At 40.3% G+C, this 57,671-nt stretch carries 47 protein-coding genes and 4 pseudogenes (1 of these 51 running past the window's edge); 16 read left to right on the forward strand and 35 right to left on the reverse strand.

Annotated features, from left to right (window positions below; all coding sequences use genetic code 11):
- The 5 genes and pseudogenes from CER18_RS04395 to tkt form a co-directional block, all read right to left on the reverse strand.
- Nucleotides 1–256 (reverse strand): annotated as a pseudogene (locus tag CER18_RS04395) (class I fructose-bisphosphate aldolase); the annotation flags it as partial.
- A 159-nt stretch (nucleotides 257–415) separates the two neighbouring features.
- On the reverse strand, nucleotides 416–1,447 hold the full coding sequence (locus CER18_RS04400) for a class I fructose-bisphosphate aldolase (RefSeq protein ID WP_100128871.1): 1,032 nt from the start codon (nucleotides 1,445–1,447) through the stop codon (nucleotides 416–418).
- A gap of 115 nt (nucleotides 1,448–1,562) precedes the next feature.
- Nucleotides 1,563–2,756, reverse strand: coding sequence for a phosphoglycerate kinase (locus CER18_RS04405; RefSeq protein WP_100128931.1), 1,194 nt, complete (start codon nucleotides 2,754–2,756; stop codon nucleotides 1,563–1,565).
- A gap of 585 nt (nucleotides 2,757–3,341) precedes the next feature.
- Nucleotides 3,342–4,349 (reverse strand): type I glyceraldehyde-3-phosphate dehydrogenase, encoded by a 1,008-nt coding sequence (gene gap / locus CER18_RS04410; protein ID WP_100128872.1) that lies wholly within the window; start codon nucleotides 4,347–4,349, stop codon nucleotides 3,342–3,344.
- Between the two features lie 200 nt (nucleotides 4,350–4,549).
- The gene (gene tkt, locus CER18_RS04415) at nucleotides 4,550–6,556 is read right to left on the reverse strand and encodes a transketolase (RefSeq protein WP_100128873.1); all 2,007 of its coding nucleotides are present in this window, start codon (nucleotides 6,554–6,556) and stop codon (nucleotides 4,550–4,552) included.
- Nucleotides 6,557–6,892: 336 nt separating this feature from the next.
- On the opposite strand from tkt, the gene CER18_RS04420 reads away from it, so the two are divergent.
- Complete coding sequence (locus CER18_RS04420) at nucleotides 6,893–7,168, forward strand: DUF4164 domain-containing protein (RefSeq protein WP_100128874.1); 276 nt, start codon at nucleotides 6,893–6,895, stop codon at nucleotides 7,166–7,168.
- A gap of 12 nt (nucleotides 7,169–7,180) precedes the next feature.
- Nucleotides 7,181–7,564, forward strand: a complete 384-nt coding sequence (locus CER18_RS04425; RefSeq protein WP_100128875.1) for a cell division protein ZapA — start codon at nucleotides 7,181–7,183, stop codon at nucleotides 7,562–7,564.
- A 228-nt stretch (nucleotides 7,565–7,792) separates the two neighbouring features.
- Here the strand turns inward: CER18_RS04425 and CER18_RS10700 are convergent, their stop codons facing one another.
- From CER18_RS10700 to CER18_RS04435, 3 genes are all read right to left on the reverse strand, one after another.
- On the reverse strand, nucleotides 7,793–7,924 hold the full coding sequence (locus tag CER18_RS10700; protein ID WP_280951568.1) for a hypothetical protein: 132 nt from the start codon (nucleotides 7,922–7,924) through the stop codon (nucleotides 7,793–7,795).
- A 516-nt stretch (nucleotides 7,925–8,440) separates the two neighbouring features.
- Nucleotides 8,441–9,877 (reverse strand): pyruvate kinase, encoded by a 1,437-nt coding sequence (pyk, locus tag CER18_RS04430; protein WP_100128876.1) that lies wholly within the window; start codon nucleotides 9,875–9,877, stop codon nucleotides 8,441–8,443.
- Nucleotides 9,874–10,362: a DUF1036 domain-containing protein gene (locus CER18_RS04435; RefSeq protein WP_100128877.1), complete on the reverse strand. Its 489-nt coding sequence runs from the start codon at nucleotides 10,360–10,362 to the stop codon at nucleotides 9,874–9,876. The genes pyk and CER18_RS04435 overlap by 4 nt, the downstream gene beginning before the upstream one ends.
- Nucleotides 10,363–10,618: 256 nt before the next feature.
- Here CER18_RS04435 and CER18_RS04440 point away from each other — a divergent pair, with 256 nt between their 5' ends.
- On the forward strand, nucleotides 10,619–10,879 hold the full coding sequence (locus CER18_RS04440) for a DUF2312 domain-containing protein (RefSeq protein WP_039760779.1): 261 nt from the start codon (nucleotides 10,619–10,621) through the stop codon (nucleotides 10,877–10,879).
- Nucleotides 10,880–11,462: 583 nt separating this feature from the next.
- On the opposite strand, the gene CER18_RS04445 is transcribed toward CER18_RS04440, so the two are convergent.
- From CER18_RS04445 to CER18_RS04470, 6 genes and pseudogenes are all read right to left on the reverse strand, one after another.
- A complete protein-coding gene (locus CER18_RS04445) occupies nucleotides 11,463–12,026 on the reverse strand; it encodes a GNAT family N-acetyltransferase (protein ID WP_100128878.1) in 564 nt (187 codons plus the stop codon).
- 212 nt (nucleotides 12,027–12,238) lie between these two features.
- A pseudogene (locus tag CER18_RS10445) lies at nucleotides 12,239–12,452 on the reverse strand (Arm DNA-binding domain-containing protein); the annotation flags it as partial.
- A 243-nt stretch (nucleotides 12,453–12,695) separates the two neighbouring features.
- A complete protein-coding gene (locus CER18_RS04455) occupies nucleotides 12,696–12,896 on the reverse strand; it encodes a hypothetical protein (protein ID WP_100128879.1) in 201 nt (66 codons plus the stop codon).
- A gap of 124 nt (nucleotides 12,897–13,020) precedes the next feature.
- Nucleotides 13,021–14,883, reverse strand: coding sequence for an ABC-F family ATP-binding cassette domain-containing protein (locus CER18_RS04460; RefSeq protein ID WP_100128880.1), 1,863 nt, complete (start codon nucleotides 14,881–14,883; stop codon nucleotides 13,021–13,023).
- The gene (locus CER18_RS04465) at nucleotides 14,883–15,266 is read right to left on the reverse strand and encodes a hypothetical protein (RefSeq protein ID WP_100128881.1); all 384 of its coding nucleotides are present in this window, start codon (nucleotides 15,264–15,266) and stop codon (nucleotides 14,883–14,885) included. Before CER18_RS04465 ends, CER18_RS04460 begins: the two co-directional genes overlap by 1 nt.
- Before the next feature lie 103 nt (nucleotides 15,267–15,369).
- Entirely contained in the window at nucleotides 15,370–16,005 is a 636-nt protein-coding gene (locus CER18_RS04470) for a thiamine diphosphokinase (protein WP_100128882.1), read from the reverse strand.
- Between the two features lie 144 nt (nucleotides 16,006–16,149).
- Between CER18_RS04470 and CER18_RS04475 the strand changes: the two genes are divergently transcribed.
- Nucleotides 16,150–17,709 carry a M48 family metalloprotease gene (locus tag CER18_RS04475; protein ID WP_180299386.1) on the forward strand — a complete coding sequence of 520 codons (1,560 nt, stop codon included), beginning with the start codon at nucleotides 16,150–16,152 and terminating at the stop codon, nucleotides 17,707–17,709.
- 168 nt (nucleotides 17,710–17,877) lie between these two features.
- Here the strand turns inward: CER18_RS04475 and CER18_RS04480 are convergent, their stop codons facing one another.
- On the reverse strand, nucleotides 17,878–18,789 hold the full coding sequence (locus CER18_RS04480; protein WP_005774560.1) for an RNA polymerase factor sigma-32: 912 nt from the start codon (nucleotides 18,787–18,789) through the stop codon (nucleotides 17,878–17,880).
- Nucleotides 18,790–19,366: 577 nt separating this feature from the next.
- Between CER18_RS04480 and CER18_RS04485 the strand changes: the two genes are divergently transcribed.
- From CER18_RS04485 to CER18_RS04495, 3 genes are all read left to right on the forward strand, one after another.
- Nucleotides 19,367–20,953: a hypothetical protein gene (locus CER18_RS04485; RefSeq protein ID WP_180299388.1), complete on the forward strand. Its 1,587-nt coding sequence runs from the start codon at nucleotides 19,367–19,369 to the stop codon at nucleotides 20,951–20,953.
- A gap of 19 nt (nucleotides 20,954–20,972) precedes the next feature.
- The gene (fdxA, locus tag CER18_RS04490) at nucleotides 20,973–21,314 is read left to right on the forward strand and encodes a ferredoxin FdxA (protein ID WP_100128884.1); all 342 of its coding nucleotides are present in this window, start codon (nucleotides 20,973–20,975) and stop codon (nucleotides 21,312–21,314) included.
- Nucleotides 21,315–21,618: 304 nt separating this feature from the next.
- On the forward strand, nucleotides 21,619–22,203 hold the full coding sequence (locus CER18_RS04495) for a CarD family transcriptional regulator (protein ID WP_012232472.1): 585 nt from the start codon (nucleotides 21,619–21,621) through the stop codon (nucleotides 22,201–22,203).
- Nucleotides 22,204–23,952: 1,749 nt separating this feature from the next.
- Here CER18_RS04495 and rpmF (CER18_RS10450) read toward each other — a convergent pair.
- The 4 genes and pseudogenes from rpmF (CER18_RS10450) to rpmF (CER18_RS04510) form a co-directional block, all read right to left on the reverse strand.
- Nucleotides 23,953–24,084 (reverse strand): annotated as a pseudogene (gene rpmF / locus CER18_RS10450) (50S ribosomal protein L32); the annotation flags it as partial.
- Nucleotides 24,060–24,296 (reverse strand): 50S ribosomal protein L32, encoded by a 237-nt coding sequence (rpmF, locus tag CER18_RS10455; RefSeq protein ID WP_432417133.1) that lies wholly within the window; start codon nucleotides 24,294–24,296, stop codon nucleotides 24,060–24,062. The pseudogene rpmF (CER18_RS10450) and the gene rpmF (CER18_RS10455), both read right to left, overlap by 25 nt.
- Nucleotides 24,288–24,434, reverse strand: a pseudogene (gene rpmF, locus CER18_RS10460) (50S ribosomal protein L32); the annotation flags it as partial. The pseudogene rpmF (CER18_RS10460) and the gene rpmF (CER18_RS10455), both read right to left, overlap by 9 nt.
- A gap of 18 nt (nucleotides 24,435–24,452) precedes the next feature.
- Nucleotides 24,453–24,632, reverse strand: coding sequence for a 50S ribosomal protein L32 (rpmF, locus tag CER18_RS04510; protein ID WP_005774555.1), 180 nt, complete (start codon nucleotides 24,630–24,632; stop codon nucleotides 24,453–24,455).
- Between the two features lie 431 nt (nucleotides 24,633–25,063).
- Here rpmF (CER18_RS04510) and CER18_RS04515 point away from each other — a divergent pair, with 431 nt between their 5' ends.
- Complete coding sequence (locus CER18_RS04515) at nucleotides 25,064–25,969, forward strand: polyprenyl synthetase family protein (RefSeq protein ID WP_100128886.1); 906 nt, start codon at nucleotides 25,064–25,066, stop codon at nucleotides 25,967–25,969.
- Nucleotides 25,970–26,607: 638 nt separating this feature from the next.
- Here the strand turns inward: CER18_RS04515 and CER18_RS04520 are convergent.
- Nucleotides 26,608–27,774: an MFS transporter gene (locus CER18_RS04520; RefSeq protein WP_100128887.1), complete on the reverse strand. Its 1,167-nt coding sequence runs from the start codon at nucleotides 27,772–27,774 to the stop codon at nucleotides 26,608–26,610.
- Nucleotides 27,775–28,625: 851 nt separating this feature from the next.
- Nucleotides 28,626–29,867 (reverse strand): flavodoxin-dependent (E)-4-hydroxy-3-methylbut-2-enyl-diphosphate synthase, encoded by a 1,242-nt coding sequence (ispG, locus tag CER18_RS04530; RefSeq protein WP_100128889.1) that lies wholly within the window; start codon nucleotides 29,865–29,867, stop codon nucleotides 28,626–28,628.
- A gap of 936 nt (nucleotides 29,868–30,803) precedes the next feature.
- Between ispG and CER18_RS04540 the strand changes: the two genes are divergently transcribed.
- Entirely contained in the window at nucleotides 30,804–31,091 is a 288-nt protein-coding gene (locus tag CER18_RS04540; RefSeq protein ID WP_100128891.1) for a hypothetical protein, read from the forward strand.
- A 165-nt stretch (nucleotides 31,092–31,256) separates the two neighbouring features.
- On the opposite strand, the gene CER18_RS10030 is transcribed toward CER18_RS04540, so the two are convergent.
- The 9 genes from CER18_RS10030 to CER18_RS04580 all read right to left on the reverse strand — a co-directional run bounded on the left by CER18_RS10030 (nucleotide 31,257) and on the right by CER18_RS04580 (nucleotide 42,815).
- The gene (locus CER18_RS10030) at nucleotides 31,257–31,424 is read right to left on the reverse strand and encodes a hypothetical protein (RefSeq protein WP_180299387.1); all 168 of its coding nucleotides are present in this window, start codon (nucleotides 31,422–31,424) and stop codon (nucleotides 31,257–31,259) included.
- Nucleotides 31,425–31,689: 265 nt separating this feature from the next.
- Nucleotides 31,690–32,697 (reverse strand): HlyD family secretion protein, encoded by a 1,008-nt coding sequence (locus CER18_RS04545; protein ID WP_100128892.1) that lies wholly within the window; start codon nucleotides 32,695–32,697, stop codon nucleotides 31,690–31,692.
- Between the two features lie 24 nt (nucleotides 32,698–32,721).
- Entirely contained in the window at nucleotides 32,722–34,353 is a 1,632-nt protein-coding gene (locus tag CER18_RS04550) for an MFS transporter (RefSeq protein ID WP_100128893.1), read from the reverse strand.
- Between the two features lie 23 nt (nucleotides 34,354–34,376).
- Complete coding sequence (gene atpC / locus CER18_RS04555) at nucleotides 34,377–34,793, reverse strand: ATP synthase F1 subunit epsilon (RefSeq protein ID WP_100128894.1); 417 nt, start codon at nucleotides 34,791–34,793, stop codon at nucleotides 34,377–34,379.
- 127 nt (nucleotides 34,794–34,920) lie between these two features.
- A complete protein-coding gene (gene atpD / locus CER18_RS04560; RefSeq protein WP_100128895.1) occupies nucleotides 34,921–36,528 on the reverse strand; it encodes a F0F1 ATP synthase subunit beta in 1,608 nt (535 codons plus the stop codon).
- 19 nt (nucleotides 36,529–36,547) lie between these two features.
- Nucleotides 36,548–37,474, reverse strand: coding sequence for a F0F1 ATP synthase subunit gamma (locus CER18_RS04565; protein ID WP_100128896.1), 927 nt, complete (start codon nucleotides 37,472–37,474; stop codon nucleotides 36,548–36,550).
- A 20-nt stretch (nucleotides 37,475–37,494) separates the two neighbouring features.
- Nucleotides 37,495–39,030 carry a F0F1 ATP synthase subunit alpha gene (gene atpA, locus CER18_RS04570; protein WP_100128897.1) on the reverse strand — a complete coding sequence of 512 codons (1,536 nt, stop codon included), beginning with the start codon at nucleotides 39,028–39,030 and terminating at the stop codon, nucleotides 37,495–37,497.
- Nucleotides 39,030–39,614 (reverse strand): ATP synthase F1 subunit delta, encoded by a 585-nt coding sequence (gene atpH, locus CER18_RS04575; RefSeq protein WP_100128898.1) that lies wholly within the window; start codon nucleotides 39,612–39,614, stop codon nucleotides 39,030–39,032. Before atpH ends, atpA begins: the two co-directional genes overlap by 1 nt.
- 993 nt (nucleotides 39,615–40,607) lie before the next feature.
- Complete coding sequence (locus CER18_RS04580; protein ID WP_280951570.1) at nucleotides 40,608–42,815, reverse strand: primosomal protein N'; 2,208 nt, start codon at nucleotides 42,813–42,815, stop codon at nucleotides 40,608–40,610.
- A 903-nt stretch (nucleotides 42,816–43,718) separates the two neighbouring features.
- Here CER18_RS04580 and fsa point away from each other — a divergent pair.
- A complete protein-coding gene (fsa, locus tag CER18_RS04590; RefSeq protein WP_100128901.1) occupies nucleotides 43,719–44,372 on the forward strand; it encodes a fructose-6-phosphate aldolase in 654 nt (217 codons plus the stop codon).
- Here fsa and CER18_RS04595 read toward each other — a convergent pair.
- Nucleotides 44,369–44,983 (reverse strand): LPS assembly lipoprotein LptE, encoded by a 615-nt coding sequence (locus CER18_RS04595; RefSeq protein ID WP_100128902.1) that lies wholly within the window; start codon nucleotides 44,981–44,983, stop codon nucleotides 44,369–44,371. The genes fsa and CER18_RS04595 overlap by 4 nt on opposite strands.
- Nucleotides 44,970–47,624 carry a leucine--tRNA ligase gene (gene leuS / locus CER18_RS04600; protein ID WP_100128903.1) on the reverse strand — a complete coding sequence of 885 codons (2,655 nt, stop codon included), beginning with the start codon at nucleotides 47,622–47,624 and terminating at the stop codon, nucleotides 44,970–44,972. The genes CER18_RS04595 and leuS overlap by 14 nt, the downstream gene beginning before the upstream one ends.
- A 164-nt stretch (nucleotides 47,625–47,788) precedes the next feature.
- Between leuS and CER18_RS04605 the strand changes: the two genes are divergently transcribed.
- The gene (locus tag CER18_RS04605) at nucleotides 47,789–48,478 is read left to right on the forward strand and encodes a YggS family pyridoxal phosphate-dependent enzyme (RefSeq protein ID WP_100128904.1); all 690 of its coding nucleotides are present in this window, start codon (nucleotides 47,789–47,791) and stop codon (nucleotides 48,476–48,478) included.
- 196 nt (nucleotides 48,479–48,674) lie between these two features.
- Here CER18_RS04605 and CER18_RS04610 read toward each other — a convergent pair whose 3' ends face one another.
- Nucleotides 48,675–48,947, reverse strand: a complete 273-nt coding sequence (locus tag CER18_RS04610; RefSeq protein ID WP_100128905.1) for a hypothetical protein — start codon at nucleotides 48,945–48,947, stop codon at nucleotides 48,675–48,677.
- A gap of 605 nt (nucleotides 48,948–49,552) precedes the next feature.
- Here CER18_RS04610 and CER18_RS04615 point away from each other — a divergent pair.
- Complete coding sequence (locus CER18_RS04615; RefSeq protein WP_100128906.1) at nucleotides 49,553–49,825, forward strand: hypothetical protein; 273 nt, start codon at nucleotides 49,553–49,555, stop codon at nucleotides 49,823–49,825.
- Between the two features lie 1,392 nt (nucleotides 49,826–51,217).
- Nucleotides 51,218–53,161, forward strand: coding sequence for an acetate--CoA ligase (acs, locus tag CER18_RS04640; protein ID WP_100128911.1), 1,944 nt, complete (start codon nucleotides 51,218–51,220; stop codon nucleotides 53,159–53,161).
- Between the two features lie 37 nt (nucleotides 53,162–53,198).
- Here the strand turns inward: acs and CER18_RS10705 are convergent, their stop codons facing one another.
- Complete coding sequence (locus CER18_RS10705) at nucleotides 53,199–53,324, reverse strand: hypothetical protein (RefSeq protein ID WP_280951569.1); 126 nt, start codon at nucleotides 53,322–53,324, stop codon at nucleotides 53,199–53,201.
- A gap of 489 nt (nucleotides 53,325–53,813) precedes the next feature.
- Here CER18_RS10705 and ftsE point away from each other — a divergent pair, with 489 nt between their 5' ends.
- Genes ftsE through CER18_RS04655 form a run of 3 tightly spaced genes read left to right on the forward strand, consistent with a single transcriptional unit; the run spans nucleotide 53,814 to nucleotide 56,089 of the window.
- On the forward strand, nucleotides 53,814–54,473 hold the full coding sequence (ftsE, locus tag CER18_RS04645; RefSeq protein WP_100128912.1) for a cell division ATP-binding protein FtsE: 660 nt from the start codon (nucleotides 53,814–53,816) through the stop codon (nucleotides 54,471–54,473).
- Entirely contained in the window at nucleotides 54,466–55,419 is a 954-nt protein-coding gene (locus CER18_RS04650) for a cell division protein FtsX (RefSeq protein WP_100128913.1), read from the forward strand. The genes ftsE and CER18_RS04650 overlap by 8 nt, the downstream gene beginning before the upstream one ends.
- Nucleotides 55,406–56,089, forward strand: a complete 684-nt coding sequence (locus CER18_RS04655) for a YdcF family protein (RefSeq protein WP_100128934.1) — start codon at nucleotides 55,406–55,408, stop codon at nucleotides 56,087–56,089. Before CER18_RS04650 ends, CER18_RS04655 begins: the two co-directional genes overlap by 14 nt.
- Before the next feature lie 1,282 nt (nucleotides 56,090–57,371).
- Here CER18_RS04655 and CER18_RS04660 read toward each other — a convergent pair.
- Nucleotides 57,372–57,671: the end of a MacB family efflux pump subunit gene (locus CER18_RS04660; protein WP_100128914.1), read on the reverse strand. 1,683 nt of this gene lie beyond the right edge of the window; the window shows 300 of its 1,983 coding nt (coding positions 1,684–1,983); its start codon lies beyond the right edge, outside the window; it ends in the stop codon at nucleotides 57,372–57,374.

Consider the following 57,671-nt stretch of genomic DNA (forward strand, 5'->3'; position numbering starts at 1 on the left):
GAACAGCAGAAGGTACAGTTTGTTTAAGCACACGGACAGTCTTTTCAGCGACTTCTTCAATACCAGCCTTGCGCGCATCTTTTCCATCAATCACCATATTGGGCTTTAAAATCATCCCCTCTAAAACAACACGAGCTTCAAACAATTCTTTAAAGACAGTCTGTAAAACAGCGTGTGTCACCTCAAAGCAACGCGCAATGGAATGCTGACACGACGGCCCATCCATCAGCACTTCCGGCTCCACAATAAGTACAATCCAATCTTGAAATTGTTAAATCCAAAAATCTGTATTCTTTATAAAGGAGCATGGCTCACGCGAAAACTTATACATTTAATTGCCCTCCCTGCTAAAGTAAAACGTTCGTATCAAGGACAATCACCGTACTCCCTTATGGAAACCCAAGTCTATGGCAATTCAAGCACTCACCTGTTCCTGCTCTTTTGTCCATTGTCCTAAAGCCGCAAGATGGTTCATCCGAGCACGGTGATGAAATGCCTTTTGTGCAACAGCAATATTCTCATCTTTGCCAGCCCATGCTTTTAAAGCAGCCGCTTGCAAGGCACGTCCGTAGGAAAAGGTCAATGTCCAAGGCAATGTGCCCAAAGAATTCATGGCCGATAAATGCGCCGTTGCTTCCTGATCTGATTGACCTCCAGAAAGAAAAGCAATTCCTGAAACAGCAGAAGGTACGGTTTGTTTAAGCACACGGACAGTCTTTTCAGCGACTTCTTCAACACCAGCCTTGCGCGCATCTTTGCCATCAATCACCATATTGGGCTTTAAAATCATCCCCTCTAAAACAACACGAGCTTCAAACAATTCTTTAAAGACAGTCTGTAAAACAGCATGTGTCACCTCAAAGCAACGTGCTATGGAATGCTGACACGACGGTCCATCCATCAGCACTTCCGGCTCCACAATCGGCACAATATTGAGTTCCTGACATAAAGCAGCGTAACGCGCGAGAGCTTGTGCATTTTGATTAATGGCGCCTCTTGTTGGCAAAGTCTCTGCATTAATGGCAATCACCGCCCGCCATTTAGCAAAACGTGCTCCCAAAGCATAATAGTCTTTTAACCGTTCACGAAGACCATCTAATCCTTCAGTAATTGTCTCTTGGGGAAAAGCAGCCAATGGTTTAGCGCCCGTATCGACTTTAATTCCTGGTAATGCCCCTGCCTCACGAATAAGATCCGTCAACATTTGCCCTGTTGATGCTTTTTGTCGAATGGTTTCATCAAATAAAATGACTCCCGAGATAGCGTTTTGCATAGCTTCTTTTGCGCTAAAAAGCATCTCACGGTAAGCACGGCGTCTATCTTCATTGGATTCAACACCAATGCTTGTAAAACGCTTTCCAATGGTCGCCGTACTTTCATCTGCTGCCAAAATACCTTTACCCGCATACACAAGAGAAAGTGCAATATCTTCAAGCCGTTCAGTCATAAAAAAAATCCTCTTTATTTTCTCTATTTCGTTTTAAAATTTTTCAAAAGTGTGCACTATGCCTACACTTTATATAACGACACACAGCTTTAAAGCTGCTTTTCACATAAGCCCTTTAAGGCTGCATAAGGGCAAGAATTCCAGGCAAAACCTTCCCTTCCATCCATTCTAAAAAAGCCCCTCCAGCAGTTGAGAGATAAGTAAAATCATTGGCAACACCAGCATGATTAAGGGCAAAAACCGTATCGCCTCCTCCCGCAATTGAAACCAACTTACCCGTCAGGCTGCGTTCTGCGGCATGACGTGCAACGGCAATGGTTCCTTTATCAAAGGGCGGCATCTCAAAGACACCTAAGGGTCCATTCCACACAAGGGTAGCAGCCTTATTGATCACAGCATTGATATGAGCAATAGAGCGCGCCCCAATATCCAATATCATACCATCTTCAGGAATATCGCCAATATCATAAAGACGATGTGGTGCATCTTTTTCAAAGCGAAACCCAACAACAGCATCCACAGGAAGCAGAACTGTACAGTGACACTCTTGCGCTTTTTTAATGATTTTTTTTACCGTTTCCATCAATGCATGTTCACACAATGATTTTCCTACATGGATACCTTGCGCAGCTAAAAAACTGTTAGCCATTCCCCCCCCAATCACCAAGGTATCAACTTTTTCCACCAAATGATTGAGAACAAAAAGTTTACTGGAAACTTTTGCTCCTCCCACAATGGCAACAACAGGATGCGTTGGATTTCCAAGTCCTTTTTCTAAGGCCTGCAACTCACCTTGCAAAGAGCGCCCCGCATAAGAGGGCAACAAATGCGTTATTCCTTCCACCGAAGCATGCGCACGATGAGAAACCGAAAAAGCGTCATTGACATAAAGATCCCCATTATGGGCCAAAGCTTCCACAAAAGAACAATCATTCTTTTCCTCACCGGCATAAAAACGAACATTTTCGAGCAATAAAATACCCCCGTTTTGCAATGCTTCTACTGCCACCTGCACCGTAGAACCAATACAGTCAGGAGCAAAAGCAACCGGCTGATTAATGATCTTTTCCAGAACTTGTACAACAGGACGGAGTGAAAATTCTGGCTCGATCTTTCCTTTGGGGCGACCGCAATGAGAAAGCAAAATAAGCTTAGCACCACGCTTTTGTAGCTCAACGAGTGTCTCTTTATGGCGGACAAGCCGCGTCTCATCACACACTTTGCCCAATGCCATAGGAACATTAAAATCCACACGCACAAGAACACGTTTACCCAAAACATCAACATCATCAAGCGTACGAAATCCCATCACTGTTTCCTCTTCACTTTCCGTTGTTTCAAATAAAAACGCATCGAACAAACCTGCTTAATTATCTTTCCCCTAAAACCTCTTCTTTGCTTTTGCACGCCCCCACTTTTCTTTTATAGGCCACATCTTTACTTTTTCATAAAAAGAATCCACGATAAATTACCCTTCTCTCACTCTCTGCCTGAAAATTCAAAGCTTCCATCATCAAGTGTACAAAAGCCCCTCATTGCTCTTCATCTTCATAATCCATTGTTGCAAACAAATGCATTGGCTCAATGTTATTTCTACTAAAACGCTTCTTTACTTTTATGCACAAGAGTTCACCTCCCTCGTTTTCTGAGGTTTTTTTTCAAACGTTATCTCGTTTAAATATTCCTTTTTCAAAGTTTACTCTTTCAAGCAGCTTTTAAAAGCATCTATTGCCTTGCACTTTAAAAAACACCATCACTCTTTCAATAGCATCTTCTCTCTAGCGCATAAAAACAATAACTTCTTTCTATTTTTCTCAAAAGAATGCGTCTTAATTTGTACAAAAACGAGGTTTTTTCCTATAAAAAGAGGACCATGAGGTCCTCCATAGAGTATTTATATTGTCTTAGCAAAAGCTACCGCCGTATCACTCATACGGTTAGAAAAGCCCCATTCATTATCATACCAAACCAGAACACGACAAAGCTTACCATCAATCACTTTGGTTTGATCATTATGGAAAATGGCTGAATGAGGATTATGATTAAAATCACAACTCACAAGCTTTTCCTCTGTATAGTCCAAAATTCCTTTCAGAGAACTTCGTGCAGCAACCGCAATAGCTGTATTAATTTCTTCAATTGTTGTGGAACGCTTAGCAGTAAATGTCAAATCCACCACAGAAACATTAGGGGTTGGAACACGAATGGATACCCCATCAAGCAATCCTTTTAATTCTGGCAAGACCAATCCCACAGCTTTTGCTGCCCCTGTTGAGGTAGGAATCATCGAAAGAGCGGCCGCACGCGCCCGATAAAGATCACGATGCATGGTATCCAACACAGGTTGATCACCGGTATAAGAATGGATTGTTGTCATAAATCCATTTTCAATGCCTACCGCATTGTGTAAAACTTGTGCAACAGGCGCCAAACAATTGGTTGTACAAGAAGCATTTGAAACAATACGATGCTCTTTGTTTAAAGACTGATGATTAACGCCATAGACAACCGTCAGATCTGCGTCTTCACAAGGCGCAGAAACCAGAACACGCTTTGCCCCTGCATCCAAATGCGCCTTTGCTTTATCACGCGCCGTAAAAATGCCCGTACATTCTAAAGCAATATCAATATCCAAACTTTTCCAAGGCAATTGTGCAGGATCACGCTCTGCGCACACCTTTATTAAACCACCGCCCACATCAATGGCATCCCCCACCACCTTAACGTCCCTAGGAAAACGCCCATGAACTGAATCATAGCGCAACAAATGGGCATTTGTTTCCACCGATCCCAAATCATTAATTGCGACCACTTCAATATCTTTTCGTCCACTTTCTATCAGCGCCCGTAAAATATTGCGTCCAATACGACCAAACCCATTAATTGCAATACGAACTGTCATTTCACATGTTTCCTCATTTAATCTTTTAAAGCACAACATTTAAAACACAACAAATGGGCATTTTCCAATCCCAAACAACGAATTCCCAAGACGTTAATATCTTGATTAATTAATCATTTATCCACAATAATACACAAACCCATCCACAACCCTGCACAGAATATAATGCCCTACCCCCCCACTCATGACAACACAAGCGATCATTTTGTTTTTTCTTCTTTGATCTTTTCCAGCTTTCCTTCAGCGGTAGCAACGACATTTTCCCAAGTGATGCCAAAATGCGTATAAAGGGCATCAATTGTTCCACTTGCACCAAACCCCTCCATCCCAATAAACACGCCATCACAGCCAATAAAACGCTCCCATCCTTGGGCAACGGCCGCTTCAATGGCAATTTTAATCGGCGCATCTCCAATGAGAGCCCGTTGATAAGAGCAAGACTGTTGAGAAAAGAGCTCAAAACAAGGCACAGAAACCACACGTGTTGGGATGCCTTTTTCTTCTAAGACTTCACGTGCTTTGACCGCAATTTGCAATTCTGAACCAGAAGCAAACAATGTCACTTGCGCCTCATCACTAGCCGTTAACAATTCATAAGCCCCAAGCATACAGAGATTTTCTTCTTCATATTCTTGACGCAGCAGTGGCAAATTTTGTCGGCTCAAAGCCAAGGTGGAAGGCGTCCCGCGTGCTTTTAAAGCCAATTGCCAACACTCAACTGTCTCCATAGCATCAGCAGGGCGGAATACAAGATGATTAGGCATAGCACGCAAGCAAGCTAAATGCTCCACAGGTTGATGGGTCGGACCATCTTCCCCAAGCCCAATAGAATCATGGGTCATCACATAAATCACCCGCAACCCCATAAGAGAAGACAAACGCATGGCAGGACGCATATAGTCAGAAAAGCATAAGAATGTTCCCCCATAAGGAATAAAGCCTCCATGAAGAGCAAGCCCATTCATTATAGCGCCCATAGCATGTTCACGAATGCCATAATGGAGATAACGCCCTGAAAAATCATTCGCAGAGATACTTTTCATCTGACTGCTTTTTGTATTATTAGAGCCCGTTAAATCGGCAGAACCACCAATGGTCTCATCAACAACTTCATTGATCACTTCAAGAGCCATTTCCGAAGCTTTACGCGTAGCAACCACAGGAGACTCTTCAACGAGTTTCTGTTTATAAGCATCCACAGCGCCATCAAATCCACCCACGAGATCCCCACGCATCAATCTTTCAAACTCGACCCGTTCTGACACAGGAAGATTGCTCAATTTTTCTTCCCACTTTTGCCGCCTTTTAGCCGCATTAAGCCCTGCTAAACGCCAACGATCGAGAATATCAGCTGGAATAACGAAAGGCTCCGCTTCCCACCCCAAGGCGACACGAGTCTCAGAAATTTCTCGCACGCCTAAAGGGGCACCATGAACTTTATTGGTCCCCGCTTTATTCGGTGCTCCAAAACCTATCGTTGTTTTACAAGCGATTAAAGTTGGTTTATCAGAATTTTTCGCCTCTTCAATGGCATGTGCAATGGCTGTTTGGCTATGTCCATCGACTTTATGTACATTCCAACCAGATGCCTTAAAACGCGCACTCTGATCTGTGCTATCGGCAAGGGAAATCTCTCCATCGATAGAAATATTATTATCATCCCACAACACGATAAGCTTGTGAAGTTTTAAATGCCCAGCCAAAGAAATTGCTTCTTGCGAAATCCCTTCCATCAGGCATCCATCCCCCACCAGCGCGTAAGTATAATGGTTGATAAGATCACCAAAACGGGCATTTTGCAAACGTTCTGCAAGAGCCATTCCCACAGCATTAGCCAACCCTTGTCCAAGAGGTCCTGTCGTTGTTTCAATTCCTGCCGCATGCCCATATTCTGGATGCCCCGCAAGCTTTGCCCCTAATTGGCGAAAATTTTTAAGATCCTCAATACCGATATCTTCATAACCAGAAAGGTACAGCAGAGCATACAGCAACATAGATCCATGTCCTGCTGATAAAACAAAACGATCACGGTTCGGCCAACAAGGATTTTTAGGATCATGAGCAAGGAATTGTGTATAAAGAACTGTGGCAATATCGGCAGCCCCCATTGGCAAGCCGGGATGACCAGAATTTGCTTTTTCAATCGCATCAATAGCAAGAAAACGGATAGCATTGGCCATCTGATTCTGTTGGTGGGTATTTGTCATGAATGATCGACCATTTCGTTAAATACGTTATTTTGTTGCTTTTTCCGTATTCTCTTAAAATTCCTTAAGAAATACTCTTTTTAACCATCAGCGTGAGACTTCTTGTCACCACTTCAATAACATTAATAACACATTCCCCTCACGCATCCTGTATATCCACGTCATTTATGCCAATACGCGCAAAAAATCCAGCTTTTAATTTATATCTATCCCCTGCTTTGCTTGCTAAAATATCCTACATACTTAAAAATAAAACACACACAATACCAGAATGTAAGTGATTCGTTTTTGCATAACGCATTGATAAAGGATACAATTACCCAAAGGACAAAAGCAATGAACCAAGAGACTACGGTTCTACAAGATGCTCTAGAACACCTAGAAAAAGCACTTAGAACCTTAGAGATCACCGTAATAAATCGCAACGCCGTTATTGATAAAAATAACGAATGGGAAGAAGAAATTCAACGAATGAATGCTGACCGCAGCCATCTTGCCCAAGCGCTTGATAAAGCTGAAGCCCAAATTGAACGCTTAGAATCTGTTAACAAAGAAGTTTCCAAACGTCTTATTAAAGCAATGGAAACGATTCGTGTCGTCATTGATAGATAAAGGTTTGAACGTATGGAAACAGTTTCCGTTACCATTGATGGTAAAAATTATCGCATGGCTTGTAATAAAGGACAAGAGCGTCATCTTATTGCGCTTGCTGCTCAATTGGATCAATATATCACCCATTTAAAGAAAAACTTTGGTGAAATTGGCGATCATCGTTTATCGGTCATGGCCGGCATCATGATTATCGATGAAATGGAAGAAATAAAACGAGAAAATAAAAAGTTACAAGAAGACTACGATGCTCTTTTAAGACTTCACAATGAAAAGGAGCGCACCATGGGAAAAATTATGCGTGACACCACACAACGCATTGAAAAGCTCACCAATCAATTGCTCAAAGAAGAGCAAGATAGCACCAACATTCAAGAACAAGAACAGGAAGACTTCTAAACATACATAAGCGCCATAATAAGCAAGCCGATTCGATTTGCCTTCCACGCCTCATCGGAAAAAAATCTTAAACCCACCTCTATAAACAGTCTGATTTTTTATTGAACGGATTCCAGTGGCTGATCACGCATAACACGCATGGAATTGACTTAAAGTCCGATCAAAACGCCCTCTCTTGAAATATTTCACGGACACACACATTTCATACATCAAAGAGGCAACCTTATATTACCATCTTTCCAATAAGGGATCTCGCACAATAAATGACCAAAACCAACATCCACCATTCTCAAAAAAATCATAGCGATGAACAATCCAACAACGCATAAAGCCAACGGCTTTTACATAAAAACGATGCATGAAAAGCATATTTTTAAAAACACATTCACCGGTCACTTTATTCTCATGCCATACCAGTATAATTTTTGGGGAAACATAATTTTATTCAATTCTATTTGCAAAAGTTTCACCCACTCATAAAAGCTTAAAAGTAAAAGTGAGAAAAATTTTAAAACTCTCATTCAAACAGCAACAGAATAAATTCTCGTGATCAATGAATATCTCGCTCGCAAGCGGGGTCAATAAAGCGATCCCCAATATGCCTCAATGAAATAAAAGGCTTTCTCCCATCAAATACCCCCCCATAAGCACAACATCTTCAAAATGACAAACAAAACACAAACTCAGCGGACCAAATTACAATATCAGTGCATTCCGTCCCCAAACCTGATGCTTAAACACCAAACGCTGCTCTCTTTCCACAATGAGCGTAAAGCAACGATTGAATCTATGGAAACATTAACGAGACATCCGCATACCGGTTATTCCTGAAGCTTGTTTAAAGGCGCATAAAAAAAATACCACGCGTAAACGGGGTCAAATCCCCTTTGTTCCATCTTGAGAAACAGAAGCAATACGCAAAAGATTTGTTGCACCAGGGGTTCCAAGGGGGACACCGGCTGTCACAAGGAAGCGATCGCCTGCTTGGCAAAAGCCTTCCTGAAACGCTATGGCTGCTGCACGATCAACCATATCTTCTAAATTCTTTGCATCCTCACTGACCACACAATGAAGTCCCCAAACCAATGCCAAACGCCTTGCCGTTTCCACAATGGGCGATAAAGCAATAATCGGTCTATTAGGACGTTCACGAGAGGCGCGCACCCCCGTTGTTCCTGAAGCCGTATAAGCAATGATAGCTGCTAACGCAAGTGTTTCAGCAATCTGACGCGCAGCAAGAGAAATCGCATCCGTTCCTGTTGATTCTGGTGCTGGATGTTGTGCTCCAACTTGAGCAGAATAAGTGTGATCTTGTTCAATTTGCCGCGCGATTTTGTCCATCATAAGCACCGCTTCTTCCGGATAACGACCAGAAGCCGATTCAGCCGACAACATCACCGCATCTGTTCCAGCATAAACCGCTGTAGCAACATCTGAGACTTCTGCGCGTGTTGGAACAGGAGATGTGATCATTGATTCGAGCATTTGTGTCGCCACCACAACGGGTTTTCCAGCCAAACGACAAGCTTTTATCAGCTCCATCTGAAGTGCAGGAACCCTTTCCAAAGGCATTTCCACACCAAGATCTCCTCGTGCAATCATAATACCATCAGAAACTTCAATAATCTTCTCTATATGCTCCAAGGCTTGCGGCTTTTCGATTTTAGCCATCAAAGCCACCTTGCTTTTCGTCAACCGACGCACCGCTATAATATCTTCTGGACGCTGAATAAAAGAAAGAGCAACCCAATCAACAGGCAGCTGTAGCAGAGCCTGAAGATCAGCCTTATCTTTTTCAGTCATCGAATCAAAAGGCAAAATTGTATCAGGAAAACTCACACCTTTTCGATCAGAAATACGGGTTCCAGCAACCACGCGACACTGAACAAAATGATCATCACATACTTCAGCGCGCAGTTCCACCCTTCCATCATCAACCAACAACCGATCCCCTGGTTTAAGTGCCGAAAAGACTTCCTCATGAGGAAAAAAAACACGCTGTGCATCACCAGCCACATCGCGATTATCTAATGTAAAGCTTTGCCCAACCTGTAAATCTTCTTGCCCCTTAGCAAAACGACCAACACGCAGTTTTGGTCCTTGAAGATCCACTAAAACACCGATGGGCCGTTGAACGATTTTTTCAACCTCCCGTATAGATTTGACCAAATCACCCAGTGCATCACGATCCGTATGACTCATATTAAGGCGAAAAACATCTGCCCCTGCCCTAAAAAGCTTCTCAATCATTAAACGAGAAAAAGAAGAAGGACCAAGAGTCGCAATAATTTTTACTTTACGGGCCCGTTTCACGGTGGAGAACTTCCTGAAAAAGAAGGGTCAACTGAATTGTTAAACAAAGAATCATCTGTCAACTGTATCATCCAACTGGTTTGATTCCCAGTATCGATTTCCTTGAAATCAGCCTTTTGATATCCTCGAGGAAAACAATCATGAACCCCTTGAATGGTAAATTGGCTATCTTGCACACACATGGTTACAGAACCCGCCCAGTTTCCTTTTTTTTGTGCCCCTTCCGCATAAAAATAATAAAACCGCGAGGCAAGAGGTCCTTCGATTAGGGTTTTACATTCTGTCACAGGAACCACCCACCAGCCTTCGCTCACCCACCCTGAAAACGTACGATATCCAAGAGCAACCCCCACAGACTGTTGAGTTGTATTACACACTCTAAAGTCAGCTTTTGCACAAACAACAAGGGGGAACAAGAGCAAAATGCTCAAGAAAAAAACTTTTAATCTTTTTTGAAAGGCCCAATATTGTTTTTTCAAAACCACAAAACTTCCTCTATAATGTCAATTCTCAAAACAAACAACACATCTCTTTTTTTCAAAAGCCTTTCAAGGCTAAAATTATATTTTTCTTTTTATCGCCCTTTTATCAATGCATATATCTTAAAAATTTTACAAAATATTTAAAGTCAATTTATAAAAAAACTATGGTGCTTGATTGCTTTTTTGTTTTTCAAGCTTTTCCAATATGTATTTGTCATCGAAAAAACAACTTAAAACATATAACCTGGAGAAAAATACAATGAATGATACAGTAACCGACCAAACACACGCGATATCCGTCAACCAATTACGTTCTTTTATCGAACGCATTGAACGACTAGAAGAAGAAAAAAAAACCATTTCTGATGATATTAAAGACGTATATACGGAACTTAAAGGCTCTGGTTTTGACAGTAAAGCTGTTCGAAGCATTATACGGTTGCGGAAAAAAGAAGAGCATGAACGAATGGAAGAAGAAGCAATTATTGAGCTTTATAAAAATGCGCTTGGGATGAGTTAACACCATTGGAGATTTTCTTAAGAAAATGAAAAATGGAAAAAACAAGTAAATGCACAAAAATTCTGCCAAACATGAGCAGTGTGTGTAGAATGATGAAAAAATCCATGTAACTTGTGACGAGATGTCTGGTCACAGGATACATAAAATTACAACAGCCCTCACATTTTAAAAGGATTCATGCAAGATTAAAGGCTTCATGAAAGGCATTTTTCTTGTTCTCTCACCATTTTTATCCACACCAAATCCCCCACTTTTAAGCCACCTCTCCCTCTACATGCCAGCAAAGGGTTTTGATTGCTTCACCCTAAAAACAAGTGTGAAATGAGAAAACCTTACACTATTCAAAACGCTCATTTAAATTGAAGAAATAAATTATGATGATAAATCCATTCATTCTATAAGAAGCACAACATTGAAAATGCTCAGCAACTGAAATTCGCTAAAAGAAGAGGAGTCTGAACTTTTTACAAAATGGTTTTTTTACAGAATCTGAAAAAGAGGTGTTAAGGATCTTAATCTTTGAGGATAGAGAAAAATTCAGCTTATTGATACATCTGGTAAAAAAAGCCCTAAAATAAAAGCTTCATTCGAATCTATTGATGGACTCATACCGATCATTGATTCGAGAGGTTAGAATGTGATCTCTCCATTGTCCAGCAATCATCAAATAATCTTTGGCATAGCCTTCTTTTTCAAAATGAAGGCGCTTTAATAAAAGTTCGCTTTTTATGTTTTCAGGTCTATAATTTGCCATCACTCTATGCAGACGATAAACATGAAAGATATGATATAATAAAGCCGATAAACTCTCAAACATGAGGCCTTTGCCTTGTTGTTTTTCGTCAAGAGAAAAACCAAAATGACAGGCTTGAAAAACACCACGAACCACATTTGTAAAGTTCACAACACCAATGATTGTGTTTTCATTTTTTAAGCGTACGGCATATCGGTATGCTTGTCCTTGTGCGCTTTCACCAGCAAATGCATTAGTGCGCATTTCCCAAGCTGTTAGGCTGTGGTAATCATCAGGTCTTGACGGTTCAAAAGGACGCAGATGATTCGTATTACGCAAGAAATAAGCAGATAATTCAACAGCATCTTTGAAATCAATCAACGTGGAAATTGTTCGCTTTGTGTTTATTGCCATCATTTTCCCCTCCTAAAAACATTACAATAACACGTTAATTTATCGTGATAAATCATTATGTTAAACTTAAATCATAATGTCGAAGATAGTAAGCTTTTCTCACCACAACGCGTATCACGTTAGAATCAATGAGAGAATCATTTGCTTTTCCGCCATAAGCAAGATTGGTGTATTTTAATAGGGTCACGACCCTCACGTAAAACAGAGCGTCATCGGTTTGCTAATTCACGAGCTTGTTTTAAAGAGACATCTCTCAAAGAGCACCCAAACCCATTTCACGGCGCCGACCATGAAGGGTATAACGATAAAGCCCCCATGAAATAATATAGCACCACCATCTTTACGCTTATAGAGAAGCAAGCCAGCACCATCACACATTTTGCCAGCTCGTGGGTGCTGCAGACAACTGTTGGCACTTGAGAGCATTCATAAGAGGTATTTTAGTCCCTGTCTATACAGTTTTTACCCACATGGCCCACCCGCTTGTGATGTGCAAGCAAATGATTTTTATTGATTCAACATGGAACAGATTTGAAATGAAAAAATCTTACATTATTCGAGGTTCTAATTCAATATAAATAACATTAAATTATCATTATAAATCAATATATTGCCTAGGGCATAAGATATAAAGACAAGGAAAGACTTCTTAATAAATGCGCTCAAATACTAAAAGCTATAGAAACATTGGAGTCTGGCAAAATCTGCGAGGAGACGAGCATGCTTCCATAAATGAAATGGCGACAAAACGCCCCGCACCACACCAATCGTTTTTTCTTGATCAAGAATTGTGCAAAAAAGCCAAATATAAAGAGTAAAGTTAGCTCCAATAACCCGTTCACCAGTGCCATAGATTTTAGCCGCAATCAAAAGTGTGGTGCCAAAATCTGCTCTTTATGAATTTAATGGAACATCACTCTTCAATACCCCCAAGCGCACTCCATAAAGCGATAATACCATATGAATCAAAATGCTTAGATATTAATCTAAAACATTAACGTGAACATGCTTCCATTTCTTCGCGTAAAATTTCAAGTTCTAGCCATTCTTCTTGCTTTTGTGTGCAAGTATTTTTCTTTTTTTCCAATGCCGTTGATAAACGTTCAAAGCGTTCTTTATCACGACAATAAAGAGCAGGATCAGAGAGCTCTTGTTCAATTTTTTTTATTTCATTTTGCAAAACAGCGATTTCTTTAGGCAAATTTTCCAATGCATAAACCTGCTTATAAGACAGTTTTCTTGGTGTTTTTTCCACCCGCTCTATCAAGCTACCATCTGTTGATGAGGTGTGTTTTGAAAATGCTCCCGCATGAGATTTTGAAGATGCTTTACGGTGCGATAATTCTATTTCTTTGCGTTTTAAATTTAAGGACTGCTTATTTTGCGCCATCATATCACTATAGCCGCCCGCATACAAAACCCAATGACCATCGCCCTCTGGTGCCAACATATGGGTTACAGTACGATCTAAAAAATCTCTGTCATGGCTAACCAACAACACTGTTCCTGCAAAATCAGCAATAAATTCTTGCAACAAATCCAAAGTTTCCATATCCAAATCATTGGTTGGTTCATCAAGAATTAAAAAGTTTGCAGGACGCGAAAGAAGACGCGCAAGCATGAGGCGTGCTCTTTCTCCCCCTGAAAAGTCTTTAAGGGGTGTGCGCGCTTGTTCAGGCAAAAATAAAAAGTCTTTCATATAAGAAACCACATGCCGTTCCTGCCCATTGATCACAAGAGTATCACCCCGCCCCCCTGTGAGATAATGTGCCAAAGTTTCTTCTTCATTGACAATACGTTGCTGATCAAGCAATGCCATGGAGAGATTATAGCCATGCCTTACCGTTCCACCATCCACGGCTTCTTGCCCAATCAATGCGGAAAGGAGCGTTGTCTTTCCAATACCATTGGGCCCGACCAAACCGATTCGATCACCCCGCTGAATGCGCAAAGAGAAATCTTTCACAATAACGCGCTCACCATAAGATTTTGAAATTTTTTTTGCTTCAAGCACCAATTGACCAGAGTCATGACTTTTAGCTGCGCTCAACAATGCACTTCCCGGCTGCCCTTTATAGGTTTGATGCCGCTGTCTTAAGTTTTTTAATTCGCTCAAGCGCCGTACATTACGCTTACGCCGTGCGCTGACACCATAACGCAACCATTGCTCTTCACGAGCAATTTGGCGCCCCAATTTATGCTGCTCGATGGCTTCTTCTTCCAGTGCTTTATCGCGCCAACTCTCAAACTCTGAAAAACGCTTTTCCAGTCTTTTGGTTGTGCCACGATCAAGCCATACCGTTGAATGCGTAACATTTTCTAAAAAGCGTCGATCATGGGAAATCACCACAATTGCTGAACGCAAAGAAGACAAAACCCCTTCCAACCATTCAATGGTTGGTAAATCAAGATGATTGGTTGGTTCATCTAAGAACAAAATATCGGGCTTTGCTGCAATGGCCCGTAACAATGAAACACGCCGCTTTTCACCCCCCGACAGTTTTTCTAATTTTTCCGCCCCAAAAAACCCTAAATTTGTGCGAAGCATATTGATCCACTGGACATCAGATGTCTCGTCCAGCCCTGCTTCCATATAAGCATTAATATCTTCAAAACCTGAACAATCCGGATTTTGAGCGACATAACGCAACGTTACCCGAGGGTGGCGAAAAATTTCGCCACCATGGGGCTCTAATATTCCTGCGGCAATTTTTAACAGGGTCGATTTTCCACAACCATTACGGCCCACCAAAGCAATACGCGCACTCTGCTCAACCGATAAACATGCTTGGTTGAGCAAAGGCGTTATCCCAAAGGTTAGGAAAATGCGGTCAAGCCGCAGTAATGGCACCGCCATTAACGAACGCGGCGCGGACAAGGTGCTTGATACATCACCCCTCTTGCATCACGGTAAGTACATAATTGTTGTACTGGTTTTTGCGCACAAGGTGCTTGGTAAACATGCCCTCTACGACCTCGGTACGTGCACAATTTTGCTGCCTGTCTTTGTTGTCTTCTTTGATTTGCAGCCTCACCTGTTACTGTTCCAGCCAAAGCACCAAATGCTGCACCCGTCAGCGCTGCTCCAGCAGTGCTTCCACCAATAGCAGTTCCAGCCAAGGCGCCGATTGCAGCTCCCCCTACGCCGTAACGTGCAACACGTTCATCATTTGTCGTACAAGCAACCGAACTAAAACCAATCGCTGAAACGACAGCCACTTTAAAAATTGACTTTAACATATCAAAACCTTTCCTTCTCAAGATCAATACATAATATATCGTTTATGTCAGTACTTAATCACGAGGCCCCCCCCTGCCTTATTCAAAATATATTGGAAGAGCTTTATGGAATAGGCACAGACGCTAACAATATAGCTTTTCCAGAACCTAAATGGCAAGAAAAGGTTCCACAAATACGGTTAGAAAGTGTTAAAGAAGAGCCAAATGACACATTTTTATCACAGATTGGCCATTTTACTCCTTTAAGCGTCAGGCCTTTTAAATCGGAAAAACCGATCAGACTAAACAAACACTCTTTCGGTAAATCATATGATACAAGCTTTGGCAAAACGGGCCAACCTTCTTCCAAACCGCTTGTCAACAATACTGAAATGCCCTTCTCTGCCATCATCAACGCTTGCGTCATATGTGAAAGGCTATGGTCACTTCGCTCTCCTCCCAAAGCTCCGCACAAAATAAGCTTTTTAGCACCCTTTTGTAGCGCTCTTTCACAAGCCAAAGCACTATCTGTCATATCTTTATCAGAGGGAAAAACCTCACGCGGAACATGACTATATTTGCGTATTAAATTCTCATCAGATGAATCAAAATCCCCTAACCACAACTCAGGCTTCACATTAAGCACACCGGCATGACGCATACCACCATCTGCAGCAATCACCCGACTATTTTGAATTTGATTAAGCAAACGATCAGTGATAAAAAGATCTCCATTTAACAATATCGTAAATGTTGTCATGCCATATTTTGCCTTTCACAATCTTTTTCTCGAGCATCCCTTTATCGATGAGAGCTATTTTTTATAAACAAGAACCGTCATACAGCCAAACAACTCTTTATTCCTAAAGCTTCTCTAAAAAACACACACGATACAAAGATACCCATGAAATTTGCCAAATTACACCGGAGAAATGACCTGAACCGTGATCCCAATCCAACACACGCCATTTTTCAACGAAATTTTCTTTTTCGCTCTCTCCTTTATAAAGCAACCTTCATCAGTGGAATGGTTCTCCTTTCGGCTTGTCATACGCCCCTTTCTCAAAATGACAGGCTCTCTTCCAGTTCTTCTGAAACAACCAAACATACCAACAATCACAATATCTATGTCACATTAAGCGCACTGCAACACCCCCGTATTTTGCAAATGTATGGTGGTGCTTATCATAATGCAAAACTTGAACGCTTTTTAGCAAAAATTATCCGTAAACTAACAATCGCATCCCCCCATTCTCATCAAAGCTATTCTGTAACAATTTTAAACTCAGAAAATGTCAATGCATTTGCACTCCCCAATGGTTCGATCTACATCACCCGTGGTATGCTGGCACTCGCCAATGATTCTTCAGAAGTTGCTGCAATTTTAGCCCATGAGATGGCACATATCAAAGCCAATCATGGCATTTTACGCCTGCAAAAAGAAGCTCAATTGAAGATGACAAATCATATGTCTCCACGTCTTCTTTCTTCTATGGGCAAAAAACTTCACAATCCCATACATAACAAGCAACAACTCGCGCAATTTTCTCGCAACCAAGAACTAGAAGCTGATTCTATTGCCCTCGACCTGCTCCAACAAGCAGGATATGATCCATTTGCTTCACCACGCTTTCTTCAGACAATGGAAGCCTACAGTGCTTTTCAGAATATCTCTGGCACCCAAAATACTTCCCTAGACTTTCTAGCCTCTCACCCAACCACCCCCCAACGCATTCGGCTTGCGATAGAAAAAGCACGTAAAATCAGTAAAGAGCATAATAAAACCATCGATCGCGATTCTTTTCTCAAAAGCATTGACGGCATGACTTTTGGAGGAAGCTTTGATACAGGGTTTGTACGAGACAACCAATTTATTCACCCACAATGGCGCATCGCTTTTTCTGTTCCCAACAATTTTACAATAGAACATTCAGCACAAACAGTTTGGGCCAGCGGACCTCATAAAACTGCAATTCGTTTTGATGCTATTCCCTGCCTCACTGGAATGTCTGCAAGTGATTACTTGAAAAGTGGATGGCTTATCGGGCTAGACCCATCATCGATCCGCCCGCTTACAATTCAAGGGCTCCCTAATCAAGGACAAAATCTACTTGGAGCGCAAGGCCATGCAACCCATGAGCAATGGCAATTTGATGTGGTTGTCATTCTATTCAATAATCATATTTTTCGTTTTCTAACAGTCGCGCCCTATAATTCTCAAAATTTTGCAGAGATTACCCAAAAAGCGGTTCAAAGCTTTCGCCCTCTTTCAACTTTAGAGTTAAAAAAATTAAAACCTTTAAAAATCAGTGTTGTCCGTGTTAAACAAGGAGAAAATGTTGTAAACCTTGCCAATAAAATGCAACACATACCATACAAAGAAAAACTTTTTCGTATTCTCAATGCCCTCTCACCAACACAAACTTTACGTGCCGGTACAAAAGTGAAAATTATCACCGAATAAGTCTCCCGTTTCATCTGCTACAGTCTTGATTCTTTTCTGTCTTTAATCACGGCTTCCCTAAGCACAATCACAAATGAAGCTAGCCACAAATGAAGCTGGCGGACCCTCAACCAGCTTCATTCATGCTCCCCTCCCGCATCTATCCCCCCCTAAAAAGCCTTTCACGTTTTATATGTCATAAGCATCTTCTGAATGAACCGTAAGAAGAGCAGAACGCAATTTCTGCAAAGCCCGTGCCTCAATTTGGCGCACACGCTCTTTTGAAATTCCTAGCTTTTCACCCAAGACTTCTAAAGTAGCCCCCTCTTCATTGAGGCGACGAAAGCGAATAATTTCCAACTCCCGTTCATTGAGAATTTGCAACGCATCGTAAAGCCATTGCGTACGCCGTTGACCATCAATTACTTGCTCAATTAAAGCATCAGGAAGAGGACTCTCATCCACCAACACATCCATCTTCGCAATGGGATTATCGCTGTTTTCAGAAACAGAAACGCTCAAGGAATTATCCGAACTGGAAAAACGAAAATCCATTGTTTCAACATCGCGTACGGAAACACCGAGTTTTTCAGCGATTGTACGAAAAATATCCTGTTTGGACAAAGCACTATCATCTTGCACCAGCTTTGCACGCAAACGTCGAAGATTAAAGAAAAGTGCTTTTTGCGAAGAACTTGTTCCCCCTCGAACAATTGACCAATTTCGCAAAATATAATCTTGAATAGAAGCCCGTATCCACCATGTTGCATAGGTTGAAAAACGCACTTCCCGATCAGGTTCAAAACGTGCAGCAGCTTCCAATAACCCGACATACCCTTCTTGTACCAAATCCCCCAATGGCATTTTGAAACGTTTAAAGCGGTTTGCAATAGCAATCACCAAACGCATATGAGCCGCTGCAATTTGATGCATTGCATCATCATCGCGTTTATCTTTCCACCGCAGAGCCAAATCATGCTCTTTTTGTCGTTCAAGATAAGGTGCTTGCATAGCAGAACGCATCATATTACGTCCTAAGCTTTTGTCTGCATCGCTATAATTTTTGCTGCTTTTATAAACAGCATTTGAAAGATTACCCATAATAACCCCTTGCGATTAAAATTATCAAAATTGATTTGGCAACGACATCATTGTTCTTTCTCAAAAAGAACGCAAAAGTTGTCCGCTTATGCGCTCACTACTTTAGCGTGTAATTTTATAATCGCAATTGTTTTTTTCATGATCGTGGTAAAACTTCTTGTCATAAGACATAATTTTACCTGCAAAACGCCCCTAGAATATGCCTTTTAGCCTATGAAATGCTTTGAAAAAAACTTTCTCTTCACTTTTCATGACAAAAACAGAAAAAAAATAAAATGACCCAACAAAACATATTCTGTCTTTTTGATGACTGATTCCGTTTCCTTTTTAAATCTAGCGAACCTATTTATGCTTTCAGCTTTACATTACAACTAATAAGTGTAATCTACAAATATAAAATATCCCAACTGAATGAAAACTGAATAAAAAAGAAGCCTCCAAGTTTTAAAGGTGCAAAAAGAAACATCAAAAAACGACAAGAGTGATTGAAGCAAACGCAACAAACGTGTTAAAGAAAGAGCAGCATTATGGAGTTGTCGCAAAAGGCTTTTTGACCAGTGTCGCACTGAGAAAGAAAATGATCATGGATAGCAAGATTGTTCAACAGAATGAGATTCTTCAAGATGATATTCTCATTGAAAAATACGGAAGGGGTAGATTTGAAGGTTTTCGTTTTTATGCCAACAAAAACAATACCGATCAAACGTCTGAGCAACAATGCTCTATAGAGGATGAAAATTTGATTCTTGCGTTTTCCAAACGTGCAACACGTTTTTGTGCTTGTGCAAATAGCGATTTTACCCTCAGTTCTGATGGCATTGTGCGCTGGATTGGTCAACCTGTGGGACAACTTGTTGCGACAGAAGATTTTTTCAAACCCAAACTGATTGTTTTAGCAGACGCACAACTCACAGGAGAATCCCGTGAGAACGTCGTAAAACGATTAGAGCGCTTTGTAACCTTTCATTTTGAAACGACTTTAAAACCCCTGTTTGATTTGCGCAATGCTGATAATTTAACAGATTCAACCAACAGTCTTGCTCTACAACTGGTTAAGGCTTTAGGGGTTATTCCCCGCCGCGAAGTTTTAGACCTTGTCAAAAACCTTGAGCAAGAATCACGCGCCGTGCTTCGACGCCTAGGGGTGCGTTTTGGTGCTTTTCATATCTATGTTGCAGGAATGCTTAAACCCGCTCCGGTTCAAGCCATTACCCTTTTGTGGAACCTTAAAAATGCGGAACAAGACCAAACGGGTTTGGCTGAAATTTTTACAGCGTTATCGGCTGGTCGAACTTCTTTGATTGTTGATCCTACCCATAACCACCAATTTTATCAATTAGCCGGTTACCGAATCTTAGGACAACGTGCCGTACGGATTGATATTTTAGAACGTCTTGCCAATCTCATCCGCCCTGCCCTTCATTGGAAACAAGGAAGTGATCCCAAACCCGATGGTGCTTATGATGGCAAAAGTTTTTTTGTAACCCCCGCCATGATGTCCATTCTTGGGGCTACTGGAAACGATATGGAAGAAATTCTCAAAGGACTTGGCTACCAATCACACAGCATAAGCAATACTGTTTTTGAACAAAATCTTCTTGCACACCAAAGCTCTTTTCCTGTCAATGCGACAATACAAGCAGCTCAACCAGCAGAATGCGTTGGCAGTCTATGGCAAACAATCAGTGCACAAAAAACAACACAAGAAGAAAAAAATACCTCATCCCTGAATACCTTATCCCCCTGTATTGAAAAACATCCCCTTAAAAATAATGCTTTACCAGCAGCAGAACCTGTTGGAAATTTTGCCAAGCCCACGCCTCCTGCAGTAGAAGATAAAGTTATTTTATTATGGCATTATAGGCATCAATTTCACCACCACACACAAACAAAACGTGATAAATCTGGACATAAGTGGAAAAATAAACCAAAGGGTACTGTAAAAAAGGGGGACAATGCGCATGAAAATTCCCCTCAAGAAGCACCATCACAAACAAAACGTTCTCATAAGTTCCATAAATCCCAAGATAAGCGTGCGAATTATAAATCTTTCCAAAAAGAAAAGGGTCTTAACCCTGATTCACCTTTTGCAAAATTAGCTGTACTACGCGATCAACTCACCAATCATAAAAACACGCAAACACTTTCCTCTAAAGAGAATTAGTAATAAATGGAGTTTGATCTTGACCCACGTAGTAACCGACAACTGCATTCATTGCAAATATACGGATTGCGTTGAAGTTTGTCCTGTTGATTGTTTTTATGAAGGTGAAAATATGTTGGTCATTCATCCTGATGAATGCATCGATTGCGGTGTTTGTGTGCCAGAATGTCCAGCAGAAGCCATTATACCTGATACAGAACCAGGACTAGAAAAGTGGTTAGAACTTAATCTTCATTATGCAAACAAATGGCCCAATTTAACCACAAAAAAAGATCCTCTTCCTCAAGCAAAAGAAATGGATGGCGTTCCAAACAAACTAGAAAAGTATTTTTCAGAAAATCCAGGAAGTGGAGAAGAGTAGTGATACAGTGTACAGCTTCCTCCTTCAACAATTGAAAGACTTCTTTTGTAAAAATAAAAAATCCTCAAGCGAAATGATTGATTCTTTTGAAGTTTGATGTTAGTGTTATTCTAACATGATCATCTTTCTAAGTATTTTTCTTTGCTTTTTTTAGTAAAGCAATGTATTTTTTTTGGATTTAAAAGTACTCGGCTTTTATGCTCACTTAATTGGTACAATATACTTTGTGAAAGAAAACTCAACCCTCAGGTTTATAACCTGTTTTCCGATGCATTTGTTGATCATAAGGGAGTAAACTAGAATTATGGCATCCCAACATGGAACGTCTTCCAAGACTAAAGAATTTGCAACCTCTGAATATATCGTCTACCCTACGCATGGAGTAGGACAAATTATAGCGATTGAAGATCAAGAAGTTGCAGGACATAAATTAAAGCTTTTTGTTATTCATTTTGCGAAAGATAAAATGGATGTCAAAGTCCCCATTGCAAAAGCCCTTTCTGTTGGAATGCGTAAATTATCTGCTGGTGATTCCGTCGAACGTGCTTTAAAAGTCTTACGTGGAAAAGCACGTGTTAAGCGAACCATGTGGTCACGCCGTGCTCAAGAATATGATGCTAAAATCAACTCTGGAGATCTTATTTGTATCGCTGAAGTTGTCCGTGATCTTTTTCGCTCTAACCTACAGCCTGAACAATCCTACTCTGAGCGTCAACTTTATACCGCTGCTCTTGAAAGAATGGCCCGCGAAATTGCGGTTATCAATAGCCTTTCTGAAACAGAAGCGATTAATCTCATAGAGATGCATCTTTCCAACAAACCAAAACGTGAATTTAAAACTGAGAGAGAAGAAACCGTTGAAAACAGCAAAGCTGTTTACGCTGCATAATACATTCTTTCATAAAAACAGAATATTTTGATAAAACCAGCTCTTTGCTGGTTTTATTTTTTTATCATCCTCTGCACTTTCAAGGATAAAGTTTTTTAAAGCACCCATAAGCAATCTAACTTTTCAACAAATTCTACCCCGCCGCCGCCTCATGTGCTTTACTTCATAGCCAACGCATTGATGAATCATCATAATACATCATCATTTTTTATCTTCAATCATAAGGCTGGATATAGGAAGATTCTCTCACATTAAATCATTAAAATGACTTCTTTACAGATCCCATCTAATTCAATAGATTGATTTATAAAGATAATTTATGGAATTTTCATATTAAATTATCCCCTGAATATCGTAAAATTCTTTCGTTCCCAACATTCCATGTTGAATAAATTAAAAACGCTCGCTTATCCACGACGAGTAGAAAAATCATATAAGTAAAAACTTTACAAAAAAGGCATGCCTCTTATGGACCTTTTCAACAGCCCTTGGCTCTTAAAACATTGCGAACTGGCAAAGTGTATAACGATACTGGCTTGCACTTTTATGAAATTTAAATATGAAATTTAAAGAGAAGGGCAATAAATTTTATATTATTGTCTAAGACTTTATCGTTATACCCTTCACGAAGTATCATCGCGAAATGGACTGAAAAGTACATTGAGAGGGGTTCTTGTTTTTTAAAAATGCGTGAATGTACAACACAATTATATTCTGAAGCGTTTTATTTTACATGATGATTGTGATCCCATAAAAGAACGATAAAAAAACATGAAATAAAATGTAAGATCCAATTTTTTAAAAAACATTGCCATAGATGCTTTTGAAAACCGTAAAACTGAATTAAAAATGATGATAAAAATGAAAGTTGGTTTGCACCTTTACGGTTTTTATATTCTTCCCCAATAAAGCTGCCTTCTTATTTCAGAAATTACACAAACAGAAATATACCAATACCCTCAACCCCGATTTAGCATACAACAGCTCATACAGCAGCGCTTGTTCGTTTCTCACACATGTTACGACGTTAGGGGCTGGATGCTGATTTACAAGCAGCAGAAAAAGCACACGCTCTGTGAAGGAAAAAAACGTCATAAGGTTACAACCATACCAGCAATGAATGAGAAAGATATACCCGCTTTTGATCAAATACTTTTTTAAAAAAACAATTAATAATCTTTATAAATCAATATTATATAGATATAAATCACCATTCTTTTACTGAGAAACGTATGTTACACTATAAACTCTATGGATAAACCATTGACTTAAATATTCTCATAAAAAACAACGGAATATTTAAAAGTCTTAAGTTAATTATCCTCAATACGATATTTTATGATCTCATAGAGCAAGAAATAGATCTCACCTTAAAGTATAGAATAAAATGCGATATAGATAGGATAGACAGTTTTACATTTTATGACAGCATTGATTATTTTTATACTTTCCTTTTACCTTCTCTAGAAAACAGCTGTTTAAAAATATTTTTAAGAAAAATAATCCATGCCTGCACGAATTTATATCGATATCCAAGCCCTTGACGACGTCATTATAAAAGACTCTGCACACAAGTAGCCCTTTATCGTCTCTCAATAAAACAAGAAAATCATCGCCTTAATAGAATCACTTTGTCTACAGTAAAACCTTACCCTTTATTCAAGGAAAGGCAGAAAACACATGACCCCGCGCATTCTCAGATGAAGCCAAAAAGCCTACCATCACAAAAGAGAGGTAAAATGCTAAAGTCTTAATCCCTAAAACAGAACCTCCACCATACATTCCAGTTTTCAGATCAATGTGATGAGGGCGACGCAACTCTCCAGAATTTTTATCCTTGATATAAGTCGGCGCTTTCAGAGCATCAGCCAAACAGCACATACCCCTCCGCGCAAAAAAGAGAGGCAAAATGCTAAAGTCTTACCCCCTAAAACGGAACGTCCACCGTACATTCCTGTTTTCAGATCAATGTAATGAGGGCGACGCAACTCTCCAGAATTTTTATCCTCGATATAAGTCGGCGCTTTCAGAGCATCAGCCAAACAGCACATACCCCTCTTCGCAAAAGAGAGGCAAAATGCTAAAGTCTTAATCCCTAAAACGGAACGTCCACCGTACATTCCTGTTTTCAGATCAATGTGATGAGGGCGACGCAACTCTCCAGAATTTTTATCCTCGATATAAGTCGGCGCTTTCAGAGCATCAGCCAAACAGCACATGCCCCTCCGCGCAAAAGAGAGGTAAAACGCTCAGTCCTTAACCACTAAAACGGAACGTCCACGGTACATTCCTGTTTTCAGATCAATGTGATGAGGGCGACGCAACTCTCCAGAATTTTTATCCTCGATATAAGTCGGCGCTTTCAGAGCATCAGCCGAACGGCGCATGCCCCTCTTCGCTGGAGAGGTTTTTCGTTTAGGTACAGCCATAAAAAGACACTCCAAATCCATTAAAACAGAAAAAGCAATGCCAAAAATGACAATGCTTTATTTAAAAACACCATAAAATTTGAGAGTCTTATACACTGATAAAGAAGAAGAGGCAATGTCAAAATGATCCTCCTCTTCCCAAAAATGACCTTCCTTTTATCAAAAATGGTATCACAATACCTAAGTAAATATTAAACGCACTGCGAAGTTTGTGCACTTTATACACCAATGAAAACATTTTCATAAGATGAATATTTAATTTTTATTTGGCTTTAAAAGGGATTTACGCATACAGTAGAGAGATGCATAATAACGAAGAGAAATTGATTTTTAATAAAAAAACCTACGCCAATTGATGAGAATAAGAAAAAGCAACAACTTCTCTCTTTAAACTTCATAATTTTATTTTTTTAAAAACAAAGGAAGCAAGAATGCACGAATTTACCACCCTTCTTGCAAAGCATGGCCAAAGCGTTGAAAGACGGCTTAACACACTGTTAAGTGATCACATCCAAAATGGTGAAATTTCACGCCCTGAAAACTTAATCAAAGCCATGCGCTATGGGGTTCTGAACGGTGGAAAGCGCCTGCGTCCTTTTCTTGTGATTCAAAGTGCTGCACTTTTTGATATTCCTCTAGAATATTCTCTTGATGTTGCATGTGCCTTAGAATGTGTTCACTGTTATTCGCTCATTCACGATGATCTTCCAGCCATGGATAACGATACACTCCGGCGCGGAAAACCCACCGTCCACATAGAATTTGATGAAGCAACAGCAATTCTAGCCGGCAATGCCCTCTTGACTTTTGCCTTTGAAATCATTGCCCATAAAGCTGCTACACTGTCTAGGGATATGAGAATAAAATTGATCACAGCTCTTGCACAATCAGCTGGGCTTGGTGGTATGCTAGGGGGACAAATGCTGGATCTTGAAGCTGAAAAAAAACCACAAGAGAGTACTGACATCATCACACTACAACGCATGAAAACAGCAGCCTTAATAAGCTTTGCTTGCCAAGCAGGCGCCATCATTGGCAATGCTTCCCAAGAATTATCGACAAAGTTGACGTCTTTTGGAACCTATCTTGGTTTAGCCTTTCAATTAACTGATGATCTTCTTGATGTCACCGCCAACACGCAAACTCTAGGCAAAACCGCAGGGAAAGATGAAACGGCACAAAAGGCAACTTTTGTTCGTCTTTATGGCATTGAAGAAACCCAAAAAAAGCGCGATGCGCTCATCACAAAAGCAGAAGCCCTCTTACACCCTTTTGATGATGCCAAAGCTCTGCCCCTTCTACAAGCCGCGCGCTTTAGTGCAACACGCAAACATTAACGTCATCCACCCTTACATCCCGCCCTATTGTCCATATCGTACGCAGTCCTCTTTGTTAAATATCCAAGAGATTTTTCAAAAAAACTTATCATTGATCCACAGTATATTGCTGGTCCCATCATTAAATGGATGTGACAAGCCTTAAGAAGGGTTGCATTAAAAAAAGCGCATTATGGATATCCTATTTTGCATGAAGAATGCCAAAGAATAAGTACCAAAAGCTAGAACCCAATCACTAGGGACATAAACGATAGTACCGGTTTGCTCTTTTGAAAAACAGAACCGCTTTTACAAAAATACGGAATAACTTCAGTTTAATAATCACCACTGTCGTCCTTTAATTTGTCAGGCTTTTTATCGTATTTATTCAATTCATTGCATCAAAAAATTAAACAGAGAATGATTCTTGTAATAAAAAGAGTAATCCTTATTGTACTATAGAATAATGCAATTTGATTTGCTCCCCACATTTCAAAGAGAAAAGAGATAGCTGCCAATGCCAATTTGTAAACATCCCTGATTCTTAAAGCAAGCGCTTATGGCTATTGTCTTGTTCACTGACATAAGAACTCAACAAACAAAACTTGACGCGCTATAACACGCCATAAAACACGTGTAATCATAATAAGTTACGGTTCTCACTGAGCTTTTTTGCGCGTTCCTTCTAAAAAAAATACTGCAAACAAGTAAATCAATAAATAAATAGCAAAAATATAAACGAGTGAGAAAAAGCCAAACCTATTAACCATAGATGCACTCATGTAAAAAAGCACCAAGAGACTAAATCTTCCAACAGTTGACAAGAAAGACTCGTATGTAGCCCTGAAATGATCGCTAATACGATCATGGAGAATAACTTCCACACGAAGATAGGTATACTTAATGAGATAAAAAATTATACAGACTAAAATGACAGCAATTTCTTTTCTTGGTTCGAAAAAAGCGACTGTAAAAATCATAGAAACCGAAAGAAACAGCAATAAAATAAAATTTATTGTCTCGCTAAGTTTTGTAAAAAGAAAACTAGCCAGAAGTTGCGAGAGCAAGATCAGTGAAAATGTTACACCAAGATCAAAATAAGTAACATTAATATTATGATCTTTAAAGATCCACTGCCAATATTGCGAAAATATATTGAAAAAAATCAATGAAAAATAAAAGCATAAAGAGATATAAGGAACTTTAACAAAAATAGAGACCATCTCTTTAGCTTCACAAATGAGAGAATTTGCCTGAAGAAAATTTCCATGATTTGGTTTTCTCTGTCCCTTGAGGTCATCAAGAAAAAACAAACCAAAAAGTGTTGTCATCAACATTAAAAATGCCGCGATATACCATATATATTGGCTCGAATAATCAGCAAAATAGGCACCAATTAAACTAAATATAAACATGCCAACGTAATTATATTGAGAACTTAATCCCAGCACCTTTTTAGTCGATGTCAATTTTGCTTTTGCATATTGCACAAGTAAAGCATTATAAGCCCCCGCAATCAATGTCAGTGACAAGGCATTAAAAGATTCAGCCAAAAGAAAACCATAAAAGCTTGTAGAAACGCCCATAAGAAAGAGCCATGTAGCAGCAAAAGCCGCTGCCAAGACGATCGATATTTTATAACTTTTTCGATCAGCAAAATATCCCAGAGGAATATCGGTAACCATCATAATAAAAGCCTGAAATGACTTGATGATCCCAATATCAATAAGCGTTAAGCCTTTTTCAAGCATATAAAAAGCAATAAAGGCGCCTGTTAAAATTCTTATACCGTTAAATAAAAAGCCAAAGGCTAATATATTGGTCATGCATTCCCCCAATAACGCCCAAAAAAGGTACTCGTATACAGCATTTTAGATCAATATAAAAGCTTACATTTTACAACAAATGGAGCCATAGCCACCGTACAGATCTTCAGTCCTATCAATTTGATATCCAGAAACATGCCTAAAAATATCGGAAGAATGAATGAATCATGATTTTTCTATAATTGGACATTTATCAAAATCTGTTAAATATTTCACTGCTTCAAGAACCGCCCAAGAACCAGCAACAATAGTTATGGATCTATCAAACTATTCATAGAGTTTTGCTTAATATTCTTAACAAACTCAAACACATCGATATCGATCATAGACTTTTGATAACAGGCATAACAGCTGATTTTCCTTGAGATCATAAGCAGTCCTGTAGCTTTCACCCTAGCCAAAGCAGTATATAACAACAATAGAATGGATTTACAAAAAGTGTTCATTATTTTGCATATCGAATGAGCATCCTGAATATTGTAGGTTTTTTTCATTCCAAAGCTGTTTATGTTGCATCAAAATCTTTTCCACGTCACATTTTCCACACCACAAGCACTCCATGTGGATGTGGAATAAAATAATCCCATATGGAATAAAAAATAATCAAAGTATGGAGTAAAAATGCCTCTTATGAGCTCTTTCAAGTATTAAGGACGGTATGGAAGCTGAAGCTTACCATGGCTGCCGACTTGCTTTTTTATTAAACTTAAAAGATGAGGGGGGCTCTATAGTTTTATACACTTCACGAAGACTTTACCATTCTAGCATTCATAAACGCTATTGAGAAATGGGGGTTAAGAGACTTTTCTTTAAAACAACGCATCCTCTTTACTTCAACCTTGTACAATTGTTTAACCTTGTCCAAAGCGTTTATGAATATAATCACTCAAAAGCCCTTCGAATTCTTCAGCAATGTGATCACCCCGCAAAGTTTTTACCTTTTGTCCTTCAATAAACACAGGTGCCGCTGGAGTTTCCCCTACGCCAGGCAATGAAATTCCAATATCCGCATGTTTTGATTCCCCTGGTCCATTGACGATACACCCCATCACTGCCACCTTTAAACTTTCAACCCCAGGATATTTTTCACGCCAAACGGGCATATTTTTATGTAAATCCGCTTCAATTTTTTGCGCCAATTGCTGAAAGACCGTTGAAGTTGTACGCCCACATCCAGGACAAGCTGCAACCACGGGGAGAAATTGCCGAAACCCCATCACTTGTAAAAGTTCCTGCCCCACTTTTACTTCTCGTGTTCGATCACCCCCAGGTTCAGGCGTTAATGAAATTCGTATCGTATCGCCAATACCTTGCTGTAATAAAATACCCAAAGCCACTGAAGAAGCCACAACCCCCTTTGTTCCCATCCCTGCTTCCGTTAAGCCCAAATGGAGAGCATAATCACAACGTTCTGCCAAGGCAATATAGACAGCAATGAGATCTTGAACATCACTCACTTTAGCAGAAAGAATAATTTTATCCCGTCCTAATCCCAACTCTTCAGCTAAAGCCGCCGAAAGCAAAGCTGACTGCACAACAGTTTCTCGCATCACTTCAGCCACAGATAAGGGATTCTCCTTCTGTGCATTTTCATTCATAAGCTGTGTCAACAACGCGTTATCAAGAGATCCCCAATTCACACCAATGCGAATAGGTTTATGATACCGACAAGCAATCTCAATAATTTCTGCAAATTGACGATCTTTTTTTGCACCAAAACCTACATTTCCAGGATTGATGCGATATTTTGCAAGTGCCTCAGCACATGCTGGATGCTCTGATAAAAGCTTATGGCCGATATAATGAAAATCCCCAACCAATGGGACAAAAAAACCTAATCTTTCCAATCGTTCCCGTATTTTTGGTACAGCAGCAGCTGCTTCATCACGATCAACAGTAATCCGAACCAATTGTGAACCCGCTTGCCAAAGAGCAGCCACTTGAGAAACGGTTGCATCAACATCAGCGGTATCTGTATTGGTCATTGATTGTACAACAACAGGGCTCTGCCCTCCAACCATCACATTACCAACAGCAACACCAACACAGCGACGACGCTCAAGAGGTTTCGACAAAGAATAGGTCGTGCTCATCAAGTCCTCAAATTTTTAAAACCTGCACTATCAATCATCATTTACCCCGCCCCCCTCCACGTCTCAAAAGACAAAGACGAAAACGACACCGCCCACAAATCTTAACAGATTGCTTTAAATTTCACCCGTTACCCCCTAACGCAATTCAGTCCATAAGAGAGATTCATTTCACAAATGCCTCGGATTAAATCCCACCACTCCTGTTCACGCTTATACTTTTACACTTGGTTTCTTCAAAAAGAAACTAAAATCAGACAAAGACAAAACTGTATTTTTAAGTTGGCACACCTATACCTTATATCAACATCATTGAAGAACAATTTAAAAAAATACATGGAATATACCAGCAAAATTAAGACAACATATTGATTTATAATCATTTATTTTACAAATTTGAATTAAAAACCTAAACATCGTAAGTCTCTCTCACTTCAAATCTATTCATCATCAATCAAAGCTATGCCTCTTATAGATCACCAGCCACCATGGAGATAAAAACGAAAACAAGTGAAAATTCTTGGAAGAACTGTCTTCAAAAGCGATCACAACACTTTAAAATAAGCACAAGAAAATGAAACGACCAGCTTGATACCTGTATGCAATAAAGATGAGGATGCACAACGAGCTTGATAGCCTTCACTTGAGAACCTTCACAAGGGATTATTCTTTTCAGGGGATTATTCTTTGCAGGAACTTTTACCTTATATCCTTCACTCCCATCATCATGAAATGAACGCAAGCCCGTATCCATCATTAAACCCAAACGCTTAAATTTTCACTTCACCCCCAAGCCGCATAATTGCTCCAAGCAACATAGTCCGCCTCAAGCCGCATAAAATCAATGCAACCTTTCAAATTTTAAGCCGTTATAGCAACACCCCAAACACAATTCCAACGATCATGCAACAATTTAACACATGAAGGAGTCTACAGAAGATGTATCTATTTTCAACCAACGCTAAAAATGCTAAAATCAAAAAGCGTATTGCACAATTAAAAAGAGAGCTGGTCCCCGTAAACCATTTGAGTTCTCAAAATGACAGCTTTGAAAACATTTCTGAGCTGTTTAGCACATGGAAACAAAAAGGTCGTCACGCACTTTACCACCTCAACGAACATGCAACAGAATTAAAGAAAAAAGCGAAAGAACACCCTAAAAAAACCCTCGCATTAGCTGCAGGAGTCGTTTTGGCAAGTTTCTTGCTAATCCGCAAGAATTACTAACATCAACAACTTGCCCCTTATTTAATTTAATGCCCGCTTTGAGTCGGGCATTTTTTTCATCACTGATAAAGCACACTACTTATCCGTTTTCCCTCTAACTTTACGCCCCTCATCCCTTCCAAAGGATACATTTTCTATCCCACCAGCACTATTTCATCCAGCTTTTCATCGAGCGAGATCGCTGTCATACATTGCAGTCATAGCACCGTATCTTAAAAAACAGCGTTGTGAGAGACGACAAGCAAACTCTACCCTCAATATTGCTTCAATATCCCTCGCAAGCCACCAGTCTGTAAACATCCAATTTTTTATCAAGTCACCTACTCTCCACATTACCACCCCTCAAAGAACGCTGTTGCGAGAGATTATAAGCAGGCACCTTATCATCCTCCTTGTATCGGGTTATTTCAAAAAAAATGGAAGGATTAAAGAGGCATGTGCTTGAATGTGCTTTAGAATATTATTTTACATCATGACAAATAAGTGTTTTAACAATTTTGAGAAATGGATCATAACAAACCAAACAAAATCTTCTAACGTAAACACCCACTTACTATAAGAAAACGGTATAAAAATTAAACTCAAAAAACCCAAAATTTTATCCTCCAGAATCGACCCGCTGCGAAGTATCCACATACGTAACCACAGACATCCCAGGAATGAGCTTTTCGATCCCTTCCTGACCAGGATCTAAAGCAATCCGTACTGAAATACGTTGTGCAATTTTGATAAAATTACCAATTGTTGTATCCGTTTTTAACAATGAAAACTCTGAGCCCGTCGCTGGCGCAAAACGAACCACACGTCCTGTTAACTTTTTGTTGTCCAATGCATCAACAGAAAAAACAACCGGTTGTCCCACACGCATCTGAGAAAGTTGCGTTTCTTTATAATTAGCAATAATCCAAATATCATCAGAAATCACAGAGACCAATTGCGTCCCCGGCATAACATATTGTCCTACCCTAGCGCCAACCAATCCAATATAGCCTGTTCGAGGTGATAGAATCTTTGTGTGATCGAGATTAAGTTTTGCCAATTCAACACTCACCTTTGCTTCCGCAACTTCTGACTGTAAACTTTGCCGTTCAAGATTTAATTGTCTTTGCAGTTGTCGTTTTGTTTCCAATGCCCCCAAGAGTTGTGAAAGAGGACGAGAAACAGAATTTACTGCATCACTAAAACCTAATTTTTTACTCTCAGAAGCACCATTGGAAAATGCTCGTGAACGGGCTAATTCTGCTTCTGCCGCATTAACTTCTCCCTGTAAAATCTGAGCCTGCAATTCAATACTAGCCAATTTGGCATTTTTTGAATCGAGAACAGCCTGTGCTCGTGCAAGTTGCTGACGCAAAAGAGAATCATCAAGCTCAAAGAGCAGCATTCCTTTTTCAACGCGTTGATAATCTTGCACATAAATCCGTGCGATCACCCCAGAAATCTGTGAGCTAACCAGAGTCACATTGCCCTTAATGGAAGCATTATCCGTTATTTGAATGTTACTCACAAAAGGAGGCAGTCTCCAAGCCCACAAAATCAGCAAAACACCCGTAATACCCGACAGGAATGCAACAATCGTAGCTTTTGATCGTAATGCTTTTATCATTTTTTGCACCCCTCTTCTATGACATTACTTTTTTTCTAATGCACGCACAGAGCATGACTTAACAACCATTGTGACAAGAAAAACAACAAATACAACCATTGAAATGTAAAAATAAAGCCGAAAAACGTCATCATAGGCAAAAATATTTGCTGTTAACTTAAATTTCTCTATCAACAGAGAAGTTCCCTGCTCACTTCCAAAGCCATGGGGAACAGAAGCACCATAAGAAGGCGAAAATAAAGTATTCATTTCGCCAGAAATAAGCGGATCAGTCACAACAATATTTTGTGTTAAGGACTCAAAGTTCTTATGGGCAAAATAAAACTGTAGGCTGCCAAAAAAAGCCGATCCCATCAACCCCCCTGTTACTTGCGTTAGCAAAAAAACAGCAATAAAACTCAAAACATAACGTGGCCCTCGCTCACCAGCGATCACAAATCCTTTAAAAAGAGCAGGAGGCAAAAAAAGTGCATAACTAAAACTCACCAGTCCTTGGCTCAACATCATATCTTGCGGACGCGTTAAATGATTGACACGACTATCTAAATAAGCACCAAGTGCCAAACACGCCAAAGATAACAAATAAAAATAATCCTCACGCCCGGCCCGTAAAAAAAACACACAAACAGCCCCCCCTAACAGAGTCCCCAATATCACCGCAAAATACATAGGTGCCATTTCACGATTAAGCAAACCAAAAAGATTAAAAAAACCTACAGGCAAACTTGACCTTTCTAACAAGAAAACATGAAAGATAAATAAAATAAAAACAGATTGAATCACTTCTTTACTGAAAATCCAACGCAGATCAATCAACGGTTTTTCTCTATTAAGCTCAATCATAATAGCAATAGCCAAAGAGAAAATAGCAAGTGCGAGCCCCCAACCAATCCATGGCGCTTCATACCACCAATACAATATGCCAACAGACATAATCACGGCATTAAGCCCCAGCCCCAGAGCAATCAAACCATAGCTTATCCAATCTAACTTTTGAATAACTTTGCTGCGGACAACGGGTGTAAGAGGCAAAGTATAGATACAAACCAAACTGATAAGCACCAAGCCCATTTCCAGAGCAGAAAGACTGGAAAAGCCACCATTTTCCAATAAATCAGGAGAAATCAAACGGGATAAAGGTGCTGCTAAAGCCGCATTCATATAATTCAAACTAAGACCAACAGTAAACTTCTTTGCTGGAGCAAAAGCCTCCATCATATAAAGCAATGCAAGCGAAGCCAAAGGTGCAGCCGCAATCCCAGCAAAAAAACGAATAATCAGCGCAGAACGCAAATCGGTCACAAAGAGCTGCAACACACAAACCAAAACGAAGCCAAGGATTGATAGTTCAGCAAAAGCACGCAATCCAAATTGATAGCGGATTTTGATCAACATAATCGCCACACTGACATTTGGCGCCATATAGGCTGCAACCAACCATGTCGTCTCAGCCAAAGTTGCATGAAAATCACCGGTCAAATGGACAATATTAGACTGAACAATATTGGCCCCTAAGCCATAAGCCCATTGCAAAATAAGAGAAGCAAAAATATAAACAAAACATTTCGGCAAAGGCCCTGCAAAAACACGACCCGGACGAGGAAAGGGTTTTCCGCCCCTTTTGGCAGACACAACCGTACTCTTTTTTCCGCTCATGTCACCTTTTCCTGTATACCCTGCTACGCTTCTATCAACAAAGAACCATCAGATGACAATTGCTGGAAAAAAGCCTCGATTTTAGGATTGTCCTCATCATTCGTTCCCCCCTTTAACGTCGCTTGAACCTGCAAAATCTGCTGTTCTAATGCATCAAAAGAAAGATGTTCAACAGCTACAACATGCTCTACCAATAAAGAGCAGCCCGAAAAAGTAATATTTGCAACACCACCGCAAACAGCAAATAACTTTTCTCCCGCAGCGGTGCGAACACGAACACTCCCCAACACAATGCTTGCCACCAGTGGTGCATGATGTGCCATAACGGTCAAAGAACCTGAAGCTGAAGGAAGAACAACAGACACCACCTGCTCTGAAAACACAATCTTTTCAGGCGACACAAGCTCAAACAAAAAACGCTTTTCTCTATTGTTTTCCACAAAAGTCTCCACAACACCCGATAGAAGGACCCTCCGCCCTCCTTAACACCTTATCTTTTTCAACAACTTGCCCTTTTCAAGAACAAATATTCATGACAGATTTCTCTTCAAGTAAGAAGCTTCTAATTCAAGAAGCCTCTGCCATGAGACGTTTTCCTTTTTCAAGGGCTTCATCAATCGAACCAACCATATAAAAGGCAGCTTCTGGCAAATCATCATAATCGCCTGCACAAAGACCTTTAAAGCCTTTGATTGTATCTTCCAAAGGAACAAGTTTCCCCGGCGAACCAGTAAAGGCTTCCGCCACATGGAAAGGTTGCGAAAGGAAACGTTCAATTTTACGCGCCCGTCCCACCAACAATTTATCATCTTCAGAAAGCTCATCCATCCCAAGAATAGCAATAATATCTTGAAGCGCTCTATAGCGTTGTAAAATGGTTTGCACTTGACAAGCAACCGTATAATGCTCTTCCCCGACAATCAATGGATCCAACATACGCGAGAAAGAATCAAGCGGATCAACCGCCGGATAAATTCCCTTTTCCGCAATCGAGCGCGAAAGAACGGTTGTTGCATCCAAATGGGCAAAAGATGTTGCCGGCGCCGGATCTGTCAAGTCATCAGCTGGAACATAAATCGCCTGAACGGAAGTAATAGAACCTGTTTTTGTGCTGGTAATACGTTCTTGCAAAGCACCCATATCCGTTGCCAAAGTAGGTTGGTACCCCACAGCAGAAGGAATACGTCCTAAAAGAGCAGACACCTCAGCCCCTGCTTGTGTGAAACGGAAAATATTATCCACAAAGAACAGAACATCCTGTCCCTCATCACGGAAGCTTTCTGCAATGGTCAACCCTGAAAGAGCAACACGCGCACGGGCTCCTGGTGGTTCATTCATTTGCCCATAAACAAGCGCACATTTTGACCCTTCTGTTGAACCATTATTCTCTTTTGGATTCACATTCACGCCGCTTTCGATCATTTCGTAATAAAGATCATTTCCCTCACGTGTCCGTTCTCCCACACCAGCAAAGACAGAATAGCCCCCATGTGCTTTTGCAATATTGTTGATAAGCTCCATAATGAGAACGGTTTTTCCAACACCAGCACCACCAAACAAGCCAATTTTACCCCCTTTAGAATAAGGAGCTAACAAATCCACAACCTTAATACCCGTAACCAGAATCTCTGAAACGGTTGATTGCTCAACATATTCAGGCGCCTCTTTGTGAATAGAACGTGTTTTGGTTGAAGCGATTGGACCCACGTTATCCACCGGCTCTCCAATCACATTCATAATACGCCCCAAAGTTGCTTCTCCTACAGGAACACTAATTTGTGCCCCTGTATCCACAACCTTTTGGCCCCGCATCAGACCATCGGTGGTATCCATCGCAATCGTACGCACGGTATTTTCACCCAAATGCTGCGCAACTTCTAACACCAAGCGATTGCCTAAATTCTCTGTCTCCAAAGCATTGAGAATATTTGGTAATGCCCCTTCAAATTGCACATCAACGACAGCACCAATAACCTGCTTGATCTCACCAACCGCGCCTTTTGCACGCTCTTCTTTTTTCACCGATGTATCTTTAGCGGCACTACGGGTAGACGCAGATGAAGTCTTCACATCCACTTGAGATTTCGAAGCGTCTTTTTTCACACCGGAACGAGCAGCTGGTTTCTTTTTTTCACCTTTTTCTGCTCCTTTGCTTGAGGTTACTGCTTTTGCCATCAATCCTTACCTTTTCCATTTAAAGCGCTTCAGCGCCCGCAATAATTTCGATCAATTCTGTCGTAATTTGTGCCTGACGTTGACGATTATAAGCCACCGTCAATTTATTAATCATTTCACCGGCATTGCGCGATGCATTATCCATAGCTGTCATCTTTGCGCCCATTTCACCAGCAACATTTTCGAGTAAAGCCCGAAAGATTTGCACTGAAAGATTACGTGGCACAAGCGCCTCTAAAAGAGAAGCAGCATCAGGCTCATACTCATAAACAATCGCCTCATGAACAATTGATTGTAAATCTCTGCTTATCTCTTTTTGTTCCACAACATCTGTTGCTTCAACAGCTGCTTTTGGAGCCCCCATGGGAATTAAGCCAAAAGCTGTTGGGCGTTGATTAATCACGGAAACAAATTCAGAATAAAACAACGTACAGACATCAAAAGCGCCTTCATTGAACAAATCAACAATGCGTTGACTAATCACCACCGCCTCTGCAAAACCAATTCGCTTTACAGCATGTAAATCAATGTGATCAATCATCAAACTTTTGTAATCACGCGATAAAATATCCGCACCCTTTTTGCCCACAGTGATAATTTTCACAATTTTACCAGCGGCCAACAGTGCTTTAATCTGCTCACGCGCATGACGAGCGATTTGCACATTAAAAGCACCACATAAACCGCGCTCAGCCGTACAGACCACCAAGAGATGCACATCATCACGCCCGCTACCCCGCATAAGAGCCGGTGCATCAACACCATCCACATCAGCCGCAACACTGGTTAAAATATCTGCCATCCTCTTAGCATAAGGGCGCGCCGATTGTGCCACCTCTTGCGCACGATGCAACCTCGCTGCCGCAACCATCTGCATAGCTTTGGTAATTTTCTGTGTTGCTTTAACCGAAGCGATACGGTCTCTAAGATCCTTTAATGAGGCCATTCAAGCATTCCATCAATTCATCACGAAAAATTTTTCGCATAAGTGTTAAGAACAGTGATCAATTTATCTTTCAATTCATCTGTTATCTGCTTTTGCTCAGCAATTGCTTTTAAGAGATCTTGATAATCACTCCGCAAAAGCACCAAAAGCCCCTGCTCAAACCGTGCAACATCAGAAACCGCCAAAGCATCAAGATAGCCATTCACACCCGCGAAAATAACCACCACCTGTTCTTCTGTTTTAAGGGGAGAAAATTGTGGCTGCTTTAAAAGCTCTGTCAAGCGTGCTCCCCGATTCAAAAGACGCTGGGTTGATGCATCCAAATCAGAGCCAAACTGTGCAAAAGCTGCCATTTCACGATATTGCGCCAATTCACCTTTAATTGAGCCGGCAACCTGTTTCATTGCCTTAATTTGCGCTGCCGAACCAACACGCGAAACAGAAAGACCAACATTCACAGCAGGACGAATACCTTGATAAAACAAATTGGTTTCCAAGAAAATTTGCCCATCGGTAATCGAAATCACATTTGTAGGAATATAAGCCGACACATCATTTGCTTGCGTTTCAATGACAGGCAAAGCTGTCAACGACCCCGATCCATTTTCCGCATTCAGCTTTGCAGCCCGCTCTAAAAGACGCGAATGCAGATAGAAAACATCTCCCGGATAAGCTTCACGACCAGGAGGACGACGCAACAAAAGAGACATTTGACGATATGCCACCGCTTGTTTTGACAGGTCATCATAACCGATCAAAGCATGCTGCCCATTATCACGGAAATATTCCCCCATAGCGCATCCAGCAAGAGGTGCAATAAATTGCAAGGGAGCAGGATCAGAAGCGGTTGCCGCAACAATAATAGAATATTCGAGTGCCCCGCGTTCCTCTAAAACTTTAACGAATTGTGCCACCGTCGAACGTTTTTGACCAATCGCCACATAAATACAATAAACTTTGTCCTGCTCTCGTCCAGCCCCTTTTTCATGAAAAGGTTTTTGGTTTAAAAATGTATCGAGCAAAATCGCTGTTTTTCCTGTTTGGCGATCACCAATCACCAATTCACGCTGTCCCCGCCCAATAGGGATGAGCGCATCAATTGCTTTTAATCCGGTCGACATTGGTTCATGAACAGACTGACGCGGAATAATCCCTGGCGCCTTAACATCGACACGACGACGTTCTGTCTCCTTAAGAGGTCCCTTCCCATCTATAGGATTTCCAAGTGCATCAACCACACGCCCGAGCAAAGCAGGTCCCACAGGGACATCCACAATAGCCCCCAATCGCTTTACACAATCCCCTTCACGAATATCGCGATCTGAGCCAAAAATGACCACACCAACATTATCAACTTCCAAATTAAGCGCCATCCCGCGCACACCATTTGGAAAAGCAACCATTTCCCCAGCTTGAACATTATCCAAACCATAAACGCGAGCGATACCATCCCCCACAGAGAGAACCCAACCAATTTCTGAAACCTCAGCCTTTTGGTCAAAGTTTTTGATTTGCTCTTTTAGAATTTTTGAAATTTCAGATGGTCTAATATCCATCAGCTGACCTCTTTTTTCAATGCAAGCTTAAGCGAAGACAATTTTGTTAGAAGAGACGTATCAATTTGAGACGTCCCGACACGAATGATTAATCCACCAAGAATTGTTGGATCCACAATAATGTGTAGCAAAACTTTTCCCCCAACAATACCTTCCAAAGTTTCACACAACTCTTGTTTTTGTTGAGAATTCAGTGGGCGCACAGAAACAATTTGTGCAGTAACTTGCCTACGAGCGCGTGCAACGCAACGCTGAAAGGCATGGAGAATACCAAATATGGCACTAAGCCTACGGTTTGCAGCAATAACGCGTAAAAAATTACCAACAATCTGCCCTGCTTCTTTATCAGCAAATTTGATGTTTTCACAAACAGATTGCATCACCTTAATTTGCTCTTTGACTGAAAAGAATGGGCTGAGCACGAAGTATTTTAAATCTTCATTTTGCTCTAAGACAAGCAAGAAATCCTCCACTGCCTTTTCAATCTTTTCAACGTTTCCTGCTTCTTGGGCGCAATTAAAAAGCGCTTGCGCATAGCGTTGATCTACCAATGGCAGCGGTATGAGAGAAAATGAATCCGACACGAAATACCGCCTCTTTCCCTTGAGCGACTCTCTGATAGTTATCAGATGATAATGAAACAGATATTCTCAATCTTAAGAATCTTCTTCTTAAAACCTCGAACAAAAACCATTCGGTTTCTAGCATAGACATAGCCGACTCGCAACACCACAAATCGCTGCTTTTTAAAAATTTTAAATAAAATATTCAAAATATTTTTGAAAAGGATTTTTTTAGATCTCCAAGAGCACATCATGATTTTTTTTATGCTTCTTTGATATTCTGTGAAAAAAATTCATGCTTTTTAATTTTGTTTCAAGTGCTCTTTCCATCACAAAAATGGTTCTCCTTTAAAGATCACCCTTCTTATCCCCACAAAAGCTTTAGCGAGAAGCAACTGCAAGTGCAAAAATCTTTTATTTCAACGAAATAATAAAAAAATAAGAATGGAAATAACAAAAGAGGTATCTCCATTTCGCGAAAACACCCATGAATGCGATCATAAGATCCTCATTGATCACCACCACCTTTACATTTGATCAGAACAAACCAGCACCCTCACACACGACCTCGATGTTGCAACAACCCCTTGACGCCGGAAATTTTTCATAAGAGGCATGCCTTTTTTTACAGTTTTACGCCACAAGAATCTCCCCACCTGCAACATGCAAAAAGTGAAAACTATTAATAAATCAATATGTTGAACTAATAGGAGAGATGTCTTTGTTGCTCCCATAACCGGAATATTTTTCCCCACAGTGCAGCTTGACGAAATGTCCACGAATAAGGTTCTGCGGCTAACGCGGTTGTACAGAAACAATTAAAGAGGCAAGACACCCATAGACAAACACATGATAATACGGACATGCTGCAATCTCACGTGTGTAAAAATCTTCTGGTTGGCATGAAAGGAAGGCTTTTATCCGGATGACCTAGTTGATAGGTTTGCAAGAGTCCTAAACTTTCTAATCCTATCTGTCCTGCTCTTCCAGTCACTTGAGAGAGAAAATTGATCGTTAAAAAAAGCTTTGCGGATCAATATCAATTTGAACCCGAACGGAACTAGGCATTTTGGGGCTATTGCTAAGCATTGTACGAATAAACCCTTGAATATCAAAAGAGCGCTGACCTTGCAGTAAAAGCCGAAAACGATAACGCCCCCGAACCAGAGCCAAAGGTGCCTCTGCGGGGCCCATAACCGAAATATTTTTTTCCCGTGGCGCAGCTTGACGGAGTGCCCGCGCATAATATTCTGCGGCTTGACGCTGTTGTGCCGATACAATCAAAGAGGCAAGTCGCCCATAGGGCGGCAAATGATAATGTTGGCGGGCTGCAATCTCACGTGTATAAAATTCTTCTGGTTGGCATGAAAGCAAGGCTTTTATGACCGGATGATCGGGTTGATAGGTTTGCAATAATCCTAAACTTTCCAATCCTACCCGCCCTGCTCTTCCTGTCACTTGAGAAAGCAGCTGAAAGGTACGTTCACTCGCACGTAAATCCCCATTAGCAAGACCAAGATCAGCATCAATAACCCCCACCAGAGAAAGCTTGGGGAAATGATGTCCTTTAGCGACCAACTGTGTCCCAATAATAATGTCCACATCACCATTGGCAATGGCTTGCAATTCGCTTCGTAACTGCCCAATCCCCCCTTTGAGATCTGTTGAAAGAATCAATGATCGCGCCTGCGGAAAAAGCCCTTGTGTTTCTTCTGCAATTCTTTCCACACCCGGTCCACAAGCCACGAGATGGTCTAATGTCCCGCATTCAGGACAGGCTTCTGGAAGGGGTTGATGATAGCCACAATGATGACATTTCAATTGCCCTTGTGCGCGATGTTCAACCAACCAACTTGAACAATCGGTACAATGAAAGCGATGTCCGCAAACTCGGCATAAAGTTAAAGGCGCATAACCACGGCGATTAAGAAAAAGCAGCGCCTGCTCGCCTTTCTCAAGCGTTTGTTTTAAAGCCCTTTCAAGGGCAAAGGAAATAAAGCGTCCCTTTTGCACACCTCCTTGGCGCATATCAATTACCCGCAACTGTGGAAGGGCTACTTCTTTAAAGCGAGAGGGTAAATGTACCTTTTGATAACGCCCTTTTAAAACATTAGCTTGGCTTTCAATCGACGGTGTCGCTGAGGATAAAATAACAGGAAAATGCTCAAAAGAGCCTCGTGCAACCGCCATATCACGCGCATGATAAAAAATGCGCTCTTCTTGTTTATAAGCGCTATCATGCTCTTCATCGACAACAATCAAGCCAAGCGCGTGGAAGGGAAGAAAAAGTGCCGAACGAGCCCCCGCAACGACACGCACCCGCCCTTCTGCAACTTGTCGCCAGACGCGTTCTCTACGACGTGGTGTCAAATCAGAATGCCATTCTGCTGCCGCAGCGCCAAAGCGTGCATAAAAACGATCTAAAAACTGCTGTGTTAAAGCAATTTCCGGCAATAAAATTAAAACTTGGCTACCCCCTTTGAAAGCTTGAGCAACTGCTTCAAAATAAACTTCTGTCTTTCCTGAACCCGTAACACCATCCAGCAAAAAAACTTGAAACTGAGAAGACAAAACCCCTTCCCGCAACAATGTTGCTGCCTCATTTTGTGCGCCCTGCAACTGAGGAGGACAAAAGTCAGGATCAGGCATGCCCACAAGATCAGGAGCAGGAACCTTAACCTCTTCAAAAATTCCTAGCGCTTTTAAGCCTTCAACAACAGCAACAGAAGTTCCAGCCGCATGCGCAAGACCAGAACGTGTCCATATTTTCTCATTGCGCACCAATTCCAAAACCCGTAAGCGGGCTGGTGTGAGACGTTCCACATCTCCCCCACAATAACGCAGTCCCAGCATCTGCGCTTCCGGCTCTAAAGCAGCCGGTACAGACAAAACCAATCGTGCAACAAGACCAAAAGGCGTCATCGTATAACGACTCACAAACCGCAAAAATGTAATCATTTCCACCTTTAATGGGGGACAATCAAAAACATGAAGCACAGAGCGTAATTTTTCACGCGCCACCAAAGCAGACTTTTGCCCATCCTTTGCCTGCTCTCCAACATCTACAACAAAACCGCAAAGCTCACGCCCCATAACAGGAACACGAACAAAAGAACCAATTTCCACCTCCATAGAAGACGGAACTTTATAACTATAAGCATGCGCAACAGGAAGAGGAACCAAGACAGAGACAACCTTCTCCTCTATCATGTTTGAATTCATCTTTTTAACCAATCTACAATCCCCCCTTATCTAAGATCCTCTTGAGCACCAACGGGTCTACACCTTATCTTTAAACACCCTTATAAAACTTACTGCTATAAAACGTACTGCGGGATTCAATCACTCTCTTTACGACAATACTTTTCTCACAAAAATTCTTTTTCATATGCATTCCATCTCTAAAACGCCAACAATAAACACAACATCCTCCTCTATAACAAAAAAACAGCACTATTCTTCTGTACATATAAAGTCTATCACGATTAAGCATTCAACATGCTATCGTAAGTGTGCCCTTCAACAAAGCTATCCCATAATGACTTCATGCCCAAGATACACACTTTTATTTTCTTTCCATCCACATCTCAAAACTATTATTAATATATTGATTTATAAAGATAAATTATTTTACCTCTCGTAATAAAAATGCTCAACATGAAAATCCATTCACTAACACGCAAAAAACAAAATTAAACTTAATCCCCTTGAAAAAAGGAGATCTCTTATGAAGATTCTCAAATATCAAGAGCAATCACCAACGAAAAACGAGATAAGGATATGATAATGCTCATCTATTGCCATAAGTATAAAGCGATCACTCTGCAAAGATGCCGATAGGCAAAAATGCCAAGATACAAAAATACTCGTGCGCAATAAATCCTACACCTTATTACGAGCAACACTATGAAAGAGGCATAAAAACAACACGCGATCTTTCTTTACAGAAACTAAATGCATTAATAAACACCATGGCATTCTTTTTCATTAACACCATAGCATTCCTATTTTCTAAAGAGATATTCATTCTTGCTCTTGCTTTTGCAAGCAACAATAGCGCATAACAAAACACAGGATAAAATGTGAAAAGCTTTGGATAAAAAAGCTAAAAAGAAGAGGTTAGAGATGAAGTTTTTTGTGGACAGCGCCAATATTGAAGAAATACGAGAGTTGCAAAATTTAGGCCTTGTTGATGGTGTGACCACCAATCCCTCTCTAATCCTAAAATCAGGACGCAATATTCTTGAAGTGACAAAAGAAATTTGTTCTCTCGTAAGGGGACCTGTTTCTGCTGAAGTTGCCGCAACAGAATTTGAAGACATGATGAAAGAAGCGGCTGTTTTAGCAAAGGTTGCTGACAATATTTGCATCAAACTTCCTTTAACACTTGATGGATTAAAAGCTTGTAAAGCCCTTACAGCAGAAGGCCTAAAAACAAATCTCACACTTTGTTTTTCTGCCAATCAAGCCTTACTTGCTGCCAAAGCAGGTGCAACATTTGTTTCGCCTTTTATCGGGAGACTCGATGATTGCGGAATAAATGGAAGTGAACTGCTTCATGAAATTCGCACAATTTATGATAACTATAACTTTGAAACACAAATCTTGGCTGCATCAATCCGCACCGTTAATCATGTTAAAGAAGCAGCTCTCAGCGGTGCTGACGTTGCAACAGTTCCGCCCGCAATCTTAAAAGCCCTCATCACGCACCCCCTCACTGATAAAGGATTGCAAATATTTCTCAATGACTGGAAAAAAACCGGACAAAATATTGCCTAGTGGCTAGGAATTTTATGAGAAAGATCTCTTGAAAGTAACAAAAAAATCTGCTCAGCAAGCTCTTCTGCCACACGCTTTTTTGCATCTTCTTCAGCTTGCATCGTTGCATATTCCTGACGAAGCCGCTCAAAAGATGCGTTCATCATTGCTGTTCCTTTTGCAACGGGCATATTCTTCATATCCTGCAAGGTGTAAGAGGCTTTGCTCATAACAGTTCCAACAGAAGGGCGTCCTTTTCTCTTTTTCTCAAAATCAACCTCTATCTGCATTGATTCTCTTGTAAAGACGGATATCTGTAATGCCAATCGATAAGCCGGTAGAGAAGGCTTACCACCCTTTCCATACAAAAGAAACAGCAGATGATTGCGCACCATTTGTCCAAAACGATCCGAAGGCTCTTCCACCACAATAGAGGCAAGCTTTTGCGCAAGCCCCAAAGAAGCTTGCCCCGAAAGAGAATCCTGATGAGCAATAGAACTCTCATACAAAACGGAATTCATTGCCCTTGCACTCTGCGACTCTTGACGGTAGAGCGGTTCAACTTTGCACCCACACAACAATGTGAAGACACCCGCTAAAATAACAAGCAAAAAACTTTTAAAGAACGACATTCACAATCCTTTGTGGAACAATAATAATTTTTTTCATAGGCTTTTCAACCAGCTGCGCCTGTACAAAATCTAAAGCCAAAACGGCTTCTTTAATCATCGTCTCACTCGCTGTTGCTGCAACGGTCACCTCACCACGTTTTTTACCATTAATTTGCACTGGCAAAGTATAGCTTTCTTCAACAATTAATGCGGGATCATAAACAGGCCAAGCAAGTTCAGACATTAAAGTTGTCTCTCCTAAAGCAGCATGGCATTCTTCCGCCAAATGCGGCATGATAGGTGCAATCATGGCAAGGAAAAAATCCATAGCTTGACGTAAAGCCGCTTTCATTTCATCCTCAACATCTGCCACCTTATTGAGCAAAGGTGCCATAATATTCAAGAATTCATAAAGGCGTGCAATAGCGCGATTAAAAGCGAATTTTTCTAAATCATCTTCTACAGCGTGGAGCATGCGATGCGCTGCCTTTGACAGTTCCAAAGCTGCCCCCTGATGCCCCGCCCGGGGCGCCACATCCTTTAAAACAGCAGCACTCAAAGCCACATGGCGCCAAACACGCTGGACAAAGCGATGTGCGCCTTCAACACCCGATTCTGTCCAGATAACATCCCGCTCAGGGGGAGAATCTGACAACACAAACCAGCGTACCGTATCAGCGCCGTAAGATGCAATAATATCATCGGGATCAACGACATTCTTTTTTGATTTTGACATTTTCTCAATCAAACCAATCGTCACTTCGCTTTGATCGGTTAATTTATAAGCACACCGCTTTCCATCTTTTTCAACAATGGAAATTTCTGCTGGAGAAACCCACCCTTGATCATCCCGATAGGTTTCATGCACCACCATCCCTTGGGTAAACAGCCCTTTAAAAGGTTCATCCACACTCACATAACCTAACAATTTCATGGCACGCATAAAAAAGCGCGCATAAAGAAGATGCAAAATGGCATGCTCAATTCCACCAATATATTGTTGTACAGGCAACCATTCAGAAGTTGCTTGTTTCTCAACAGGCTCTGATGCAAAAGGAGCGGTAAAACGTGCATAATACCAAGAAGAGTCAACAAATGTATCCATGGTATCGGTTTCGCGTTTGGCAGAGCAACCACAGATCGGGCAAGCAACATCCTGCCACGTTTCATGACGCGCAAGAGGATTGCCCGGTTGATCAAAAGTAACATCATCAGGCAAGACAACCGGCAAATCAGCACGCGGTACAGGCACAACGCCACAAGACGTACAATGGATCATTGGAATGGGGCATCCCCAATAACGTTGACGTGAAATCCCCCAATCACGCAAACGAAATTGCACCGTTTTTTCCCCTTGCGGTTTTCCATTAAGCATTTGTTGCTCAAGCCTTTTGGCTGCTTCTTCAAAGGCTTGTTTGGGTGTCAAACCATCCAAAAAGCTGGAATTGATCATCACCCCATCACCAACATAAGGCGTTTCAGTAATCACCAAATCTTCTTTCTCAACCCCTGAAGGCAAAACCACCGGTTTTATCGGAAGATCATATTTACGTGCAAAATCGAAGTCTCTCTGATCATGAGCCGGACAACCAAAAACGACGCCTGTTCCATAATCCATCAGCACAAAATTAGCAATATAAACGGGAATATGCACTGCTTCATCAAAAGGATGCACCGCCACAAAAGGAGTAAGAAAACCTTGTTTTTCGGCTGTTTCAAGTGCCGCTGTTGTCGTTCCACCGCACCGACAATTTTCGATAAAAGTCGCCAAGGCTTTGTCTTTTTTTGCAAGAGATTGTGCAATGGGATGATCAACAGACAGAGCCAAAAAGGAAGCACCAAACAGCGTATCAGGACGCGTTGAGTAACAAACAACCTCATCAAATTCCTCACAAGCATCATCAGCGCCACCTGCATCATCAGCTGTTGCCTTTAAAGCCCAACGAACCAGCAAACCTTGGGATTTCCCGATCCAGTTTTTTTGCATCGTGCGAACTTTTTCCGGCCATTGATCCAGTTCTTCAAGCCCCGCCAAGAGATCTTCACTAAAATCGCTAATTTTGAAAAACCACTGGGTTAATTCCCGCTGTTCAACCAACGCGCCTGAACGCCAACCCCGTCCATCAACAACCTGCTCATTTGCCAAAACCGTGTGGTCAACGGGATCCCAATTGACCTTAGCGACTTTTCGCGCCACCAACCCCTTTTGATAAAAATCAAGAAACAGCATTTGCTGTCGATGATAATAATCCACATCACAAGTCGCAAATTCGCGCGCCCAATCGATTGAGAGCCCTAATTGCTTTAGTTGCCCACGCATCACCGCAATATTTTGATAGGTCCAAGTTTTAGGATGCACTTTATTTTGCATGGCAGCATTTTCAGCCGGCATACCAAAAGCGTCCCACCCCATAGGATGAAGCACGTTAAAGCCCTTTGCACGTTTATAGCGTGCAACCACATCCCCCATGGCATAATTGCGCACATGCCCCATGTGAATGCGCCCAGAAGGGTAAGGAAACATTTCTAAGACATAATACTTTTCACGACCATCTTCTTGGACAGTCTGAAAAATTTTTTTTTCATCCCAAATTTCTTGCCATTTTTTTTCTCTCGCACGTGGATTATAGCGTTCGCCTATCTTATAATGCTCAATCGTCATTCCCATTATACTCTTTTAATAAAACTGAACCAAAAACTTGTTTTATTATGCTTGACCATGGATTAACCTCATCGTCAACATTTTCGTGAAATATTTTCTCAAGTATTTTATAAAAACACCAACCCCTAAATAAAACTTGAATAAAAATGATAAAGCATAAAAACATGAAGACACAAACACCCCCTCATAATCCTTCTATTGAAGCATTGCACAACCTTCAAAAAGACATTGCGGCACTCTGCCAAGAACTACAACGCCCCGTGGAGGAAATTGAACTTATCGCTGTTTCAAAAACTGTCTCCATAGAGGATATACGCCCTCTTTTACAAATCGGTCAATCTCAATTTGCGGAAAACCGCGTGCAAGAAGCAGCCCAAAAATGGCTCGGATTACGTCAACAATTTAAAAATATTGAACTTCACCTCATCGGTCCCCTACAATCCAATAAAGCCGCTGAAGCTGTAAAGATTTTTGATGTCATTCAAACGGTTGATCGTGAAAAAATAGCCAAAATTTTGGCAGAAGAAATGCAAAAACAAAAAAGGCATCTTCCCTGCTATGTTCAGGTTAATATTGGCTTAGAGCCGCAAAAAAGTGGTATAGAACCACAAGAAGTGATCCCTTTTGTTTCTCAATGCAAAAACAACTATGGACTTGATATTATCGGTCTGATGGCTATCCCCCCTGTGGACGAAAACCCCGGTCCCTATTTCGCTCTTCTAGCAAAATTAGCAAAACAAGCCGGTCTTCCAAAGCTTTCCATGGGCATGTCCAATGATTTCAAAACAGCTCTACAATTTGGTTCAAATGTCCTTCGCATTGGCTCTGCTTTATTTGGCAAACGCCCCGTGTAAAACCATTTCGCTTCATGTAAATTCATTCCCCCAAGATACATCCTCATTGAAAACTCTACGAACAAGCCCAAAACAACAGAAATGAAAAAAATATTTCCCTCAAGATCACTAAAAAAGCAACTCTAGCAGTAAAAACGCCCGTCCCTCTTTCACCCTGTTAGCAAAATGAGCAAAAAAGCTGGTTTTCCTAAACTTCTCACCAGCACATCCTCAACCCGTACAATGACTTCAAAATAGCCCTGCTTTGGCTTTCATATTCTCGCACCTTGGCTCTTTTTCTCCCCTCTCTAATCACCACTTCAGCAAAAGCACCACACACAAGAAATCCTAAATATAAAAGCAAAATAATAAAAATAGGGGTGTTGCGCATAAATGGAAAAACTGTCGCGAAATAAATAAAAGAATATTCAGCACGCTTATCGCAATAACTTCCATTAAAGACCTCGAATTCTCTTAATTTCTCCAACATGCATAAACAATTTCCCCACCTACCAATGACGTAAAGCAAGCAAAAGAGGCTTAGGATTATCAATACGGCTCTTCAATTCTCGTGTAAGTCACTTGGGACACAATCAGCACCTTAAATACCAAAGCAAACATAAAAAAACCTGCTAAACAACATGACAACAATCATAAAGACAAACGTTAGCATAGAGGTTTTCTATACACTGAAAGAGACAACAAAATACGATCAACAATCGCTAAAAAAGCATTAATCCCAATCCATGCACACACACAATAACAACACAACTGAATGCAATAATGGTATTATTCCCTTGTTATTCTCATAAATTAAAAAAATACCAAATTTTTAGATGCAAAATTCTTCTAATTTTAAAATTTAATTAAGAAAAGATAGGATGATATTCCTTATAATTTATAATAATATAAGTAATATTTTTATATGATTAAGAAGAATATTTCGTATACACATAATATATTTAATTGTTTATCAAAGTATTTTTATTTATATTTTTAAAAAATATGTTTGACGCTACTCTAAAATGCGTGATAACAATTTGAAATGTATCATTGTGATATTATTTTAATGTAGATAATATTAGGAGGATTAATATGAGAAATTTTGGTTCAGGTTTAACTTATACGATAAATGACTCAACACCTATCATTTATGGAAATGCATGTAGACCTAGTGATTTTATAAATCACATGAATGCACAGGGCTTCGCAGTAGGAGTTCCGGCAGGAACAGTGGGTGCAATTCAAGGCGGTATAACCGGAGGACCAGCAGGTGCATTGACAGGTGGAGTGGGAGGTCTTGTATTGGGATTCGCAGGAGGTGCGATGTGGGGCTTTATAGAAAAAGCTCATGAGTGTTGGTTCTAATTTATAGAGAATAGCGACAAAGATATCTCTGAAGTTAATAATTTTGTAAGTATATTTTCAATAATATACCATAATTAAATATCTACATCTATGGATAAAATATTTTTCAGGGATATCTATTATTTATAACATATTATAATTTAGGATTTTTTATAATGAATATTCGTTATGAAATAATAAGGCTGTTTTGCATCCTCATTGTCGTTATCCCTATATATGCTACTGGTTTAAAAAAAATTGGTGGCTACAGTTGGAAACTATCTATAAAAATAGCCTTATTGTCAGTTATTGTGTTTTTTATTTTTGATAGTTTGTGTAGATACTTTGGTTTATATTAATCTTTATTGGATGAATTAGGAGAAAAATGAAAAAATAATCTTCAAAGGTGTCTATTAATCTTATATACTATAACTAGGATTTTGTTATAATGGATATTCATTATGAAATTGTAAGACTATTTTTCATGCTAATTATAATTACTCCTATAATTGCCATTCCTTTTAAAATATTCAGTGGTGTGGGGTGGAAATTGTCTATTATAATGGCATTATCGTCAGTTATTATGTTCTTTATTTCTGATTTTTTGCGTAGATACTTTGGTTTATATTAATATTTATCGGATGAGTTCCGATTACACTGAATAAAGTAGCAATAATGAGGAATTATCATTTATAATGTCAGATTTTGCTTATAAAATTATTGGATCATTGGCGGTAGCAGTTTTTTTTGGTTTAGTACATCTTTTTTATTATAAATTTTTTTCTTATAGTTGGAAAGATTCTCTAAAAAACGCATTATTAATAAGCATTATGTTCTTTTTTGTTAGTATTTTATTAAACTATATTGGTTTATCTCAACTTTTGAGAAATATTTTATAATGAATATTCATTATGAAATAATAAGGCTGTTTTGCATTCTCATTGTATTCATCCCTATATATGCTATTGGTTTTAAAAAAATTGGTGGTTACAGTTGGAAAGTAGCTATAAAATCAACATTATATACAGTAATTCTGTTCATTGTTTTTGATATTTTGCGTAGATATTTTGGGTTATTTAATTATTAATGAACTTATTCTTATTTGAATAAGGCAATACAAAATAAAAAACATTCAAAGCGATAATCAATAAAGTACCTTCATCTACCTCCTATATGATATTTTTTAATATCTTTATGCTTTTATAAAAAGCTCTGTACGACAAGGCTCTGTTGCATTTAAATATCCTCAATGAGCATAAAATACGCTCTTGAAGACAAGAGTTTCAGATTTTAAAAATTGACTATTCCAATCTTTGTCATTTAGTCTACCCTCATAATGAAAAGCTTACGGGGAAGTTTTGCCTAAAAATACAGTGGGCTGATTTTCCCTAAGATAAATTAAAAGAGGGAAACATGACTGAAAAAATTTATCCAATATCAGAAGAGATCAAAAAAAATACTTTGCTCGATGAGGAAACGTATCAAAAATGGTATCGAGAAAGCATCAATGATCCAGAAAGCTTCTGGGCAAAACACGGTCAATGTATTGAATGGTTTAAACCCTTTACAAAAGTAAAAAACACTTCTTTTAACGATGGTGTATCAATTCAATGGTACGAGGATGGGATAACAAATGTTGCCTATAATTGCATTGATCGTCATCTGAAAACCCATGGCGATCAAATTGCGCTCATTTGGGAAGGGGATAATCCTTATCATGATAAAAAAATAACCTATAACGAACTTTATGAACATGTTTGTCGTTTTGCCAATCTTTTAAAAAGCCACGGTGTCAAAAAAGGCGATAAAGTAACCATTTATCTTCCTATGATTCCCGAAGCAGCCTATGCTATGCTCGCGTGTGCCCGCATTGGTGCTGTTCATTCGGTTATTTTTGCAGGCTTTTCTGCTGAAGCCATAGCAGGACGCATTGTTGACTGTGAATCGACCTTCATCATTACTGCTGATCACGGCTTGCGGGGTGGCAAACGAATTAACTTAAAAGACAATGTTGACCATGCTATTGAAATAGCCGCCCGCCAAAATGTGCGTGTGGATCAAGTTATGGTTATACGGCGCACTTGCGGACCCATTCAATGGATAGAGGGGCGTGATTTTTGGTACCATGAAGAAATCGCTCATGCAAAAACAGATTGTCCAGCAGAACCAATGAATGCTGAAGATCCGCTTTTTATTCTTTATACTTCAGGCTCAACCGGCAAACCCAAAGGTGTTTTGCATACCACAGGGGGCTATCTTATTTATGCCGCGATAACCCACAAATATGTTTTTGATTATCACCCTGGTGAAATTTACTGGTGTACAGCTGATATTGGTTGGATTACGGGACATTCTTACTTGGTTTATGGACCTTTATGCAACGGTGCAACTACTTTAATGTTCGAAGGCACACCAACTTTTCCTGATAAGGGAAGATTTTGGGAAATTGTCGACAAACACCAAGTCAATACGCTCTATACAGCACCAACCGCTATCCGCGCCTTAATGGGGGCAGGAAATTCATTTGTTGAACACTCAAAAAGAACATCCTTACGGCTCTTAGGAACGGTAGGCGAACCGATTAATCCAGAAGCATGGGAGTGGTTTTATCACACGGTTGGCAATGACCGCTGTCCGATTCTCGATACATGGTGGCAAACAGAAACAGGAGGGCATATGATTACACCTTTGCCCGGTGCCATACCCCTTAAAGCAGGCTCCGCTACACGTCCCTTTTTTGGTGTTCAACCCCAAATTGTTGACGCTCAAGGCAATGTTTTAGAAGGCGAAGCAGAAGGCAATCTTTGTATCAGTGATTCATGGCCCGGACAAATGCGCACGCTCTATAAGGATCATGAACGCTTTATTCAGACCTATTTTTCCACCTATAAAGGAAAATATTTTTCAGGCGATGGCTGTCGACGCGACAGTGATGGCTATTACTGGATTACAGGACGCGTCGATGACATTCTCAATGTTTCTGGACACAGACTAGGAACCGCTGAAATTGAATCAGCCCTTGTTTCACACCCTGCTGTTTCTGAAGCCGCTGTTGTTGGTTACCCTCATCCTATTAAAGGGCAAGGAATCTACAGTTTTGTTACCCTCATGGAAGAAACAGCGCCAAGTGAAGAATTGCAAAAAGACCTTATTCAGCATGTCAGAAAAGAAATAGGCTCCATTGCCATATTGGATAAAATTCAGTTTGCTCCACAACTTCCCAAAACGCGATCAGGAAAAATTATGAGACGTATTTTACGCAAAATTGCTGAAAATGATTTCGACAATTTAGGAGATACTTCAACCCTTGCCGAGCCACAAGTTGTTGAAGATCTAATTGCCAACCGACAAGATTAAAAAAACATGGTTTAACGGACAATACCACCGGTAGGCTTTAGCCTTTTGCTAAAATAATCATCGCAGCATTCTTGCTAAAGCCGCCGGTAAAAATCCAAGCCAGAACCACTATTCTGTTTGCAGCCCAAAATATTACCAAGCATAATCCTTCATAAGAGATCATTGACACTTTTGGTGTTTTTATCCACACACGCATTTCAAGCCACAAACGAATGCTCTAAAAGGCTTGCAATAGGTGATCAATTTTACTGTCGGTAAAACTTCTTTATCAATCTATTTTAGAAAGAGAAAAAATAAGTTTTTCCATAACCCATACAAAAACAAACAAAGATTAAAATGATAAAAGATGCGCTTTAATGCATATTCAAAACGAAAAATGTACAAGCTTCATCAACCATAAAACGAGTAAGATCAAGATTAAGTCGAAAAACAGGGATAGCAGTTCTTATGTTTCTGCTAGAAACACCTTGGAATTCCTGCTAAAATCATGAATAAAGATAAAATAAAGAAATATAAGGGATATTTTACAAACAATATTTCTCAAGCACAAATGGAGAAATATTGCGTGCTGTAAAGTATGAATAAGATCTAAAACAATAGGAGCAAAAGTCCTGAGAGTAATACACTATAAAAACAGAAGTGGTAACAAAAAGTGATTCATTTTGAAAATGTCGGCCTGCGTTATGGAATGGGCCCTGAGGTCCTTCGTGATGTTAGCTTTCATATTCCTGCTGGCTCATTTCAATTTCTTACGGGTGCCTCTGGGGCGGGCAAAACATCATTGATGCGGCTGATGTTTTTAGCACTCAAACCCACCCGTGGTCATATTGATTTATTTGGAACAGATACAGCTTTGCTGAAAAGACAAGAGCTTCCTGCGCTACGACAACGCATCGGTGTGGTTTTTCAAGATTTTCGTCTTCTTGACCACATGACCACTTATGAAAATGTTTCCTTACCTTTACGCATTAAGGGGCAAGAAGAAGCAACCTATCGCAGTGAAGTAGAAGATCTTCTCTGTTGGGTAGGTCTTGGCGATCATATTCATGTTTTACCACCGGTTCTTTCCGGTGGGGAAAAACAAAGAGTCGCCATTGCACGCGCGCTTATTGATCAACCCGAAATTCTGCTTGCCGATGAACCAACCGGAAATGTTGATCCGCCCTTGGCAAAACGCCTGCTGCGTTTGTTTATTGAATTAAACCGTTTTGGAACGGCTGTTATCATTGCCACCCATGATATCGCCTTAATGGAACAAGTTGCAGCACGGCGTATGCTTCTCCATAATGGACGGATGACAATTCATGAATAAATTTTTCCCCATTTTTACCAGCAATAAAAAAAACACAACGGCGATTATTCCTAGTAGCAACATTTCTGGACAAGCCTTGGTTGCCGTCATTGCTATTATGACATTTCTCTCAAGCCTCACCTTAATCGGTGTTGATTTAGTCCAACGTTCTGCCAAAAATTGGAGCAATCAAATTAGCTATGAAGCAACAATACAAATACGCCCCGTTGACAATGTTGATATCAACAAAGCACTTCATGATGCAGTAATCTTGGTTAAAACCTTTTCTGGTGTCCAAGATGCGCAAATTGTTGACCAAACAGCCACGGAAAAGTTGCTGGAACCATGGCTTGGAACAGGTTTTAATTTGAACGAATTGCCCCTTCCCCGTCTTATCATTGTCACCTTGAAGGAAAATGAAACAATCAATTTTGCCGCCATCAATCATGCCATTAAAACGCAAATTCCAGGAGGTCAATTTGATGATCATCGTATTTGGGTCCACCGTTTTACGACCATGGCATACACTTCTGTTTTCATTGGTTTTTCAATTTTAGCATTGGTTCTAGGTTCTCTAATCCTCACCATTATTTTTGCCACCCGCAATGCATTGGCAGAAAATGCCCATATTATTAATGTGTTATATTTTCTTGGCACTGAAACCCTTTTCATTGCGCGTCAATTTGATTGGCATTTTTTTAAAACAGCACTGCGCGGTGCTTTATATGGTGGTCTCACAAGCATATTTCTGTTTTCAGCCTTTTGTTTCTGGACAAATTATAACCTAGGAAGAGCAGAAGCCAGCCAAGTAACGGCTTTATTAGGACATATTTCAATAAGTTCCATTCCTTATGGAAAGATCAGTCTTCTTATTATTTTTGTTTCTTTTCTAACCACCCTTACAAACCGCATGACTATTTTAGCGCAACTGAAAAAAATCGATCAATGTGAAAATGGTTTATTTTAATTTTATGACTCACAACAGCCCCAACTCATTGACACAAAACAATTTAAACCGTCCTGTTTCAAAACAACCCTACCATAATTGGTCTGCCCGCGGCTTATTTCGCTATTTTCCCTTCACAACACTGACTCTTGCAGTCATTGTTTTCATTTTTTGGGGTGGTTTTATTATTTTTTCTGAAAAAACCGAACAGCTTGTCCCCCCAACGCCTCTCCCTAAAGCCGATGCCATAATCGTACTTACCGGTGGAGAACACCGAATAGAGATAGGGCTTCATCTCTTACAAAAGGGGCTTGGTTCACGACTCCTCATCAGTGGCGTAAATACTTCAACCAATCTAAAAGCTTTTATGCATAACATGCATATTAGTCCACAGCTTATCTCTTGTTGTATTGACATTGGGCATCAAGCGATTAACACCAGAGGAAACGCTGAAGAAAGCGCCGCTTGGATCAAAAAGCACCACTATAAAACCCTTTATATCGTCACCCATGATTACCACATATGGCGCTCGATGCGTGAACTTAAATATCTTATGCCTGATATCCATTTTATTGCTTATCCTGTGAAAAAGAGCAAAGCTGAAAGCACAATACAACAGATCAAGCAAGCCCGCATTCTTATATTCCAATACATTAAAACACTGCAAGTCTATATCAGAACCGCCTTCTGACCTTTTCCCCCTGATCTTTATCCCCCCTAGCCTTTCCCCTTATGACTTTAAACCTTGCCACCTTCTAACTGCGTCATCCCCTTCTCTCCATATCTTTCCACACGAATTACCACCATAAAAGCCCGCAGAACTTCCCCTCATGTCAAGCAAAACGCCCCGATACACGTGTCACTGTCTTGCACATTCACCCAAAAATATCTCTTATATCCCAAACTTGATCTCACAGCAGGGATCTATCAATGACATCCCTATGTGGTAGAAAGCTCTCGTAAATAAAGCTCAGATAGCTATAAGATCTCCAGACATGTTATAGAGATCTCCTTATACCACCATCTTTACACTTCCATAAAAAATGCAGAACAGCTCATCCTAAATTTTACCATCCCCCAACATGACGATAGCTCTTAAAAACCACTTTGGGTGATGAGCAAGGAGCATGCGTTACGCCTTTAACAGTATTCACAGACCAACCTCATATGGCATGCAAGGCAGTCATTAAGCCTAAAAATGAGAAAATTTATGATCCTTAGATTTCTCATTCAAGAGAGAGAACGTTAAATAATCATTATAAATCAATAAATTACTAACAATCTCTTCATTCTATAACGCATCTTCATAAGAGCATTTTAGATCACAGATACAATAAGCTCAAAACGCACACCGCCACAAACATCGCACGCTCTTCTTGGCTTTCTCATTTATATGGCTCACCCCCATAAAGCTCTACAAACAAGCGCTGCCTTGAATATTTATCACTGTCGCTAAAGCTCATGTGTCATAATTTTAGAGGCCTTATTGCGTAGGGTGTTTTATTTCCTACCAACACACTGATTCATAAAGATAAGTGCTCTTCATCTTAAATAAGAGTCTCAGATATTGTAGGCGCTCTCATTTTAAATCTATATCTATTGAAACAACCAGTATCACTTACTTGCAACGTCACAAAAGCAAATGGAGCGGATGTTTGAATAAAAAAACATAAAGAAAAAACGACAAATGCTTCTTATGAAGTGTTTCAAATCTACACCATTCTGATACCAAAAAATGCAACATTGGGAGCGGTGTATGATGGTTCCAGTTTTCTCCTGATCAAACGTAAAAATGGTGGTGTACTATAAAACGTTACTAATCTAATGATATTATGTTCTACTGAACGAATGAGGCGTTTTCTAAGAGAGAATAGCAGTGCTAAATTTTTTTCTGATCATATTTTGCTTTTCGCTGCAAAAACGCTTATATCCAAGCAGATAGAATTATAAACATGCCTTAGGTTGATGAGCACTTAATCACGCGAGAGCGCAACAACAGGATCAAGCCGTGAAGCTTGTCGCGCTGGCGAAAAGCCAAAACATATTCCAATGAGGGTGGAAAAAGTAAGGGATAAAATGATTGAATCAACCGTATAAATCAGATGAATTGGCGCCTTAAAGAGCCAAAATAAGCCCCCAATAGAAAATCCGAAGAGAATTCCCAAACCGCCTCCAATTATACAGACTAAAATTGCTTCAATGAGAAATTGTTGGAGAATATCACTTTGGCGTGCCCCAACAGCCATACGCACCCCAATTTCATTGATCCGCTC

Source organism: Bartonella tribocorum (assembly GCF_002777915.1).
In the GTDB taxonomy this organism is placed as follows: Bacteria; Pseudomonadota; Alphaproteobacteria; order Rhizobiales; family Rhizobiaceae; genus Bartonella; species Bartonella tribocorum_A.

Bases quoted from the DNA above. Each gene is read 5' to 3' on its own strand.
- CER18_RS04400 (WP_100128871.1), bottom strand. From the start codon at position 1,447: ATGACTGAACGGCTTGAAGATATTGCACTTTCTCTTGTGTATGCGGGT.
- CER18_RS04405 (WP_100128931.1), bottom strand. From the start codon at position 2,756: ATGGGATTTCGTACGCTTGATGATGTTGATGTTTTGGGTAAACGTGTT.
- gap (WP_100128872.1), bottom strand. From the start codon at position 4,349: ATGACAGTTCGTATTGCAATTAATGGGTTTGGTCGTATTGGACGCAAT.
- tkt (WP_100128873.1), bottom strand. From the start codon at position 6,556: ATGACAAATACCCACCAACAGAATCAGATGGCCAATGCTATCCGTTTT.
- CER18_RS04420 (WP_100128874.1), top strand. From the start codon at position 6,893: ATGAACCAAGAGACTACGGTTCTACAAGATGCTCTAGAACACCTAGAA.
- CER18_RS04425 (WP_100128875.1), top strand. From the start codon at position 7,181: ATGGAAACAGTTTCCGTTACCATTGATGGTAAAAATTATCGCATGGCT.
- CER18_RS10700 (WP_280951568.1), bottom strand. From the start codon at position 7,924: ATGCATCGTTTTTATGTAAAAGCCGTTGGCTTTATGCGTTGTTGGATT.
- CER18_RS04440 (WP_039760779.1), top strand. From the start codon at position 10,619: ATGAATGATACAGTAACCGACCAAACACACGCGATATCCGTCAACCAA.
- CER18_RS04445 (WP_100128878.1), bottom strand. From the start codon at position 12,026: ATGGCAATAAACACAAAGCGAACAATTTCCACGTTGATTGATTTCAAA.
- CER18_RS04460 (WP_100128880.1), bottom strand. From the start codon at position 14,883: ATGGCGGTGCCATTACTGCGGCTTGACCGCATTTTCCTAACCTTTGGG.
- CER18_RS04465 (WP_100128881.1), bottom strand. From the start codon at position 15,266: ATGTTAAAGTCAATTTTTAAAGTGGCTGTCGTTTCAGCGATTGGTTTT.
- CER18_RS04470 (WP_100128882.1), bottom strand. From the start codon at position 16,005: ATGACAACATTTACGATATTGTTAAATGGAGATCTTTTTATCACTGAT.
- CER18_RS04475 (WP_180299386.1), top strand. From the start codon at position 16,150: ATGAAATTTGCCAAATTACACCGGAGAAATGACCTGAACCGTGATCCC.
- CER18_RS04480 (WP_005774560.1), bottom strand. From the start codon at position 18,789: ATGGGTAATCTTTCAAATGCTGTTTATAAAAGCAGCAAAAATTATAGC.
- CER18_RS04485 (WP_180299388.1), top strand. From the start codon at position 19,367: ATGATCATGGATAGCAAGATTGTTCAACAGAATGAGATTCTTCAAGAT.
- CER18_RS04495 (WP_012232472.1), top strand. From the start codon at position 21,619: ATGGCATCCCAACATGGAACGTCTTCCAAGACTAAAGAATTTGCAACC.
- rpmF (WP_005774555.1), bottom strand. From the start codon at position 24,632: ATGGCTGTACCTAAACGAAAAACCTCTCCAGCGAAGAGGGGCATGCGC.
- CER18_RS04515 (WP_100128886.1), top strand. From the start codon at position 25,064: ATGCACGAATTTACCACCCTTCTTGCAAAGCATGGCCAAAGCGTTGAA.
- CER18_RS04520 (WP_100128887.1), bottom strand. From the start codon at position 27,774: ATGACCAATATATTAGCCTTTGGCTTTTTATTTAACGGTATAAGAATT.
- ispG (WP_100128889.1), bottom strand. From the start codon at position 29,867: ATGAGCACGACCTATTCTTTGTCGAAACCTCTTGAGCGTCGTCGCTGT.
- CER18_RS04540 (WP_100128891.1), top strand. From the start codon at position 30,804: ATGTATCTATTTTCAACCAACGCTAAAAATGCTAAAATCAAAAAGCGT.
- CER18_RS10030 (WP_180299387.1), bottom strand. From the start codon at position 31,424: ATGTGGAGAGTAGGTGACTTGATAAAAAATTGGATGTTTACAGACTGG.
- CER18_RS04545 (WP_100128892.1), bottom strand. From the start codon at position 32,697: ATGATAAAAGCATTACGATCAAAAGCTACGATTGTTGCATTCCTGTCG.
- CER18_RS04550 (WP_100128893.1), bottom strand. From the start codon at position 34,353: ATGAGCGGAAAAAAGAGTACGGTTGTGTCTGCCAAAAGGGGCGGAAAA.
- atpD (WP_100128895.1), bottom strand. From the start codon at position 36,528: ATGGCAAAAGCAGTAACCTCAAGCAAAGGAGCAGAAAAAGGTGAAAAA.
- CER18_RS04565 (WP_100128896.1), bottom strand. From the start codon at position 37,474: ATGGCCTCATTAAAGGATCTTAGAGACCGTATCGCTTCGGTTAAAGCA.
- atpA (WP_100128897.1), bottom strand. From the start codon at position 39,030: ATGGATATTAGACCATCTGAAATTTCAAAAATTCTAAAAGAGCAAATC.
- CER18_RS04580 (WP_280951570.1), bottom strand. From the start codon at position 42,815: ATGAATTCAAACATGATAGAGGAGAAGGTTGTCTCTGTCTTGGTTCCT.
- fsa (WP_100128901.1), top strand. From the start codon at position 43,719: ATGAAGTTTTTTGTGGACAGCGCCAATATTGAAGAAATACGAGAGTTG.
- CER18_RS04595 (WP_100128902.1), bottom strand. From the start codon at position 44,983: ATGTCGTTCTTTAAAAGTTTTTTGCTTGTTATTTTAGCGGGTGTCTTC.
- leuS (WP_100128903.1), bottom strand. From the start codon at position 47,624: ATGACGATTGAGCATTATAAGATAGGCGAACGCTATAATCCACGTGCG.
- CER18_RS04605 (WP_100128904.1), top strand. From the start codon at position 47,789: ATGAAGACACAAACACCCCCTCATAATCCTTCTATTGAAGCATTGCAC.
- CER18_RS04610 (WP_100128905.1), bottom strand. From the start codon at position 48,947: ATGTTGGAGAAATTAAGAGAATTCGAGGTCTTTAATGGAAGTTATTGC.
- CER18_RS04615 (WP_100128906.1), top strand. From the start codon at position 49,553: ATGAGAAATTTTGGTTCAGGTTTAACTTATACGATAAATGACTCAACA.
- acs (WP_100128911.1), top strand. From the start codon at position 51,218: ATGACTGAAAAAATTTATCCAATATCAGAAGAGATCAAAAAAAATACT.
- CER18_RS10705 (WP_280951569.1), bottom strand. From the start codon at position 53,324: ATGATCTCTTATGAAGGATTATGCTTGGTAATATTTTGGGCTGCAAAC.
- CER18_RS04650 (WP_100128913.1), top strand. From the start codon at position 54,466: ATGAATAAATTTTTCCCCATTTTTACCAGCAATAAAAAAAACACAACG.
- CER18_RS04655 (WP_100128934.1), top strand. From the start codon at position 55,406: ATGGTTTATTTTAATTTTATGACTCACAACAGCCCCAACTCATTGACA.